The organism is Asticcacaulis benevestitus DSM 16100 = ATCC BAA-896 (assembly GCF_000376105.1).
Lineage (GTDB): Bacteria > Pseudomonadota > Alphaproteobacteria > Caulobacterales > Caulobacteraceae > Asticcacaulis > Asticcacaulis benevestitus.
On the sequence record NZ_AQWM01000006.1, the window covers coordinates 1 to 57330 of the forward strand.

Here is a 57330-nt window from a genome sequence, read left to right on the forward strand (position 1 = left end):
CTATCAAACGCGAACTGAAACGCAGAAGTGCCATCGAGCCTGTCATCGGGCACATGAAAGCCGATGGAAAACTCGAGCGGAACTGGCTTGCCGGAGCACATGGCGATGCGGTCAATGTCCTCCTGGTGGCCGCCGGCCATAACATCCGTCTCCTCTTGAACTGGCTGAAGAGTTTTTGTGCCTTCGTCATGGCCCTGTCCATGGCGGTCACGAAGACAAAAAACTATGCGGACTACAGCCAACTTGCCGCTTGAGTTCAAAAACTGAATTGTTCACGGGCGACTAGCAAGGGCAAGGCCCACCGCGCGCATGCCCTCAAGCAGCGAAGCGATAGGGCTTCGCAGGGGGCGCGAGCCTGTGCGGCGCTTGAGCACACGAAAAGAGCCCTTCGGCCAGGGGAAACCGAAGGGCTCATGAACAAGATCAGCAGCTTAGGGGGGAGCTATTGCTTGATCTTGGATATCTTGGTGCCTTCGATCGAGACACCGGCCATCAGGCCCTTTTGATCGAAGACGAAGGCATAGGCATCGTCTTTCAGGGTCGAGGTCGACAGATTGCGGGCCACGCCCTCATCGACCACAACCACGGTCGGGCCCACGCCGATTTCAAGACCTGAGCTTTCCTTAAGGTATTTCACCGCGTTGTCAGACATCAGGAAAACGGCGTAACCGTAGGACTGCGCGCCGGCCTGAAGCCCCCAAGAACCGGAGAAGGAATTGTAATAGTCGGCCACGCCGCCATCGGCCAGCAGTTCGCCTTCACCATAGGCGCCACCGAAGACCAAACCGGCCTTGACGATGCTGGGGAAGATCAGGATGGCCTTGGCGCGCGAACCAATCAGCTTGGCGGTCGGGTTGCCGGCATAAAGCGAATTGAGCGCGGCTTGTGAGTCAGAATTGATATCGGCCTTGCTGGCGGCTTCCGCGACCTGCGGAGTTAGCGCGGGGACCATGGCGGTCGTGGTCAAGGCCAGGGCGAGCGTAAAGCCGCTTGCGGTCAATTTGGGAAACTTGAACATTATAGCACCTCAGATAACGGAGCGTGATCGCCCAGTGAGGTCTATCTAGCGGCGTCACCCGTTGCGTTGCCATGCGGAGGCAACGGGAAAAACATCAGGATCACATAAGCTCGCTGGCAACCTCGCCTCACGCCAGCAGGTTGCGATCGATTTCCGCGATGGTCTTAACGCCCGTGAGCGCCATGGCCGTGCGCATTTCCTTCTCGATCAGGCTCAGCAGGTTGGTGACCCCCGCCTCGCCACCGGCGGCCAGCGCATAGATATAGGCGCGGCCCAACAGCACACCCTTGGCGCCGAGCGCCAGCATCCGCACCACGTCGAGCCCCGTACGGATACCGGAATCGGCCAGAAGGGTTAAATCATCGCCCACCGCGTCGGCGATCGCCGGCAGGGCCTTGCAGGTCGAGAGCGCGCCATCGAGCTGACGGCCGCCGTGGTTCGACACCACAAGGCCGTCGGCGCCGAATGTCACCGCGTCCTTCGCGTCTTCCGGATCGAGAATGCCCTTGATGATCATCGGGCCTTTCCAGACGTCACGAATCCACTCCAGATCCTTCCACGAAATGCTCGGATCGAAATTGGCGCCCAGCCAGCCGATATAGTCCTCAAGCCCCGTGGCCTTGCCGAGATATGTCGACACATTGCCAAGATCGTGCGGCGTGCCGCGCAGGCCCACATCATAGGCCCATTCCGGCTTGAACATCGCCTGCACCATGCGGCGGATAGGGCCGAAATCACCGCTCATGCCCGAGTGCTTATCGCGGTAGCGCGCGCCCGGCACCGGCATATCGACCGTAAAGACCAGCTTGGTGACGCCCAGGGCCTGCGCGCGTTCAAGCGCGTGTTTCATGAACCCGCGGTCCTTCAGCACATAGAGCTGGAACCAGATATCGCAGCCAGACTTCTCAACGATTTCCTCAAGAGGGCATAGAGAAACCGTTGAAATGATATAGGGAATGTTCGCCTTCTTGGCGGCTTTCGCCACCTGTACTTCACCGCGCCGCGCGTACATGCCGCCCAGTCCCACCGGCGCCAGCGCCACCGGCATCGCCATCTTTTCACCGAACAACTCGGTCTCCAGCGACAGGTCGGCGACATCGCGCAACACGCGCTGACGCAGGGCCAACGACGACAGGTCGCTGACATTGTTGCGCAGGGTCATCTCGGCGTAGGAGCCGCCGTCCAGATAGTCGAACAGAAAGCGCGGCAGTTTGCGCCGGGCGGCTTCACGGTAATCGGTGGCGGCGGAAATGATCATTGAAATCTCGATGCGGACGCAGAAACAGGGGCCGGAACAGGCGTTGTGGCTGACGTCATATGCCGCGCGGCATCAAGTTGCAAGGTCAGGTCGGCATAGGCGGGCATGGTGCGCAGAATATGACAGGTCAGGCGCTCGTAAGACTGGATGAAGCGCCCAACCGCCTCATCACTCATAAGGTGCGTGCCGGTGCGCCCTTCGGCCTGCAACCGGCGGCGCAGGCTGTTTTCCTGTTCGATTCGCCAGTCGCGGACGATTGCGAAACCGGGCGCCGCCAGCAGCACCAGCTTGTCGATATGGCCAAACAGGGTGGCGTAAGCGCCTTTCAGCGCTTCATTGACCACACTGCGCCAGACGCCATTATCGTTGCGCTCCAGATCATTGACCGGCGTCGCCAGATCCTCGTCGGCCTGCGGACGCGCCCCAACGCACCAGCCCTCGAAAATGATGATGTCCGGTGCTGTTATCTCCGGCCATTCTTCTTCCGGCACGGGTGAGTCGGTCGCCTTGTCGAAGCGCGGCAGGCGCGTTGGCTGGCCGGACAGCAAGCCTTTGAAGGTACGCTCGCCTAAGGCGACATCATGCGTACCCGGCACGCCGCGCGTGGCGAACAGCGCAGAGATATCGACCGGACGGGCTTCGCGCGCCAGATAGAGATCGTCGAGCGACAGCAGCGCCACGGTCAGGCCCCTGGCTTTCAGGCGGGCCTCAAGCCCCTCGCTCAATGTTGATTTTCCGGAGCCTTGCGCCCCGCACACGCCGAGCACAAGGGGTTTTCTGGCCGTTTCCAGCCAGTCCACCACCTGCGCGGCAACGAGATCAAGCAACCCGATCACGCACGGGCTGACCGGCAAAGAAAAGATCAACATTGACAGCCGCCCGCATCCCCATGGCCTCGCGCGTCTCGACCGTGGCGCTGCCGAGGTGGGGCAACAGCACCGCGTTTGACAGGTCGAGCAAGGCCGGATGCACCACCGGCTCGGCCTCATAGACATCGAGACCCGCCGCCCAGATCGTGCGGGCTTTCAGCGCTTCGGCCAGATCGGCCTCATGCACCACCGAGCCGCGCGCCGTATTGATCAGGATCGCGGTGGGCTTCATCAGCTTAAGCAGACGCGCGTCGATCATGTGCTTTGTCTCAGCCCCGCCCGGCGTATGCAGCGACAGGACATCGGCCTCGGCCGCCAATTGGTCGAGCGACGGCACATAGCGGGCCTCCAGCGCGGCCTCGATATCGGTGGCGGCCTGACGACGGCTGTAATAGGCGATCTTCATGCCGAGCGCGCGGGCAGCTTTGCGCGCGGTCGCCTGGGCGATGCGGCCAAAGCCGACCAGACCCAGCGTCTTGCCTTCCAGCGACTGCCCCATCAGCGCCGTCGTGCCCCAGCCCTTCCACTCACCGGCGCGCAACTGGCGTTCGCCCTCAGAGGCGCGGCGCGAGGTCATCAGCATCAGCATCAGGGCGATATCGGCCGTGGCCTCGGTCAGGACGTCGGGCGTGTTGGACACTGTGATGCCGGCGGCCTTGGCGGCGGCGACATCGATATTCTCATAACCGGCACCATAGTGGCCGATCATCTTCACGCGCGCCCCCGGCACACCGAAGACGGCCGCATCCATCGGATCCCCCAGCGATGAGCACAGACAGTCATACGCCGTCATCGCCTGCATCAGTTCGGCGTGCGTCAGGGGCTTGCCGGTGTCGTTGACGGTCGCGTCGTAGTGCGCCTGCATATAGGCCTGTGCGCCGGCGGGCCAGGGACGGGTGATCAGGATCTTGGGACGTGTCATAAGCGAATCTTTCGGTTTTTAAGTCTTTTAGCGCCTGTTAAAAACCGGCGCACGCTTTTCCTGATGAAAGCGACTGTCGCGGCACGTTAAGGTTTTAGCGCAAAAACCGTCATTTAACTGCCAAACGGCTGTCATCAAATCCCCCTAAGCGCTGGTTTCATCGGAAACAGCGGGAGCCTTATGGGGATGGTCAGCCGCCGGAAAGTTTTGTTCGCCGTGGGCACGGTCGCCGCCGTGCCTGCCCTTGGCGCCTCCGCCTTGCCGGAAACACCCTCACAGGTCCGGTTCGAGCATGGCGTGGCATCCGGTGATCCCCTCATCGACGGCTTCATTCTGTGGACTCGCATCAGCGGTCTGGAACGCGGCGCCGATATCACCTGGCAGATCACCAAAGACGACAGCTTCAACACCGTAGTGGCCGAGGGCAAGGTCTACACCGACGCCGGCCGCGACTATACGGTTAAGGCCGATGTGCGCGGCCTGACGCCCGACACCGACTATGTCTACCGCTTCCTCGCTGGCCCGATCCCCTCGCCGGTCGGCCGCACCCGCACCCTGCCGCTGGAAACCGACAAGGTGGTGCTGGCCGTGGCCTCCTGCGCCCTGCATCCCAACGGCTATTTCAACGCCTATCGCGCCATCGCCAACCTGCCGCGCGTCGACGCCGTGGTCCATCTTGGCGACTATATCTATGAATATGGCGCCGGCCTGACCGATTACGGCATGGGCAATGGCCGCATGCTGATGCGCATGCCGGAGCCGGCGCACGAGATCGTCACCCTGGCCGACTACCGGATGCGCCACGCCCAGTACAAGCGCGACGAGGATTTGCAGGCCGCCCATGCCCGCGCGCCGTGGATCTGCGTCTTCGACGACCACGAGATCTGCAACAATCCATGGCGCGACGGCGCCGAAAACCACAATGCCGGCGAAGGTGACTGGGGCGTGCGCAAGGCGGCGGCGCTCAAGGCCTATTCGGAATGGATGCCGATCCGCGATCCGGAGCCCGGCCGCCTGCGCGAAGCCATCTATCGCAGCGTCCGCTTCGGCAAGCTGGCCGAACTGGTCATGCTGGAAAGCCGCCTGCTGGCGCGCACCAAGCAGCTCGATTACGCCGAAGACCTGACCTATATCGACGGCAAGCCCGACAAGACCGCTTTCCGCACAAAACTCAACGCGCCCGAGCGCGAACTGCTGGGCGCAGAGCAGCGCGATTGGCTGCAAAACACCCTGACCACCTCGGTGCATGATGGCGTGACCTGGCAGGTGCTGGGCAACCAGATCGTCATGGCCAAGGTCAATGGCCCGGATATCGTCAAACGGCTCGGCCCTGATGCGATAGCCGCCATGCGCAACCTGGCCCCCGAAGGCGCGCGCCAGAAGCTCGACACCTTCGTGGCCCTGTTCGACAGCGCCGATCCCCTGCCGCTCAATCTCGATGGCTGGGACGGCTATCCGGCCGAACGCGAGCGCGTCTACGCCATGATCAAGGCGGCCAAGGCCCGCACCGTGGTCGTCTCCGGCGACAGCCACTGCGCCTGGGCCAACCAGCTTCATGACGTGACCGGCCAGACCATGGCCGTTGAGCTCGGCGTCACGGCGATCAGCAGCCCGACGCGTTGGTTAGATTCGTGGCTGCCAGACCTGCAACTGGCCGAGACGCTGGCCGATCAGAACACCGAGGTCGTGGCCGCCGATGACGCCTATAACGGCTTTGTCCGCCTGACCCTGACGCCCGATGAGATGACGGGCGAATGGATGTCGGTCAGCACGATCACCTCGCGCACCTTTACCTGCTTCCCGCAGCGCCGCTTCTCGGCAAAGGCGAAGGATCTGGTGCTGAAGCCCGGCGCTTAACCGGAGCCAAAGATAATCCAAAAGCCCGGCGAAACCGTAAGAAGGGCATGAATACACCCTTGAACGGCAACGCGGTTATCATTGGCGCCAGTGGCGGTATCGGCAGTGCGCTGCTGGAAGCCCTTCGCGCTCGGGGCCATTATGATCTGTGTCTGGGCCTGTCCCGGCATTCCGGTCCACCGCTCGATCTGACCGACGAAGCGAGCATCGCCAGCGCCGCGCAATGGGCGGCTTCGCAGGGCGATATCCGGCTGGTGATCGACGCCACCGGCTTTTTGCATGACGCACACTTCGAACCGGAAAAAAGCTGGCGGTCGCTCGATCCTGAGCATATGGCCAGATCGTTCGCGCTCAATGCCATCGGCCCCGCCCTGCTGATGAAGCATATCCTGCCCCTCCTGCCGCGTCAGGGGCGCGCCGTCTTCGCCACCCTGTCGGCGAAGGTCGGCAGTATCGGCGATAATGAACTGGGCGGCTGGTACAGCTACCGCGCCTCGAAAGCCGCGCTTAATCAGTTTGTCAAAACCGCCGCGATCGAATTGCGCCGGCGCGCGCCACAAGCCGTCTGCGTGGCGCTTCATCCCGGCACGGTTCAGACCCACCTGTCGGCGCCTTTCCACAAGACCGGCCTGGACGTGCGAGCACCCCTCGATGCCGCCACACACCTGTTAGCGGTCATCGACGGTCTGAGCGCCGAACAGACCGGTGGATTCTATGATTATCGCGGCCAGTCCCTGCCGTGGTGATCAAAAAGGCGCTGCTGCGTGGAATGCGACGCACGCGGCGGTGACGGGGTGCGGCAGGCTCAGGCGTTCGGCGTGGAGCAACAGGCGCGGGCTCAGGGCTTCGATCTCCGGCGGTGCATAGAAATCATCGCCCAGAATCGGGTGACCGATCGCCATCATATGCACCCGCAACTGGTGCGTCCGCCCGGTGACGGGCTCCAGTTCGATCCGCGTTGTGCCCTCCCCGCGGCCGAGGATGCGGTAGCGTGTCAGCGAGGGCTTGCCGGTGGCGTGATCGACCATCTGGCGCGGGCGATTGGGCCAGTCCTTGATCAGCGGCAGGTCGACCTCGCCATCCGCGCTGAGGTCACCCGCCACCACCGCGATGTAACGCTTGTCCACCTGACGGTCAGCGAAGGCCTTTGAAAGCGTGCGGTGGACCTCTGGCCCACGCGCAAACACCATCAGCCCGGACGTCGCCATATCGAGCCGGTGTACGGTCAGGGCATCAGGATAGAGGCTTTGCAGGCGCGTGATCAGGCAGTCCTTATGCTGCGGCAAGCGTCCGGGCACACTTAAAAGGCCCGCCGGCTTTTCCGCCACCAGCATATGATCGTCGGCATAGAGCACGCCATCGCTCACGACAGCGCCTTACCCATGCGGACGATCGGCAGGCTCAGGCCACCGGCCATCTGCGCTTGCGTCGTCTCGATCGGTTCGTAGCCATAGGCCTGATAGAGCGGGATGCCGGTCAGGGTGGCGCCCAGGTCAAAGCGCCGGAAACCTGCCGCTTCCGCGGCGGCTTCGCACGCCGTGAGGATCTGGCTGCCCAGGCCGCGCCGCGTCCAGCCCGGCTTGACGAAAAAAGCCCGGATCCGGGCCGGGTCGACCTTGGGATCTAGCGTATTGTCCTCGCGGCCGGCCAGCGCATCGGCGCCATAGAGCGTCCGGCGATAGCTCCAGCCGCCACAGGCCACGATCTGGCCGTCCCTCTCGATGACAAAATAGGTCTGGTCGAGGATCAGTTGCGTATCGACGCCAAAGACCGTGCCGAGCGCGGCCTGACGCTGCGCTTCGGAATAATCATCGGCCTGCAGCACCATGACCGACTCGTTGATCAAGGCCTTAAGGGCCGGAATGTCCGCCATTTGCGCGGGTCGCAACGACATGACCGAACCTAAAGGCTGAGCCGATAGGCCTTGTCCGCCAGCGTGCTGTCTTCAAGCCGGGCGTCAGCGATGATCTTGAGCGCATCCTTGGCGCGGCCGGATTCGATGATGCGGCGGCCTTCCCTGACGCGGGTGCGCGCGCCGGTCTGTTCGTAGCCCTGATCATCCATCAGGAACTGCATCGCGTCGAGATCGGAAATAGCCGCATCGCTGAACAGTTCGAAATTCTTGACGAAGCAGGACTTGCCGATGGATTGCAGGCTTTTGCTGAGTTGATGATCTTCCATGGTACGCGTCCTTGTTTACGGCAGATGGAGCAGTATCAGAGCCACCAGCGCAGGCAAGGCCTGAATGACGAGGATCGACTTTTTGACGGTAAAGCCGCCATAGAGCCCCGCAACGATCACGCAACTCAGGAAGAAGACCTTGACATAGAAGCTGTCATGGCCAGCCAGCAGTCCCCAGACCAGGCCGGCGGCGAGGAAACCGTTATAAAGCCCCTGATTAGCCGCCAGCTTGGCGGATTCGGCGGCGAACTCCTTCGTCAGCCCGAAGGTCTTGCGACCGAACGGCGTCTGCCACAAAAACATCTCCAGAATCAAAAAGCCCAGATGCAGGACAGCGACGAGGCCGACGATAAGATTAGCGATGGTGTGCAAGTCAGGCTCCCTTGAGTGTTGACAATAGGGTGCCTCCGCCCTTGCAAAAGCGCAAGGAAGAAAGCACTTTAAAGCCTACAGACCCAGGAGCGCCCCATGACCGACATCTACAACATCCCTCTGAAACGCATTGATGGTCAGCCGACCACGCTCGAAGGGTTCAAAGGCAAGGTGCTGCTGGCGGTGAATGTCGCGTCGAAGTGCGGCCTGACCCCGCAATATGAAGCGCTCGAAGCGCTTTATCGTGAAAAATCGGGTGATGGGCTGGAGATTCTGGGCTTCCCGGCCAACAATTTCCTCTCCCAGGAGCCCGGAACTGACGAAGATATCGTCAGTTTCTGCTCGACCACCTATGACGTCACCTTCCCCCTGTTCAGCAAGATCAGCGTCGTCGGCGCCGACAAGCACCCGCTCTATGATGTCTTCACCAAGGCCCAGCCGAACGCCGTCAGCGCCGGTCCGATGCGCGAACGTCTGGAAAAGTTCGGCATCCCGGTCAGTCCGGAAGGCGAAGTGCTGTGGAATTTCGAGAAGTTCCTGATCGGCAAAAACGGCGACGTGGTCGAGCGTTTCGCGCCCGACGTCACCGCCGATGATCCGCGCTTGGTTGCCGCGATCGAGCGCGAACTGGCGAAAACCTAACGCCGGAAATGAGCGCTGAAGGTCGTGCCGTCCGTCTCAGATGAGGTAACGCTAATCGTCCCGCCATGGGCCGTGACGATTTCCTTGGAGATATAGAGCCCCAGGCCGAGATTAACCGACAAGGCGCCATGGCCGCTTTCGTCATCGGCGTGCGGTTCGACGCGCGTCAGCGAGCTGAAGATCGTCACCATGTGCTCCGGCGAAATCGGCACGCCCTCATTATGCACCGACACCACCACTTCGCTTTCCAGCCCCTCGACCTTGATGGTCACTGGCGCGTCGGTGAAACCATACTGCACCGCATTGCCGATCAGGTTCGAGAAGACCTGTCCGATACGCGCCCGATCCCAGATCCCTTCAAGACCGCCCGTAATTTCCAGCGTAAATTCCCGATTGGGATGGATGGCCCGCGCCTCATCGACCAACATCTTGCTGATATAGCCCATATCGACCGGCTCCTTGATCAGCGGCAGGCCTGATCCCAGACGCGCCCGCGTCAGGTCGAGCAGATTGGTGACGATATCCCCTGCGCGCGACGTTGAATCGGCGATTTGCGACAACAGCATGGTCTGACGCTCATTGAGCTGGCCGATCTTCATGGCCAGTTGCGCCGACATTGAGATGGCGCTCAAGGGATTGCGCAGATCGTGGCTGAGTATGCCCAGGAAGAGATTCCGCGACATTTCAAGCTTGACCGAATAGTCGCGGATCGATTCCGTCAGCGCCTGATCGACCGCCTCATTGAAACGGATCATGTCCTTGACATCGACCGCGTTCATATCGCGGTCCATACCCCAAAGTTTGAGCACACTGGCGCGCAGGGCCCGATATTCCGAGACCATCTGGTCCATATTGAACCCGCCGGCGTGGCGCAGTGAGGCGTGCGTTTCGGCGGCACTCGGATAGAAGGTCCGCGGCTTTTCGCCATGCGACTTTCTGATCTGCTCGGAATCCGTCTGGGTGGTTTCGATGTCCTCGACGATAAAGCCGAGAATTTGCCGGATATGATTGCGCAAGGCGAGCGGCGTCATGCTGCCGGCGGCCGGCACGAACGTCTTGGCGAAGTTTTCCCACTCAGCAATGATAGGTGCCGTATTCGCCCTGATAAACTCAGCCAGTCGCATGTGGTTTCCAAAAATTTTGAGAACGTCTTCAGTCATGACAATCCTGAAAGTTTGTGTTCAACCTCAGATATTTTCAATTTTTTACTAAAGATGAGCCACACTTACAGTCGATAAAACTGCACAATCCGCCGATAAAAGGCCCTCAAGGCTCATCATTCGCATCTTATTACTGCGATAGATACCACAATATTTGGTTCTTTATTTTACCGCTCTAATTGCAGGTTGATTGTGCGATCATCCGCCATATATGAGCCTTATGACCCATTCCCTGCCTGTCCACACGCCGCCCTCGCCGAAGCACCTTGTCCTTCTGTTTCACGGCGTTGGTGCCCTGCCGCAAAATATGGTGACGCTGGGCCAGACCATCGCCGAGGCGGATCCGCAGGCCGCTGTGATCAGTGTCGCCTCTCCTGATCCCTCAGAGACGGGCGGAGGCTTCCAATGGTTTCCGGTGCGCGGCGTCACCGAAGACGATCGACCGGCGCGCGTGGCTGCGGCCATGCCGGGCTTTGTCGCCTGCGTGCAGGCGTGGCAGGCGAAAACCGGTGTCGACGCCCACGCCACCACCCTGATCGGCTTTTCGCAAGGCGCCATCATGGCGCTGGAATCTACGCAGCTGCCGGAGACGATCGCCGCTCGCGTCATCTCCCTGTCAGGCCGCTTCGCCGCGCCGCCGCGTGTCGTACCCGCCTGCCCCATCCACCTGATCCATGGTGATGCCGACCCGATCATCGCCGCCGCCCACGCGCAGAGAGCCTATGACGACCTGATGGCGCTCGGCGCACACGTCACACTCGATATCCTGCCAGGGTTAACCCATACCATAGATTCGGCGGCCACCCGCCTCGTCCTTGGCTATCTCAAACGTTCTGCGGCATAAGGTCCACGCAAGGTCATTTTGTGCGAATAATTCGCATTGCTAGTTGACCGCCTCACAGCACCTGCTAAGAAGCGCGAATTGCTAATCATTCGCATTCTTAATTATGCAGGAGTTTTCTGACATGACCGCCCTTCGTTGCAACCGTCTTCGCATCTTGCTGACAGCCACCTCGGTGTTCGCCATGATGGCTATTGGCGCCGCCCACGCCGAAGCGACAGCGGACGCCTCGGCCGACAGCGAAGCCAGGGAAGTCGTCGTCATCGGCAAGCGCGTGATCAAGGGCTCGGCCGGCGCCACGGGTCTCGACCTGTCCTTGCGCGAAACGCCACAATCGGTCACCATCGTCACCGCCGCGCAGATCAGGGACTTTGGCCTGACCGATGCCAACCAGCTTCTGGCCACAATCCCCGGCATCAATGTGGAGGCCGACGAAACCGACCGCACCTATTACAATTCGCGCGGTTTCGACATCATCAACTTCCAGGTCGACGGCGTGGGGCAGCCGCTCGACTGGGGCCTGCAGGTCGGCGCACTGGACACCGCCCTTTATGAGCGTATCGAAGCCATCCGCGGCGCCACCGGCATGCTGACCGGCACCGGCAATCCGTCGGCCACCATCAACTATATCCGCAAGCGCCCCACCAAGGCGTTTCAGGCTTCGGCCTCGGCCAGCTACGGTTCGTGGGACAACAAACGCGTGACCGCCGATGTGTCGGGGCCGCTGAATGAGGGCGGCACGGTCGCCGGACGCTTTGTCTACGCCAAAACCAACACCGATTCCTATCTTGACTATTACGGCGTCGACCGCAGCGTCTATTACGGCGTCCTGTCGTGGGATATCACGCCGAAGCTGAAGGCCACCGCCGGCTATTCGCAGCAGGACAACCTGGCGGACGGCGTCACCTGGGGCGCCCTGCCCCTGACCTATTCCGATGGCACGCCGATCGACTATGATGTGTCGGCCACCTCGTCGGCGCCGTGGACCTATTGGAATACCCACGACCATCAGAGCTTTGGCGAACTGTCCTATGGTTTCGACAATGGCTGGACGATCAAGGGCATCTATACGCGCAAATCCTATGACGAAGACGCCAGGCTGCTGTATCCGTCGGGTACGCCCGATCCCGATACAGGCCTGGGCGTCGTCGCCTACAGCGGCATGTACCCGTCTATCATCAAGCAGGATATGTTTGATGTCGTGGCCAGCGGCCATGTCAGCCTGTTCGGACGCGAGCATCAGGTCGTGCTCGGTGCAAATTCGACCCACGCCGCCAGCTACAAGTGGGAGCGCTCGGCCGACCTGCCCAGCTACGCGCCGATTGTGGACGGTCACATCACGCCACCGGCGCAACCCACCTACCCTGATGCGTACCTGTCGGAGCAGATCAAGACCGACACAACCCGCATCTATGGCGCCATCCATCTGAACCTCAGCGATAAACTGACGGGCATCGTCGGCTTCAATGCGGTCGATCTGAAAGCGGTCGGCGATTCCTACCGTGTTTCGCAGGACCGTTCGGAGAACAAGGTCAGCCCCTATGTGGGTGCAGTCTATGACGTCAGTGAGCACGTCTCGCTCTACGCCAGCTATACGGACATCTTCGATCCGCAATCGCAAAGCGACGTCAATTTTGTCCGCTTCAATGCCGCCACAGGTAAGAGCTACGAAGCTGGCGTCAAATCGGAAGGGTTCGACAATCGTCTTTACGCCACCGCTTCGGTCTTCAAGTCGGAACAATACGATCTGGCTGAGTTTACCGGCTACCTGCAAAATACGGATGCCAGTCTTCCCGGCTACACGACCAAGCCTGAGCTTGTCGGCAAGTCCTATTATACCGGCATCGACACCTTTGTTGAAGGCTATGAACTGGAAGTCGCCGGCAAGGTCACGCCGCAGTGGAGCCTCAATGGCGGCTGGACCAGCCTGTCGATCAAAGACCGTGATGGCAACAATGTCCGCAACTATCTGCCCCGCCAGACGCTCAAACTCTCCACCACCTACAGCCTGCCGCAATACCGCGACATGAAGCTGGGCGCCGCCGTGCGCTGGCAGAGCGATGTGTCGACCACCAGCGCGGGCACGCTCTTCACCCAGGACGCCTATTCCGTGATCGATCTGATGGGCAGCTTCCGTCTGACCGACCATGTGCGCGCTTCGCTCAACCTCAAGAACGCTCTGGATGAAAAATATTTCGGCGGTCTGCAGTGGGATCAGGCCTTTTACGCCGCGCCGCGCAGCGTCATGGTCACGCTCGACTGGACCTACTAGACCTTCAAAATCCGTAAACCACGCCACCGCATGACAACCTCATGCGGTGGCTTTTTCACATTTACCTTATGACTTCATTACAGGTTTCCGACCTCTCCGGCATTTCTAAAAAGCCCGCAGCCACCCTAACCTGACCTCACAAGTCAATTTCAGGAGGTTACAATGGGTAAAGGCATTTTGCTCTGGCTGCTGGGGGTTCCGATCCCCGTCATTATTCTGCTCGCGCTTGTTTTCCGTTGATCGGGGGCTCTCGCATGGCTTTCTCAGATCCCCTCACAACCACGGACGGCCCTAATCTGGAATCGTCCAAATCCGGCATCCACTGGGGTTCAATCCTCGGCGGAGCCTTTGTCGCCGCCGCCATATCGCTGATCCTATTGCCGCTCGGTTCGGCGCTCGGTTTCGCCTCCGTCTCGGTCTTCAACGCCACCGAAGCCAGCCTCGTCACCTTCACGGCTGGCTGGGCAATCTGGCTGGTCATCATGCAGTGGGTATCCTCCGGCATCGGCGGCTATATCGCCGGCCGTTTGCGCGTCAAATGGGCCGATACGCACAGCGATGAAGTCTTCTTCCGTGACACCGCGCACGGCTTTATTGCCTGGTCGGTCGCCACCGTCTTCACCCTGGGTCTGGCCGCCATCGTCGCCGCCGGTGCGCTCACTACCGGCGTTCAGGCCACCGCTACTGTCGCCGCCGGTGCGACCGACGAAGTCGGTTACTACACCGACAGCCTCTATCGCACCACGACCCCTTCGGCGACAGCGCCCGCCGCCGATATCACCGCCGAAACGACGCGCATTCTCGTCAATGGCGCCAGGAACGGCTCCGTGCCTGCGGCTGACAGAGCCTATCTGTCATCTCAGGTCGCCGCCCGCACCGGCTTGTCGCAGGCCGAAGCACAAGGCCGCGTCAACACCACGCTGGCTGAGATCGACGCCGCGAAGCAAAAGGCTGCGCAAACGGCAGAAGCCGCCCGCAAAACCTTGGTCGCCTTCCATATCGGCCTGTTCCTTTCCCTGCTCATTGGCGCCTTTATCGCCATTGTAGCAGCCGCCCTCGGCGGTAAACTTCGTGACAATTATTAGGAGATAGCGATGAGCCTTACGCTCGAAGAGATCAGCAAGACCATGCGCCATATCGATCTGTGCATGCTGACGACCAAGACGGCCGATGGCGCCCTTGAATCCCGCCCGATGAGCAACAACAAACTGGTGGATTACGACGGCGACTCGTACTTCTTCGCCACGGCGGACAGTTCAGCCGCGCAGGAGATCACGGCCGATCCACAGGTCAATATCGCCTTCACGCAACTCCCTTCCCTGATCAGCGGCGGCTTTTTCCTGTCGGTGACGGGCAAGGCCGAACTGATCGATGACAAGGCTTTGTTTGAAAAGCACTGGGTCAAGGATATCGAGGTATGGTTCAAGGACGGTATTGATACGCCGGGCCTGCGCCTGATCAAGGTGAAGGCCAAGGTACTGAAATACTGGCACAATTACGAAGAGGGCGAACTCTATCTCTGATCGCGCGTCGTTACGCCGATGAATCCCCAAGGCCTCCTGACATACGCATCGACTCCCGCTATATTCAGCCCATGCATATTCAGCGCCTGCCTCAAGACACCATCAACCGCATCGCCGCCGGCGAGGTCGTCGAACGCCCCGCCTCCGCCGTCAAGGAACTGGTCGAAAACGCTATCGACGCCGGCGCCCGCCAGATCGACATTCGTGCCGATCTGGGCGGGCTGTCGCGCATCCTGATCGAGGACAATGGCTCCGGCATGGGCGCGGAGGATCTGGAACTGGCGATTGAGCGCCACGCCACCTCCAAGCTCAAGCCGCAGGCCGACGGCACGTGGGATCTGCTCCATATCAAGACGCTCGGTTTCCGCGGCGAAGCCCTGCCCTCCATGGGATCGGTAGCGCGGCTCAACATCACCTCGCGGCCACGCGATGGCGAGGCGCTCAATATCCGCGTCGATGGCGGCGCCATTTCGCCGATCCGTCCGGCAGCTTTCGGCGGCGACCACGGCACGCGTATCGAACTGACCGATCTGTTCTACGCCACGCCGGCGCGTCTGAAGTTCATGAAATCCGAGCGCGCCGAGAACATGGCCATCGCCGAAGAGGTCAAGCGTCAGGCCATGGCGCATGAAAATGTCGGGTTTTCGCTCGAACTCGACGGCAAGAAGCAACTGAAACTCTTTGCCGAACAGGCCGGCTTCGAAGGCCGGCTCAGGCGCCTGTCCGCCCTGCTTGGCGCCGATTTTTCCGATAATGCCCTGCTGATCGATCAGGTCCGCGAAGGCGTGCGGCTGACGGGCTATGCCGGCCTGCCGACCTTTTCACGCGGCAATGCGGCGCATCAGTATCTCTTCGTCAACAATCGCCCGGTGCGCGACAAACTGCTGACCGGCGCCCTGCGTGCGGCCTATGCCGATTTTCTGGCGCGCGACCGCCATCCGCTGGCGGCGCTGTTTGTCGAGATCGATCCCGAAGACCTCGATGTCAACGTCCACCCGGCCAAGACCGAGGTGCGCTTCCGCGATCCCAACCTGGTGCGCGGCCTGATCATCGGGGCCCTGAAGCACGCCCTCGCCTCAGCCGGCCACCGCGCCGCCACCACGGTGGCCCACACCGCGCTCAGCGGTTTCCGCACCGATGTGCAGCCGCTGCTCGGCCTTAACCGCCCCTATAATCCGGTGTCGGCGTCGCAGATCGCTGCCGTGCGCCCGTATATGACGCCCTATATGCCCGATGAGGTGCCGTTTTCGCCGACCGCGCGCGTCGAGACGATGCCCCCATCTTTTGACGCCTATCAGGGCGTGGCCGAATCCTATGCGCCGGTGATGGAAGCCCCACTCGACGCGCCGGCTCCATACGCCCCCACGCAGGCCGAAGCCTTCCCGCTCGGCGCGGCACGGGCGCAGATCCACGAAACCTATGTCATCGCCCAGACGGCCGATGGCCTGGTCATCGTCGATCAACACGCCGCCCACGAACGCTTGGTCTATGAACAGATGAAGGTGGCCATGGCCGCCGGCAACGTGCAGAGCCAGAGCCTGCTCATCCCCGAAATCGTCGACCTGGAGCGCGAAGAGGTCAGCCGCCTGATGGCGCGGCGCGAAGATCTGCTGGTCATGGGGCTGGGTGTCGAGGCCTTTGGGCCGACCAGTGTGCTGGTGCGCGATATCCCGACCCTGTTGGGCGATTGCGATATCGGCGGGCTGGTGCGTGATCTGGTCGATGACCTGACCGAACACGGCGAACTGCTGGCGCTGAAAGAACGGATGGCGGAAATCTGCGGCGATCACGCCTGCCGCCACAGCGTGCGCTCGGGCCGTCGCCTCACCGCCGATGAGATGAACGCCCTGCTGCGCCAGATGGAAGCCACGCCGCATTCCGGCCAGTGCAATCACGGCCGCCCGACCTATGTCGAGTTAAAGCTCAAGGATATCGAGAAACTGTTCGGACGGCGCTAAAGCCGTCATAGATAAAGCGCAACACCTTACGGTCTTGCGCTTATCGTCTGTCAGCGCTTGGCCATTAAAAAAGCCTGCAATCGCCGGATTGCAGACCCCAAAGGTTTAGTGTGTCAGATTAAGGATGATCAGGCCCAGGCCCATCACCACGCCCCAGACCTGAACGCTCAGGCCAGCCACCAGAAGCAGCTTCAAGCCGTCGGGACGACGCTTCGATGCCCGCGACTTCATGGCTTCTACAGTTTGAATTTCCATCACTTGACCCCTAATTTGAGCAATAGTTCTAACTGGCGATGAGCAATTTTTGTGCCTTGTTACCGGCCTTGCCTGTCTTTTACGCCTTGTTAAGGACATATTGTGGATAAGAGTTAAGAACCGTCAATAGAGAATTTTTAACGGTGCGTTAAATTTACCACTTTGGCGCTCTTTATGGGCATTTTATATAATGAATTCCGTAATTTACGGACCATGAATTTTTTTCTTCAGAAATAAAACCTGCGCTGCGCCATAGGTTTTTTCGTTGATTTTTTGCCACACGTCTGTGACAAAAACGTCCTCATCAGAGGCGCGTTCGAACACGATCAGCGCGTCTTCCGTCAACCAGTTACCATCGATCAGAGCAGCCAAAGCCTTCTCCCCCAAGCCTTTGCGATAGGGCGGATCAAGGAAAACAAGATTGAAGGCCTCGGCTTGCGACCCCGGTCGCAGGCCAAGCTGGGTGGCGTCCCGTCTGTGGACGCGGGTTGTGCCAAAAAGACCGAAGGTTTCGACATTGTCCCGGATTGCACCACGAGCCGCATCGTCGGTTTCGACAAACAGGCAGAATCGGCCGCCACGCGACATGGCTTCAAAACCGAGCGCGCCCGAACCGGCGAAGACGTCGAGCACGCGCGCGCCTTCGAGGTTGGGCGCCCAGTCGGCATGGGCCAGGATATTGAAAATGGCCTCGCGCGCACGGTCGGAGGTCGGGCGCGTGTTCTGCCCGTCCGGCGTAACGATCGTACGCCCCTTGAATTGACCACCGACTATGCGCAACGGCTGACCCCTTAGCTATCGCGGCGGGGCTTGAAGGGCGGGCGACCCGCGGAAGGCTTGCCACCGGAAGGACGATCGCCAGACGGACGGCCCTTGAAGCCACCGCTGGACGGACGATCACCCGAAGGCTTGCCCTTGTAACCGCCGCCGGCAGGCCGAGAACCTTCGTTCCGAGGCTTATCGCCGTAAGACTTGCGCTCACCGCCCGCAGCCCCGTCACGCGAAGCGTAAGGCTTTTTGAACGCCGGCTTGTCACCGGCCGGACGGTCACCATAGTCACGCTTGGGGCGATCGCTGTAGGCGCGTTCGCCACCGGCATTGTCACGCGAAGCATAAGGCTTCTTGAACGCAGGCCTGTCGCCGGCCGGACGGTCACCGTAGTCACGCTTGGGGCGGTCGCTGTAGGCGCGTTCACCACCCACAGCACCGTCACGCGAAGCGTAAGGCTTCTTGAACGCAGGCCTGTCACCGGCCGAACGGTCACCTGCCGGGCGGTCGCCATAGTCGCGCTTCGGACGATCATACGACTTGGCACCCTGCGGGCTGCCCTCACGGTTCGGCTTCATATAGGAGCGGCGCTCGCCACCCTCGGCGCCTTCACGAGCGGCGTAGGGCTTCTTGAAGGCCGGCTTGTCACCGTAAGGTTTGGCACCTTGCGTACGATCACCGCGCGGCGCGAAATCACGCTTCGGTCGTTCCTCACGCGCACCGCCGAACTCGCGCTTGGCGCGTTCATAGGCACCCGCCTCACCCGCCGGCACACCGTCATCGCTGCGCGCCGCATAGGGCTTCTTGAAGGCCGGCTTATCGCCATAGGACCTGGATTGCGGCCCATCTTGACGAGAATTGGCACCGTAGTCACGCTTCGGACGATCCTCGCGCGGTGCGCCATAAGTCTTGCGCTCACCACTGCCTTCAGGACGCGGCGTCCAGGCTTTCTTCTCTCCGCCCTCGGCGCGGTCACGGCCTTCCGGACGTGGCTTCCACGTCTTTTCACCACTCCCGGCGCCACCGAATTCGCGGCGCGGACGGAACTCGCGTTCCGCCGCCGGATTGCGGTCACGGGCCTCGCCGTCGCCTTCAAAGCGCGGACGCTGATCGAAATCGCGTTCCTTGAATTCACGCTTTTCGGCCACTTCACGCGGCGTCCAGGGCTTGTTGCCACCTGGTTTATCACCAAACTTTTTGTCGCCGAACTTTTTGTCGCCATAGGCGGGCTTGTCACCAAAGCGCGGCTTCTCGGCGAAGCGATCACCACCGCCACGACGACCGGCAGGCGCGGCGCCACGTTCGGCGCTGCGGCCAGGACGCGCCTGGGTTTGCGAGGCGCCTTCGACCGGCAGATTGCGCAGTTGCACCACATCGGCCAGCATTTCACGGATGACGCGCGGGCCGATTTCCTCGACCTCGCCCGGCTCCAGATTGCCGAGCTGGAACGGACCATAGGCCAGACGGATCAGGCGGTTGACCTTGAGACCGATCGATTCCAGCACGCGGCGGACTTCGCGGTTCTTGCCTTCGGTGATGGCTACCGTGATCCAGCAGTTGGCGCGGCCATCGGCCTTTTCGGCCATCTTGTCCAGCGTGGCCTCGATCGGGCCATAGATGACGCCCTCGACGGTCGTGCCGTCGCGCAAACTATCGAGACGGGCCTGCGTGGTGTGGCCAAGCGCACGGGCGCGATAGCGGCGCACCCAGCCGGCGGAGGGCAGTTCCAGCGCACGGGCCAGTTCGCCGTCATTGGTCAACAGCAGCAGACCTTCGGAGTTGAGATCGAGGCGACCGACTTTCAGCACGCGCGGCAGATCGGCCGGCAGCTTGTCGAAAACGGTCGGGCGGCCTTCGGGGTCGCGTTCCGTGGTGACCAGACCGACGGGCTTGTGATAGCGCCACAGGCGGGTCGGTTCAGCGGCGCCGATCACCTGACCATCAACCGTGATGACATCCGTACCGGAGACCAGCACAGCCGGGGTTTCCAGGATACGGCCATTGACGGCGATCTTGCCGAGGCCGATCAGGCGCTCGATTTCGCGGCGCGACGCCAGACCGGCGCGCGCCAGAACCTTGGCGATACGCTCACCGGAACCGGCGGCATTGTCTTTCAGCGATTTGGCAGGCTTCTTCGGGCGCTCGGGCTTCTTGCCGGCGGCTTCGCGGGCATCGCGCATTTCCTGCGGCATGTAACGGTGACCGTCAGCGATTTCCTGCATTTCCTTCGCGTGCTGCAATTCTTGCGGCGTCAGCTCACGGGGGGCTTCAGGTTCGAAATTGTCAGGCTGAGCTGCGGGTTCGTTACGCTCTCCAGCGTTACTGTCTTGGGTCACGGTCGATCTTTCTAAATTTGCTTGACGCCTGTGCGTTGGGCCGTCTTTAAGTCCGTATGACGCAAGACGATGAATCCTTCATGCAGGAGGCGCTGGAAAAAGCGCGCGAGGCGGCCTTGTCCGGTGAGGTGCCGATTGGCGCTTTAATCTTCGATCCGTCAAGTAAAACTGTGTTAGCGACTGCAAGAAATTCACCGATTGCGCTGAATGATCCGTGCGCCCACGCCGAAATCCTGGCCTTGCGCGAGGCCGGCGCCAAACTTGGCAATTACCGTCTGACCGATCTGTGGCTCTACGTCACGTTAGAGCCCTGCGCCATGTGTGCCGGCGCCATCAGCCACGCCCGCATCGGCCGGCTGATCTATGGCGCGCCCGATGCCAAGGGCGGCGCCATCGAGCACGGGCCGAAATTCTTCGCCCAGCCGACTTGTCACTGGAAGCCCGAGGTCACCAGTGGCGTTCTGGCCGAAGACAGCGCTACCCTGCTCAAATCGTTTTTCAAGGCGCGGCGAAAAACCTAAGCCACCAGCTTCGCAAGACGCACCACATCCCCGGCCAGGGCGCGCACCATCCAGTTCTGTACACCAGTGACTTCCGGCAAGGACTGCCAGACGATGGCTGCCTTGTCTTCATACGGCTCACCGCTGCGAACGGCTGCGATCAGATCCAGAAGGGCGACGCAGAAGACTTCACGTCCTTCCCGCGACTCATGCCGCCATTCGACCCGCAACAGTAAACATACCGCCTGGGCATGTCGCACCAGCCGGACCAGCTGGCCGGACGGATCGTCCTCGGCATGGCCTTTGCCGTTGTCTCGGTGCATCTGGCCGAGGTCCAACAGGGCGCGACGCAGTCTGGTATCGGCCTTCTCAGAGCGGGCATCTGGTATGGCCGCAGCGTTCAGATTTCCAATCATCTGGACCATGATCTGCAAGGCCTTGTCGGCAACGGTGCGTTTGTGCGGTGTCGGCAACACCATCACCGAAACGGCTATACCGATACAAGCGCCGAGGGCCACCACGATCGCGCGACCTATAGCCGCCTGCTCCAGTCCGGTCGCCGGTCCAGACGCGGCCCCCAACATCAGCACAGCGGCGATCAGGGCCGAGCGGAATTCGGAATTATAGGCGGTCAGGATGGCCAGTGGCACCAAACCGATGAGCAGGCGCATATATTCATTCAGGCCAAACGGATGCAGCGCAGCCGCGACAAATGAGAGGGCGATTCCGATAAAGGTCGCCAACAGCCGCATCAGGCCAGCCCGCAAAGCCCCCTGGCTATAGGGCCGCACCACGATCAGGGCGCTGAGCACAGCGCTGAAGGCGTGTCCGCCAGGCAGCAGGTGGCCGGCGAACAGGGCGAGCATAGCGGCCAGTACTAAGCGCGCCGCGAAAGCGCCCTGAGGCCCAAAGAAAGACCCTGATAATTGAGACCATGAAAAGGTTGTCAGTCCGCCCGTCATCCCATACGGATAACCGGTCATACGCCATTTGCCAAGGAGCCTCTTTATGTCCGGCGCGACTCGTTTCAATCTCGGCCCTTTGCAGCCGCTCGCCGATGAGATCACTCGCGAAGCCGGCATTGTGTGGGCAAAGCTCAGCGAACATCCCGACATGATGGCGAATATTGGCTGGGCGGCGCTGATCTTCGCTATTACCCTTGTGCTCTCCGGCATGGCGTCGGATGGGGTCAAGCGCGCCTCGCGCCGGCTCGTGCATAAGGATGGTGACCGCACCCTGCTGGAGTTTTTCTCGCAGGTGGTGCGCTGGCTGATCCTGGCCGTGGGCCTCGTGGCGGTGCTGAACCGGCTGGGCGTCCAGACCGCTTCGCTGCTGACCGTGCTGGGCGCCGCCTCTCTGGCGATCGGTCTGGCCTTGCAGGGCACGCTCGGCAATGTGGCCGCGGGCCTGATGATCCTGCTCAACAAGCCTTACCGCATCGGCGATACCGTCCATGTCGGCGAGATCAAGGGAACGGTGCATCGCCTCGGGCTCTTCGCCACTGAGATCAATACCGGCGATAATGTCCGGGTCTTCGTGCCCAACACCAAGGTGTTTTCAAACGAAATCTACAATATCAGCACCAATGCGGCGATGAAGATCGAGCTGGCGTTTGAAGTCCACCGCGACAGCGATCTTCCGGCGGTGCTTGCCTTGCTGACCGATATCGCCAACCGCCAGCCCAGCCGCCTGAGCCTGCATGAGCCGGTGGTCGGCTTTCAGGACTTCACCAGCAACGGTGTCATCGTCAAGGTGTTCATCTGGGTGTTGCCGGCGCAGGCCTTTAGCGCCCGCACCGCGCTGGTGCTCGATATCAAGAAGCATCTGGATGCGGCGGGTGTCGAAATTCCCTATCCGCACCAGATCGCGCTCAACAAATAATCAGAACTTGTAGCGCAGGCCCAGTTCGACCACGGGATAGGTCTTGAAATCCTTGATATCGTCTTCAAGACTCTTCCGCTCGTTTTCCAGCGCCGCCTGAACTTCCGGCGTGTCGGCATAGATGCTGTTGGAGGTCAGGGTCACGCGCGGGCTGCCCTGAAAATAGGCGCCGGCTTCCAGGTTGATCTCCACCTTACCTATCGGCCAGCGCGCACCCAGGCCAAGATAAGGCACGGTCTTGTCGAAGGTGGCGCGGCCTTGCAGCGTCCCCACCTGGGCTTCGGTCAAGGGCACCCCGCCGACGATCACCGTTCCTTTGGCGCGGCCGGTGGCCACAACCTTGTTGTCGTTCTGATAGACGCCCGCGGTGACATAAAGCGGCCCGGTTTCGCTGAAGCGGTAATCGAGTTGCGCGCCGTAGGAGGCCAGTTTCAGGTCGCCTTCATAACGGATATCGTCGGTGGTGTCGTCGTAACCAAAATTGGCGCCATTGGCGATGGCGCGCGCCGTGAAGTGCGGGCTGAGCTTGACACCAAACTCGACACCGCCGCCGAGTGTACCGGCGCGGACGCCGACAAAATCGGCTTCGACCGCGTGAGCGGCGGCCGGCGCCAGCGCCATGAGAGCTAGGGTGGAAATGAGGAGATGACGCATGATAAGCTTCCCGATTGTGAATTTCGGTCAGCTATAGTGATGTCAGCCGCTACCTCACAAGGCGATTCGGGTGCGAAAAACATCAAGGATGTGTAAGACTTAAATAAGGCCCTTGCGGCCGATATCATAGAAACGCTGGGCGCGCTGCTCGATCAGTTGATCCTCGGTGAGGAAACTCAAGGCCTGCAATTCGCTTTCCAGCACATCGCCCAGTCTCTCGATCATGTTTTCCGGATCGGAATGCGCGCCGCCGGCGGGCTCCTCCACGATGCGGTCAACAATGCCCATCTTGAGCAGGTCGGGCGCGGTGATCTTCATCTGGTCAGCGGCTTCCTTGGCGCGCGAACCATCGTGCCACAGGATCGAGGCCGCGCCTTCCGGCGAAATCACCGAATAGATCGAATGTTCGAGAATCAGCACGCGATTGGCGGCGGCCAGAGCGATGGCGCCACCGGAACCGCCCTCGCCGGTCACCGTAGCGATCATCGGCACCTTGAGGATCAGGCCCTTTTCGGTCGAGCGCGCGATGGCCTCGGCCTGACCGCGTTCTTCGGCGCCAATGCCGGGATAGGCGCCGGCGGTATCAACAAAGGTCAGGACCGGCAGCCCGTATTGCTCGGCCATCTCCATCAGGCGCACCGCCTTGCGGTAACCTTCAGGACGGGCCATGCCGAAATTGTGCTTCAGGCGCGTGGTGGTGTCGTGGCCCTTTTCATGGCCCATAACGACCACCGACTGACCGCGGAAACGACCGAGGCCACCGACGATCGCCTGGTCATCGCCAAATTTGCGATCGCCGCGCAGCTCAACAAAATCCTCGATCAGGCCGCCGATATAATCGACCAGATGCGGGCGCTCGGGGTGGCGCGCCACCATCGTCTTTTGCCACGGATCAAGGCGCGAATAGGTCTCACGGCGTAAAACCTCGGTGCGGTCACGCAGGGCGCGCAGTTCGACATCAAGGTTCGCACCGCCGCTTTGCGACAGTGAGGACAACTCTTCGATCTTGGCTTCCAGGTCCGCAATCGGACGTTCGAATTCGAGATAATGTCGCATCAGGTTGCTCTAGTATGCCCCAAGTGAACGCGCGCAGCGTTAGAAACCAATACCGAATTAAGGGCATCACCCTTAAACGCCATTTCTTTTAGAAGAGTGGCCGTTTAACAGCAAGTCGTGATCCGTCAAAGGAGATTTTTTGCATCCGCTTGTCGGCAAGCCTGAACCAGCCTATAATATTGTCATGAATGCGAGACGTCAGATCAACATAGGGAACTTGAGCGTCGGCGAACGTCTTGACCTCATAGATGCCTTATAGGGCAGCCTCGAAGATAAGGACATTCCGGTCACGGACATGCAAAAGGCCGAGAGCGAGCGTCGCCTGCAGTCTTTCGATGAAGACGTCAAAAATGCCATGCCTCTGGAAGCCTTCAAAGCCGAATTGAACCAACGCGCAGGCTGATGCAAATCTTTATCATGCCGGCCGCGCGACATGAAATTGACAGCGCTTTTGACTGGTATGAACAGCAGCGTACCGGATTGGGTTTGCGGTTCAGTCAAGATATTTATGGACAGTTGAACAAGGTCGCCGCCAACCCGTCGCGTTTTCCATTTGTGACTGGCGATGTAAGACGCGTACGACTTCTTGACTTTCCCTATGGACTATTCTTCCGCGCGCATAACAACGGGCTTTACGTACTGGCTTACCCGCACAGCCACCGCAATCCAATGGTCTGGAAAAACCGTATTTATCCCTTGCCCTTGCCGGCGTATTGGGCCAGCGGATGATGGCTCTCGACCACCTCACGCAGGCGCTCGCCGGCCACATGGGTATAGATCTGTGTCGTTGAGATATCGGCGTGGCCCAGCAGGGTCTGGACCGTGCGCAGATCAGCCCCGCCCTCCAGCAGGTGAGTCGCAAAAGCATGACGCAGAACGTGCGGCGACACGCGGGCGCGATCAATGCCGGCCTGATCGGCCGCCTCATCGAGCAATTGCCCGACCCGCCGGCGCGTCAGATGGCCTTCGGCGCCGCGCGAGGCAAACAGGAACGGATTGGCCTGATCCTTCGATTGCAGGAAGGCACCGCGAATATCGAGATAGGCCTTAATGGCCAGCCGCGCCGAGGGATTGAGCGGCACCAGCCGTTCCACCCCGCCCTTGCCCTTGATGATCAGGAAGGCGGGATCGCGCTGCACCGCATCAAGCCGCAGGCTGACCAGCTCGGAAATGCGCATGCCCGACGCATAGGCCATCTCGATCAGGCATTCGAGGCGCGTCGCCTGATCCGGATTTTTCGCCTCGCAGGCCGTAATCAGGGCCTCCACCTCAACGCGCGACAAGATCTTGGGAAGGCTCAGGCCCTTCCTGGCGGCTGCGATCTTGCGGCTGGGGTCCGCGCTGCTGAGGTTCTCCGCCACGCAAAAACGATAAAACTGCCGCACCGCCGAACGCTTTCGCTGTGTTGTGGCCGGCGACAGGCCGCGTTCGCTCAAAATCGTGAAATAACGCGCCAGATCCGCCTCACCCAAACCGAGCAGGCCGGTTGGTGTCACCTCCAACGTCTCGGCCAAATCACTCAGATCGCGGCCATAGGCTTCCAGCGTTGGCTTCGCCGCATTGCGCTCCACCGCCATCATCTGCAGGAACTGTTTTACCGGATCGAAACGGGCGTTCGTGGTCTTTGGCATAGTGTTGGGGCCAACTCTCATAAGGTTTCACGTAATGACTCTGGCAAAGTCACCCTAATATCGTGTAAAGCAAACCCTATGACCGCCGAGCCTGAGCCTTCCGCGACTGATTCCAGTACGCGCCCCGTCTTTATCCTGCCGAAAACCGTTGCGCTGGTCGGCCTGATGGGCGTGGGCAAGACCACCATCGGCAAGCGCCTGGCCGACCATTTCGGCCTGCCCTTCGTCGATGCCGACGAGGAGATCGAAAAGGCCGCCGGCATGACCGTCGCCGACATCTTCGCCAACTATGGCGAGAAGGGCTTCCGTGACGGCGAGCAGCGCGTCATCGCCCGTCTGCTCGATGGCGAACCGCGCATCCTGGCCACCGGCGGCGGCGCCCTCACCCATCCGCTCACGCGCGAACGCCTGAAAGCCAAGGCGATCACCCTGTGGCTGAAAACCGATCTCAAGGTGCTGGCCCGTCGCGTCGCCAACCGCCCGCACCGCCCCTTGCTCAAAGACCGCAACCCGATGGACGTCCTGAAAGAACACGTGAAAACCCGTTATCCCCTTTATGAAATGGCCGATGTGACGGTCGACACCGGCGATCAAAGCCACGTCAAATCGCTCGATCAGGTTTTGAGCGCCCTTCACGCATACGTCACAGGTGGACAATGAGCGACTATCGCCGCATCCCGGTTTCGGGCGAAGGCTTCAAGCCCTATGACGTCATCGTCGGCGCCGGTCTGCTGGAAGACGCCGAAGCGTGGGTCGGCCCGTTCCTCGTCAACAAGCGCGTGGTCATGGTCACCGATTCGATCGTCGGCCCGCTGCATGCCGACCGCATTCTGGCGCAGTTCGAAGCCGCCGGCCACAAGACGCACAAGATCGTGGTGCCGGCCGGCGAGGAAAGCAAATCCTACGACGGCCTGAAATTCGTCGTCGACGCCATGCTTGACTATGGCCTTGACCGCAAGGATGTGGTGATCGCGCTGGGTGGCGGCGTGATCGGCGACCTGACCGGCTTCGCCTGCGCCATCTATATGCGCGGCATCGACTTTATCCAGATCCCCACCACCGTGCTGGCCCAGGTCGATTCATCGGTCGGCGGCAAGACGGCCATCGACCACGAAAAGGGCAAGAACCTGATCGGCGCCTTCTGGCAGCCTCGTCTGGTGTTGTGCGATCTGGATATCCTCAAAACCCTGCCGGCGCGTGAAATCAAGTGCGGTTACGCCGAGATCATCAAGTACGGCCTGCTCGGCGACAAGGCCTTCTTCGACTGGCTGGAAGCCCATGACAGCGACGTTCTGGCACTGGAACCCGCCGCCATCCTGCACGCCGTGGCGCGATCGGTCGAGATGAAGGCCGAGATTGTCGCCGCTGATGAACGCGAAGGCGGCCAACGCGCCCTGCTCAATCTGGGTCACACCTTCGGCCATGCGCTCGAAGCGGAGGTTGGTTTTGGCGATACCCTGCTGCATGGCGAGGCCGTCGCCATCGGCATGGCGCAGGCCTTCCGTTACAGCGCACTCAATGGCGAATGCACCGAGGAAGAAGAGGCGCGCGCCGTCGCCGCCATCCGCCACGCCGGCTTGCCGACGCGCATGTCCGACATCCGGAATGAACCTTTCGTTGCCGACCGCCTGATCACCCATATGGGCCATGACAAAAAGGCCGAGGGCGGCACCCTGACCTTTGTTCTGGTCAGCGGCATCGGTCACGCCTTCGTCGCCAAGAAGGTCAGCGCCGAACTGATCGCCGAATTCCTCGTCCTCGACGGCGCCGTTTCTGCCGTTTCCGCGCCCGCTTAAAGGCCACATCCCATGCTGATCGCCGCGCTGATAACCCTCATTCCGGTCCTGATCGTTATTCTGGGGGTGTCCGCCCTGTTCAGCGCCGGCGAAACCTCGCTGACCGCCGCGTCGCGCGGCCGGATGCACCAGCTTGAGCGCGACGGCGACAAGGCGGCCAAGCGCGTCAACAAGCTTCTGACCAATCAGGAAAAGATGATCGGCGCCATCCTGCTGCTGCAGAATGTTCTCAATATCGGCGCGGCCGCCATCGCCACCATCTCGATCGACCGCGCTATCCCCGGCCCCTGGGGCGCCGCCATCTCGACCGGAGTCATGACCGTGCTGGTGCTGGTGTTCGCCGAGGTGCTGCCGAAGACCCTGGCCATCATGCGCCCGGAAGACACCGCGCGCTTCATGTCACGGCCGGTTATGTGGATCGTGATTGCCTTTGGGCCGGCGATCAATGCTGTACAATGGTTCGTGCGCGCCGTGCTCGGCCTGTTCGGCGTCAAGCTCTCGATGGAGGTTGACGTTCTGGCGGCACACGAAGAGATCCGTGGCGCGGTCGAATACCATCACGACGAAGGCGCGGTGAAAAGTGACGATCGCAATATGTTCCGCGGCGTGCTCGATCTGGCCGATCTTGATGTCAGCCAGATCATGGTCCACCGCAAACAGATCGACATGATCGACGCCGATTTGACGACGGCCGAGATCATCGAGGCCGCGCTCAGTTTCAGCCATACACGCGTGCCGCTCTACAAGGACAACACAGAAAACATCATCGGCGTGCTGCACGCCCGCGACCTGATGGCGGCGGTGACGCGCTCCAGGGGCGACGTCAACAGCGTCGATGTCATGGCGATTATCCGCGAACCGTGGTTCATCCCCGACACCACCAATCTGAAGGATCAGTTGGCGGCCTTCCTCAAGAAGAAGTCGCACTTCGCCCTGGTGGTCGATGAATACGGCGCCCTGCAGGGTCTGGTGACCCTGGAAGATATTCTGGAAGAGATCGTTGGCGAAATCGACGATGAGCACGATGCCGTGCTGACCTCGCTGCGCAAGCAGGCCGATGGTTCGATCCACGTCGATGGCGATATGCCGATCCGCGATCTCAACCGCGCTATGGACTGGGATCTGCCGGACGACAACGCTGTGAGCGTGGCCGGACTGGTCATCCACGAGGCCCGCACCATTCCCGAACCTGGCCAGACCTTCATCTTCTATGGCCGCAAGTTCCAGATCATGCGCAAGCAACGCAATCAGATCATGGCGATCCGGATTTCGCCGGTCTGAGATCACCGAGGGGGACTATGCGCCAGTTCACAATAAACTGCGTTGTCTTGCTCGCTTTGACGACGCCGGTGATGGCAGCGGCTACCTGCAAGCCATCGCCAAAAGTCTCCGCCTATCTCAATACGCAACCAAGCTGGCATATCAGATCACACCATCAATTAAGCTCTGATGATCGGACCCTATGGCAGCGTTATCGCCCTGATTCCTGCCTGGGTTTGGCGCAGGCAGACTTAAGCGGCAACGGCCATCTCTCCTCTGCACTGGTGCTCGAAAAAGGAGAGCAGACCCGGCTGATCATTCTGCTGGAACGCCAAGGTAAACTGGAAGAAAAGCCAATAAAGGCCCAAGGACGCTATGTCGTCCATACTGCGCAGCCCGGCGTTACCTATGAATTTAAGACCCGCAAACGCTATGACTTGAAACATCAGTCCTTCGTCTTTGAGGTCATGGAAGCCCGCGCAGAGCAATATTACTGGCGCGATGGCAAGCTCAGTTCCATCCTGATCACCGATTAAAACAAAACCCGCCGGATCGCTCCGGCGGGTTTTATCTGTCTTAGAAGTACGTCTCCGACTTGGGCCGACCATCATAATGATCGTCATCATCCGGCGTCGACGGTTCGGGATCGTCTCTCCCCTCAGCCTTGATATTAATGAACCGGCCAAAGAAGTTCGACATCTTGTCGACCAGCTCATAAGCCACCGGCACGAACAGCAACGACAGCAGGGTCGAGGTGATCAGACCGCCGATCACGGCCACGGCCATCGGCTGACGGAAGCTGTCAGACCCCAGAGCCACCGGCAACATGCCGGCACCCATGGCGACCGTGGTCATCACGATCGGACGAGCGCGCTTGTGGGCCGATTCGATCAGGGCCTCAGCGCGCGACATGCCTTCCTTCATCGACATCATGGCGTATTCGACCAGCAGGATCGAGTTCTTCGCCGCAATGCCGGTGAGCATGATCAGGCCGATCAGGGACGGCATGGACATGCTCATGCGGCAGGCGATCAGGGCGATAAACGCGCCCCCGAAGCACAAAGGCAAGGCCAGCAGGATGGTGATCGGGTGGCTGAACGAACCGAACAACAGCACCAGAACGACATACATCAGCAAGATGCCGGTCAGGATGGCGATGATAAAGTTCGGAATCATTTCCGCGAAGTCTTCGTTGTTCGGATTGACGACGATGTGGACGCCCGGAATCTCGCCAGCCTTGATCTTCTTCATGACCGGGGTGGCCAGAACCGCCGCATCCGCGATCCCATTAGGCACGCCGTTCAAGTCAGCATTGACCGTGGCCGAACGGGTCCGGTCGATGCGGTTGATCGCGATAGGACCGGCGCCGAAGGTGATATCCGCCACCGCCGACAGCGGCACCGAGGTGCCATACTTGGTCGGCACCATCAGGGTTTCGAGATTGGTGACGTTCGTGCGGGCGTCTTCCTTGAGCAGGACACGGATCGGAATCTGGCGGTCGCCGTCATTGTACTTGGCCAGGATTTGATCGATATCGCCCATGGTGGCGACGCGCGCAGCGGAAGAAATGGTGTTGGTAGAAACGCCCATCAGCGCCGCCTGGTCAGGCTTGGGCGTGATGATGATTTCCGGACGCACCAGATTATCCGCCGAGTGGACGTTGGTGAGAGAAGGCAGGGCCGACATTTCACGCAGCAATTGCTGGGAGGTGGTGCGCAGCAGTTCTTCATTATCCGAAGCGAGGATATAGGCCACGCCGGTGCCGCCGCCGCCATCCTGACCAAAGCTGGTATGCACGCCAGGATAATTTTTCAGCGTCTCGGAGAACTTCTGCTCGAACTGGGCCTGAGACAGCTTGCGCTTGCTTTTCGGTACCAGGTTGATGGTGATCGTGGCGCTTTCCATGTTTTCCGTCACATAGGTGCTGGAAACTTCCGGGTGCGACTTGAGGTCGCCTAGGATGCGCTTGACCACATTGTCGGTTTCCGCGAGCGTAGCCCCAGGCGTCAGTGACAGGCTCATCACCGAGCGGCTTTCGTCGCTGGCCGGGATGTTGTCGCTCGGAATGGTGATCAGCATACCCGCCGATCCGATGAAGAACAGGATCGAGCAAACAACGACCAGAATTTTGTGACGCAGGCAAAAGCGCAGCATTTTCAGATAAGTCTGCATCCAGAAGGGTTCGTCATCCTTATGCTTGGTATTGGTACGTAGCAGATAGGCGCCCATCAGCGGTGTCAGGGTCCGCGCCACGATCAGCGAGAAGAAGACGCTGACGCAGGAGGCGATGGCGAAGCTCTTGAAGAACTGGCCAACGATGCCCGGCATGAAGCCGGTCGGCGCAAACACGGCGATCAGGGTCGCGGTGGTCGCCACGACGGCCAGGCCGATTTCGTCGGCAGCCTCGATGGCCGCTTGATAGGGCTTCTTGCCGGCGCGGATGTGCCGAACGATATTTTCGATTTCGACGATGGCGTCATCGACCAGGATACCGACCGTCAGCGACAGCGCCAGAAGAGTCACCACGTTGAACGACTGGTTGAAGATGTGCATGACGAAGAAGGTCGGCAGCAGCGACATTGGCATGGCGATGGCGGAGACGAACGTCGCCCGCCAGTCGCGCAGGAACAGCCAGACCACCAGCACGGCCAGGGCCGCACCGATCAGCAGGGCTTCCATCGACGTATCGAAACTGCGCTGCACCTCGTTGACGCTCGATGACACCTCCTCGATCTGCACGTTCGGGTTAGAGGCCTGCAAGGCCTTAATGGCTTCGCGGACGCCTTCGGCAACGTGGACTTCCGATGTGCCGCGGGTGCGCTGGACGCTGAAGCCGACGACCTCATTGCCATTGTGACGCGCCCGGACGCGGGGCTCGGACCAGGTGTCGGAGACCGTGGCGATATCCCCGAGACGGACCGTGCCACCATTGGACAGTGTGATGCGCGTATCCGACAGTTGCTGGATGCTGTCAGCGCCGCCAACGGTACGGATCGTCTGTTCGGCGTTGCCGGAATTGAAGCGGCCGCCCGGCATGTTGACATTGAACGAACGCAGTTGCTGGCTGACATCGCCGGCGGTCACGCCCTGCGCCGCCAGCTTGGACGGATCGAGTTCGATGCGGATTTCACGATTGACGCCGCCATCGCGGGTCAGACCGGACACGCCCTTGACCGCCAGGGCCTTTTTGGCCACGTCGTTATCGACATACCAGCTCAGGTCTTCCGGCGACATATTGGCGGCGCGGATGGTGTAGCTCAGCAGGGGCTGGCCTTGCGCGTTCTCGACACGCGAGACGATGGGGTCCTGCACATCGGACGGCAGGTTGCCGCGCACGCCAGCCACGGCGTTGCGCACGTCGTTGGTCGCTTTTTCAAGATCGACGTCAAGCTGGAAGGTCACCAGGGTCGTGGAAGCGCCTTCATTGACGATGGACTGGATATGGCGCACGCCGCCGAGACCTGACACCGAGTCCTCAACGATGCGCGTGACCTGATTTTGCAGTTCGGTCGGCGCCGCACCCGAACGGATAACGGTGACGACCACGATCGGGAAGTCGATATCCGGCCAGTTGTTGATGCGCAGTTGCTGGAATCCGAGGATGCCGGCGACGGTCATCACAAGGAAAAAAACGAGCGTAGGGATGGGGTTGCGGATCGACCAGGAAGAAATCTGGAAGCCGCCCCCGCCTTGAGGTGAGGCTGCTTGAGATGACATCTTAGTGCTCTCCACCGGTTTGCGCTGCCGTGGCCTTCACGGCATCACCGTCGTTCAGGAAGCCTGCACCCGTCGTAATGACGCGATCACCGACCGAGACCCCATCACGAACGATGATGTCCTTGGTGGGCGTCGTGGGCCCGACGGTGACCTTGCGCAGATGGACCTTGTTGTCCGAACCGAGCAGATAGACCTGCGGCACGTTTTCGTTATAGACAATGGCGCTTTGCGGCACGAGCATGACGTTCTGCGCGCCGGCATTGATGGTGCCGGAGGCGAACATGCCGGGACGCAGGCCCGATGACCATGGCACGCTGATGCGCGCATAGCCCAGACGGGTGGAGGGATCGACCATCGGCGTGACGATACGGACCGTGCCACTGACCGGACCGGTCGACTGGCTGGTCACGGTGGCCGGGAGGCCAGCCGAAATGCCCTTGAGGTCGGTTTCGACGACTTCCATGTTCAGTTCGATGCGGCCATCACGGACAATTTTGAACAGTTCTGCGCCTTGCGAGATGTTCTGGCCGAGCACGGCGGTACGGTGCGTGATGATGCCTGAGACCGGCGCGCGCACGGTCGCCATATTGACCTGGGTCTGGGCCGTCTGCATGGCGGCCTCGGTGGTCAGCTTGGCGGCTTCGGCGTTATCGAGCGCCGCCGCCGACAGATAGCCCTGCTGGAACAGGGTCTGGGCGCGCTGATAGGCCTTGTTGGACTGGTTATAATTGGCCTGCGCCTGCTTGAGCTGGGCTTGCAGCAGCACGTCGTTCATTTTCAGCAGGGGCTGCCCCTGCTTAACGGTCTGGCCTTCATCGGCGAGCAGGGCAACGGCGGTCAGGCCGCCGGTTTCGGCGCCAACAGCCACTTCCTGCCAGGCGCTGACCGTACCGGTACCGCTAACAAGAACCGGCGCGTTATCGTTACGCACCATGGCGAAATTGACCACTGAGGCGTGGCCTGCCGCAGCATGAGCTGCCGGCTTGCCATCCTTGGTCTCGTCCTTCTTCTTGCCGGAACAGGCGCTGACGCCCAAAGCCAGCACCAAAGTCGCCACCCAACCCGCCACCATCAACGGCGACCGGTTTTTTAAACCGCCCGACACCCTGAAATCACCCGTCATGCCCATTGATCCTACTTTTATCGCTTCGCCCTTATGGGTCGAAAGTCGTTGTTTCTTACGCTTTACTCTGATGTGCAGCCCGTTGTGAGTCAACGAAGCGCTACATTACAAATCTTTCATCACGCGCACAGAACAAGACGAATGCACCCCGCACATTCGTGTCACATTTCGCTATAGCACAAATCGACAGAAAACTGTCAGTAGCCAAACAGCATCATCGCTTGAAATGAAGGTTAACAGCGGCGATAAGTTTTTAAACCTGAGTGCAATTTTACAATATTGCCGTCAGGTTGGGACGAAATGCTTAAGGAGAGCGCGATGAGATGGCAGATGGGGCGACGTGGCGGCGTTGAAGACCGTCGCGGTGGCGGGGGCGGCATGGGACCGGTCGCCGGCGGCGGCGGTGTCGTCCTGGTGGTCGTGGCCCTGATCGGTTATTTCGTTTTCGGCATCGATCCGCAGCAGATCATGAGCGCCGGCAGCCAGATCGGCGGCTCGCAACCGGTGGCGGAGAGCCAGGCCAGCACCGGCACGCCCTCCGATGAAGAGGGCCAGTTCGCCGACGTCATCCACACCTCAGCCAACGACACCTGGGCAGAGCTATTCAAGTCGGGTGGCGAGCGTTACCGCCCCTCCACCATCGTGCTCTACAATCAGGGCACCCAAACCGGTTGCGGCTATGGTGAGGCGGCCATGGGCCCCTTCTATTGCCCCGGCGACGAGAAGGTCTATATCGACCTCAATTTCTTCCGTACCCTTGACGGCCAGCTTGGCGCGCCCGGCGATTTCGCCAAGGCCTATGTCATTGCCCACGAAGTGGGGCACCACGTCCAGAAGGTGCTCGGCACCAGCGACAAGGTGGCCCGCGAAGAACAGCGCCTGAGCAAGACCGGCGCCAACGCCCTCTCCGTCAAGCTCGAACTCCAGGCTGATTGTTACGCCGGTGTCTGGGCCAAACAGTCGAACGCCAAAAACAATTGGATCGAGGCCGGTGATATCGACGAAGCGCTCGGCGCCGCCACGGCGGTAGGTGATGACACCTTGCAGGAACGCGCCCAGGGCCGCGTGGTGCCTGACAGCTTCACGCACGGCTCGTCAGCTCAGCGCACGCACTGGTTCAAGGCCGGCTTTGCCAGCGGCGATCCGAACTCATGTGATACTTTTTCTTGAGCTCAAGCGCCGGACTAGGCGTCCCCCATGGCTTACGCGCACCATTTTTTTGAAAAGAGTTGGCGCGGCGGCCAGTCGGCCTTGCCAAAGCGCGTAATTCACGCTTTGGAATTGTAAAAGGTATTCAGTGTCTGCTTCTCCCATGCTTCCTGACCTTCCCATGATCTATGTTGATGCCGACGCCTGTCCGGTCAAGGACGAGGCGATGCGCGTCGCCGCCCGCCACAAGCTCATTCTGACAATGGTCAGCAACGGCGGCATCCGTCCGTCACGCGATCCTTTGGTGCGGGTGTTCACGGTCGCCGAAGGGGCTGACGCCGCCGATGACTGGATCGTCGAACAGGCGCGCCCGAACGACATCGTTCTGACGGTTGACATTCCGCTGGCCGGTCGCGCGCTCGATAAGGGCTGTCATGTGCTGGGTTTTACCGGCAAGCCTTTCACCCAGGAGAGCATCGGGATGGCGCTTGCCATGCGGTCGCTCAATCAGCACCTGCGTGAAACCGGCGAGAGCAAGGGCTATAATGCAGGCTTTAGGCCGGCGGATCGCTCGGCCTTCCTCAATGCGCTGGAAAACCTGATCGTCAAGGCTAAAAAAATCGTCGCCTAACCGTCAGCCACCTGTGACACGGGCGCTTTCGGCGACATCAGGGCGGCTGTCTTCATGCTGGCATGGGTAACGCCGGCCAGACGCGCCACCGCCATCTGGCGGTAATTGTCGAAGCCCTGCACCATGCAGGCCCCTGCGGACAGCTTGGCCGCGGCGGCCAGACTGCTGAGGTAGTCCCGCATGCTGTCTTCGTCACGCTTGCCGCCGTCGTATTCGATACAGACGCCCGACAGACCACATTTGGCCAAGGTGGCGATCATCTTGCGATCGGCACTGACCGAGCCCACCACCGTCATGCAGAAAGGCTTGATCATCGAAACAATTTCAAGCACGCGGTGCGGCGGCACGCCATCGAGCCCACGCACTTCGAACAGGACTTTCAAACCCATTTCAGCGGCGGCCTTCTGAACCTCCAGCGTGATTTTCTGACGCGCCCGCGCCGAGGCGAAGGTCGAGAAAGCGGCAGGCACCACCATCATCATCTTGCGCTGTTCGGGCGTGCGCATCTTCAGCAGCTTCAGGCCCTGGTCAATATTCATGATATCGACCATTTCACGCAGGCCCCAATCGAGATTGGACAGCGCCTTGCGATCCAAAAGCGTGTTGTCGACGGCTTCCATCACCATCGATTCCAGACGATGACCGATCAGGATCATCTTTTTCATCTCGAACAACGGCTCGACCGAGCTGGCAACCTTGAGATTGCGCCCGCCGAAATTGAGGATGCTGGCCACCATCACCGGCCGCTGCCCGTTATTGGCATTACCGTCATCGGACGGCCCGTGGCCGCGCGCTTTCAGCGGTCCATTATCGGCCGATTGCAGATCGAAAAAGGTCTTGAGATCGACTTTCAGCAAGGACAGGCGATCGACATCCTCGACCAGTACAGCGTAAAGCGGTACTTCAATGGCCGACATGTCACCCACGAAGAAATTACACAGTTCGTGCCACACCTCGGTCATGAACTGCGCGCCTTTGCGTGAGCCCACCTCGGGTAAAATCCCCATCCACGAATCCTCATGGATAGGAATGCACCAGTTGGGTTCAGGGTGAACACGCTCAAAAGCGTTTTTCAGGTGGCCGAAGACCAGTTCGGCCTTGCTGTCCCACTTGGCGCCGAGACGGACAATCAAGGTATCGAGTTTGAGCAGAAAGGCGTGACCGGTTGAATCAGCATGGGTTTCACGCAGGCGTTCCACGATCACGACGGCATCATCATGCTCCAGCATGAAGGGTTCGCGGTCGTCACGCAGCGGACCGGCAGACTGGCCCCTTAAGGCTTCCTGATGCAAATCGGACATGGATGCACTTTTAGTTATGGGTACGCACTATTCCATAACCCTAAAGCCGTGCCATTGAGACAAGATTAACAGCCGCGCCTTTCGGGAACAAAAAAGCCTTACACTACCGTTACGTGCGTGCCGGGTATTATTAAGCAAGTGTTCACCCTGTCGGGGCAAAGTCGGCGCAAACCTGTGATTCTGCTGCTTTGCCGGATTCGCCATCTGACTGGAACCTGACACGCCCTTGCCCGCCCTGCCGCTTGCCCAAAAACCAGTTGTCACGACCGATGCGCCAGAGCCTGCGCGTCTGGCGGCGCCGCGCCCCGTGGCCGCCACCGGGCGTGATTTCCATATCACCGGTGACAGCATCGTGGCGCGCAAGCCCTTGTGCGAGACGGCTGAAACCGAGCGCGTTCCGGGTGGCGACCTTATCCGCTCTGATGAGGATCTGGTGGTGCGCCTGTGCCGCATGCCGGTCAATCTCGCCGCGCCGCTGCTGCGCGCCTCCCTGCCAAGCCTGACGCCGCAAGCCCTGCTGGCGCTGATTGTCTCCACCGGCGAGGCGCACCATCTTCTGATCGCCTGCCGGCCCTACCTTGACTGGCGTGTCGTCAAGGCGCTGTTGCGCACCCAGTCCGACAAGGTGCTGATCGCCCTCACGACCAATCCCACGCTCGATTTCGACGATGACGATCAGGCCTTCATAGCCCGTCGCGGGCTTGAAAATCCGGTGGTGCGCGCCGCCGTTTTCGGCCACCAGGGCCTCATCTTCGCTAAGTCGCAACTCCGCCTGCAGCGCGGCGAGGACGTCAGCCACAGCAATCTCAAACTCATCGCCCTGTTGCGTGGTGGCGAAACGGCCGGCTTTGTACGCGAACTGGCGCGGCGCCTGAGCCTCGATACCGCCGCCCTGAGCCAGGCCCTGACCACCGCCTCGCCTGTACCGCTGGCGCTTGTCATGTGCGCCGCCGGCCTCGACCGCGCCCTTTTCCAGCACCTGCTGTCGCTGTGGCAAAAGGCCTATGGCGGCGAACCCTACATGGCGGAAAGTCAGCGCGCCCTGATCCTGTCGGTTTTCAACCTGACGCCGGCCACCGCCCGTCAGAAGTTAGCGGTGCTGATGAATCCGGCGCACTGATTTCCTTAGACTTATCCGCCTAAAACAGCGTAGATAGATGGAAAATCCAACCGAGCATCGGTGAATATGTCCCTACGCCTCGATTTCACCGCCTCCGATCGTCCCGAAGCGCAAGCCGCCTGCGCACGGCTGAAAGCGCTCTATGGCTCGGCCGCCAGTCCTGACGTTGTGGTGGCCCTGGGTGGCGATGGCTTTCTGCTGCAAACCGTCCACCGCTATCTGAAAGACCAGATTCCGATCTTCGGCATGAATCGCGGCAGCGTCGGCTTCCTGCTCAACGATTATGCCGAAGAACGCCTGATGGAGCGCATCCTGAAAAGCGAGAGCACGCTGATCACCCCGCTCAGCATGACGGCGCGCACCAGCGCCGGCACCGAACATACGGCGCTGGCCTTCAACGAAGTGTCGCTGCTGCGCCAGTCGCATCAGGGCGCCAAGCTGCGCATTATGATTGATGGCAAGGTGCGCCTTGATGAGCTGATATGCGATGGCGCCATGGTGGCCACCCCCGCCGGCTCGACCGCCTATAATCTTTCCGCCCACGGCCCGATCATCCCCCTCACCGCCAAGGCCCTGGCCCTGACGCCGATCAGCGCCTTCCGACCCCGGCGCTGGCGTGGCGCCATCCTGCCCCATACGGCCAAGGTCCGCATCGAAGCGCTCGAAGCCGAAAAACGCCCGATCAGCGCGGCGGCCGACACCTTCGATGTGCGCGATGTCATCAGCGTCGATATCGCCGAAGCTGAAGACCTGAAGGCCACCCTCCTGTTCGATGCCGGCAACGGTTACGATGAACGCGTGCTGGCGGAGCAATTCGTCAGCTAAAAAAGCCAGCGCATTAGCTGTTCTTAAATCACCTGCGTGTAGGGTGGGCCTTACTTAATATCCGCGCAGAAGGTCTTTCCCGCATGTCCATGCCTGAAAAAGCTCAAATTATTCAAGTGCCGAACACCCTTCGCGCCAAGGTTGGCGGTCGTCTCGGCGCGCTTGATAATGAAGCCATCGCCAAGGCCGAGGCCGCGCTGGCCGATCTTTCGACCCATTTTGAAACGTGGCTGATGGACGAGATCAAGAAGCTGGAAGACGTCCAGCTTGTGATCAAGGAAGAGGGCCTCAACCCGATAAACGCCGATCAGCTCTTCTATCGTGCCCACGATCTCAAGGGCCTGGGCACGACCTACGGCTTCCCGCTGATCACCCGCATTTCCGGCTCGCTGTGCAAGGTGCTGGATGAAGAAGACAAACGCGCCATTGCGCCGTGGAAACTGGTCGAGGCTCACATGGACGCCATCCGCGCCGTGGTGCGTGGCCAGATCAAGACCGAGGATCATCCGGTTGGCAAGGTCCTGACGGAAACACTGGAGGCCCGCGTCAAGGAACACCTGGAAGCCCACAACCTGATGACGACGTGATCATCGGATAGCAGATACGAAAAAGGCGGCCCTCACCGGCCGCCTTTTTTTCTTGTCTCAATTCCAGATCTTCTCAGATTTGGCAAGGGCGCCTTTCTTTCTGAAGAGGGTGGCCCGCCCGAGCCTTTGCGAGGTCAGCCCGCCGATTTGATCCCTTCATCAGATCGGCAAGACTAGCAAAATACGCGAGTTAGAAAACCCGCGCGGCGCTTGAGCGCATAAGTCAAGCGGCCTTAAGCATATCCGTACCCGACGCTTCGCTCACCCTGGTCCAGCGGCGCCCGCGGGAATCGCGATCAAGACGCTCATACAAATAGATCAGGTCTTCGCGTGGTGCGAAAGGCGCCTGCGTCAGGAAGCGCTCGATCAGGCGCTCCTGCATGCGCAGCGGATCGAGATGACCGGCTTCCGCCTGCAGACTGTGGTAAATTTCGATCGCCATGCGGAAGGTCTGGAACATGCGGGCCGGCAGCCCGGCGCGATCATAGATGGCGCGCAGGCCAAGCGACCCGGCATCGTGCACCATCAGCCATGTGCGTTCATGCGGCACGCCGGACAGCTCGGCCAGGGCATGTTCGAAGAAGCCCATATGGCCGCGCACCAGAGCGCGCAGGATCAGCGATGGCGTCAGGCGTTCCGAGGCCATGAGGTGACGCGCCAGACCTTGCGGATCAAAGCTGGCGCCGGCCTGATCGGCCATATCGACCGTGGCGCGTTCCCGCGTGGCCGTGACGATTTCGATGGCCGTTTCCGGCTTGATGGCGTGATGAGAGATCAGCTGTTCCCGCAAGGCGGCGCTGACGATGGTGACCAGGCGTTCGCTCACCGATACCGGCAGAACCTTGCGATTGATCAGCACGCTGTGCACCACTTCCGACGTGCCGAAGCGGTCCATGACGCGGTTCATGCCGCCATCGGAAAACCGGGCATTGTCATTGGCGCAGGCGATGACCACCGCTTCCTCGACGCCACTATCGGCCAGCGACGCGGTGACGACTTCGGATAGCGTTTCGCGCTTGGCGATAGCGACCTGACGCACCGGACCGCCGGAGCGGATGATATCGGCAAGATCCTCATCGCTGAACAGCGGCGAATACGTCAACACCGGCACGGCGACCGTGACGACATCCTGCGCCAGCTTGAGCGCTACATCGTGGGGTAACAACGCCGACGTCCGCAGGGTGACGGCCAGGGCGCGGCGCACCAGTTCGGCGGCGTCCTGCGCCAGCATACGGATGATTTCCTGCGCGGCCAAACGGTCGCTGTCCGTCAGTGCTCCGCGTTCCATGACGCGGCAGATCTTGTGGGTGGCGACGGCGCGATCATCGGCATTGTCGCTGCGCACCAGGCGCTGGATATCCGCCTCGGAAACGGCGGGGCGCTGAGTAAGGTTATAGCCTGACGTCATGCGGGCGAATCCTTGAAGAAGCTTAGAGAATTCTTGCGAATCCTCAACCTGTGAAGTGTCGCGCGGTAACCCTAACGAAACCTTTACTCCCGGTGTTATCCCTCTGTTTACCAACAAAATTAGCCTGAAAATACGGAATCGGCGTCACGCAGATCTCTTAAAGGTTGTTCTATTGTTCAAAACCGCATCAAAAATTTATATTCAGCTTCTGCAGGTAACCGTGCGGCAAGGTCTCTGTGCCATGGTGGCGGCATGAACAGTCCTCAGCGTACCCCAACCGAACCCGCCTCGCCCTTGCCGCGCCACGTCTCGCGCGACTCCGTAGTGCTCGATTACGGTCTGCTGGCCCAATGGCGGCTGTCGCCCTATGCCCTGGGCTTCTTCGGTATAGGCCTGCCCCTGTTTATCTGGGCGGCGGCGCTCGCCGTTTCCGGCTGGCTTCTTGCCATATATCTGATGGTGTTTCTGATCAACTGGACGGTCTTCATGATCATGAAGAACCAGTCCGCCAAGCGGATGACCGCCACACCGACGCCGGATCCGGCGCTTCGCTATACCCTGATCCGCGAACGTCGCCTGCGTCAAGGCGCGGCCGGCGCACTGTGGACGCTGACACTGCTGATGATTTCCCTAAGCGTCAGCCTTAGCGGCCAGGGCCAGCATAACGAATTCATGCTGATGATCTGTGGCGGCGCGGCTGTCGGCGTCATCTTCTTCTGCGCACCCGTCCTGCTTTTTCTGCTGATCTTGGGGCCCATCGCCGTGGCCGGCCCGATATTTGCCATGTATCACCTTCATCCCGGCGGTGAACTGAGCCAGTTCATGACCGGCGGCATGGCCCTGACCCTCGCTATGGGCTTTGTACTCAACCGCCACATGCAAGAGCATTACCTGCTCCAGCATGGCCAGCTTGAAGCCGCCTCTGAGCGCGAATCCGCCCGCGCCGAAGCTCATGCGCTCAATGACGCCAAGATGGCCCTGATGGAAACCCTGTCACGCGAAGTCCAAACCGGCCTTACAGGCATCGAGCAAAACCTGCTGCAGGGCCTCACGCACCTGTCGCGCGCGCCGGCGCCGCGCCAGTATGTCGATGCCGCTCTGAACGAGGTCGGGCACCTGCAATCGATCCTGGTCACCACACTCGATAACGACACCGCCGCCGCCGGTCAGATAGAGATCGACGTCAGGCCGCTCGATATCGACCTGCTGGCCCAGCGCATGATCGGCCAGTTCGCCCCCCTGGCACACAGCAAGGGCCTGAGCCTCAGCTATAACACATCCAGCCTCCCGGAAGGCACCCTGCCTGGCCTGAAGGGCGCCGCCCTGGGTGACGAACATCGCGTCGAGCAGATCCTGGCCCACCTGCTCAGCAACGCCCTGCTCTACACGCAACAGGGCCGCGTCGAACTCAAGCTCCTGTTGCTGCCGGAAGGTTTCCTGCGCCTCGAAGTGGTCGATTCTGGCCCAGGCCTCAGCCCGGGCGAACTCGAACAGGCCTTTACACCCCATGCCCGCATACTGCGCACCTCGTCCGGCCAGTCAGGCGCCGGCCTGGGCCTTAGCCTGTCGCGTTCCCTGAGCGCCCTTATGGGCGGACGCACCGGCGCGGAAAGCACGCTCGATGTCGGCTCGAAATTCTGGCTCGACCTGCCTTACGATTCCGGAGCCGTGCCACCGCCACGCCCCGTCGACTCGGACGACGCGCCAAGGGCTGCTCACGATCACAGCCTGCGTGTCCTGCTGATTTCCAATGACAGCCTGCGCTCGGCACTACTGCGCGACTCGCTCGAGCATCTCGGCCACAAGTGCCTGACCTCGACCTCTCGCGAGCGCGCGCTTACCCTGGCCAAGAAGGCGCCGATCGACGCCTGCCTGATCTCGACCGGCACCCTTGATGTGCTTGAAGACGCCGATCATCGCGGCACTCTGGAGCGTTTCCTGAACAGCCTGCGCCAAACGCAGGAAGACGCCCGCCTCACTATCGTGGCACTGCTGCCCGATGGCCAACAGGCCGAAGCCCTGCACGATCTGGGGGTGACCTCGCTGCTGATGCCGCTGAACCGTGAGGCCCTGTCACGCGCGCTAGCGCAAGCGCCTAGCCTGGCCTAAACCAACTCAACCCAGAAGGTTTCCGAAGGCCTTGGCGTAGGCGTTATCCGGGCTCTTGCTGTCCGTGCCCTCTTCCTCGCCCGGCCCGAAGGCCGCCATCAGTTGCGTGGCGAAGAGCATGCCCTTCTGGCCGTCGTCGCTGCCGAACATCATGTCCAGTATCGCCTGATCCGAACGCACCTTTTCCATCCGCGACGCGATCATAAGACGCCCGTCATCCGTATCGACAGGCGCTGTCGCCGGCACCGCCATGGTCGCCGAACCGCCGGTTTTGGTCAGGTTAGCGATCACATCGCTGACATTCAGCGCGCGACCGGCTTTATAGAAAATAGTGTGATTGGCGCGCGCCGCGCCGGGAAACAGGTTGGCGGCAATGGCTGTGGGGCGCTGCTGGCTGGCACTGATCAGATTGGCGGCGCCTGCGGGGCCTAAAAAGTGCGCCGCGTACAGCTCGCCCTGCGTCGGGTCACGGCCAATGCGGCCCTTGAGATAGGCGGCGTGGCCGGCGGTCAGTTCCGCCCCCATGACGGCGCTGGCCATCGCGTCATAGCGCAATCCCAGCACCTGTTTGCGCGCAGCCGGATCATTGACATGGTAGCGGCCATCGCGGCCCTTGGTGATCTGGTCGGCAAAGGCGCCATAGCCATGCTTGGCGCCATGCGTCTTGACCGTACTCAGCCAGGTCTGTTCGATGAACTGGAACAGACCCGCCGCCGACGAGGTCGGAGCCTTGGCGCCGGGATTGAGCGAGCTTTCGCGCGTCGCCGTCTTGACCAGATAGTTGAAATCGACCCCCGTGGCGTCAGCGGCGCGTTGCAGCGCCCCCATGACGCCGGTGCCGACACGCTCGGCGCCACGCGTGACCGTATCGGCGACCTGATCCATACGGTTCAGGAAGGTGGGCGACGGGGCATCTGTGGCAATAAACGTACGCATGATACAAACCTCACATAGGCAGATTTTGCCCTACACGTGGTTAATATGCGCTTAACTTTGGTTAAAAGCGGTCCGGACGGTAGATGCCTTCATCGGGCGAGGGCTGGCCTTCGATCAGCGCCAGAATGATTTTGGCCGCGAACGGGGCGAAAATATAGCCGTTGCGCCGCATGCCCGTGGCAACCAGCACGCCCGAAGCCGGGTCACGCCCGATCAGCGGCCAGCCGTCCGGCGTGGCGGCGCGGATGCCGGTACGCGGCATGGCCGTTCCAATGTCAATGTTCATATCGGCAGCACGACCAATCAGAGTTTCGACCACATCAGGCTCGACGCGCAGGTCCGCCTGCCCCATCTGCATGGTCGCGCCAAACTTTGCGATTCGTCCGTAATCGGCAAGATAGCCCGTCGCCGACCGCAAAACGCCAAACCCGCCCCGCCCTTCGATATCGAGCAGATGGCCCTTGATGGGCCTAAGTGCCGAAAGCCCGGGGATGCTGTCAGCCAATACCTTGCTGTCATAGCCAGCCGCCACAACAACCGCGTCGGCCGTCAGGACCTCGCCGCTATCAAGCCTTACCTGAACGGCCGAAACCTCTTTGACGCTCGCTCTCAGGCTTACACCGCCGAGCGCATCCAGATGAGCAGCTAAGGCTTCAAGCATTGGCCCGGCTTCCACCAGCCATTCATCATGGATCCTGGTAGCGCTGGAAGCCTCCGGAATTGACTTCGCAAGGACTGAGGCATGGTTCGCGCCCATTGCGGCGAGTGTATCCGCCGATGCGGCAGGCGTATCGCTGATATAGATTGCGTCGCCCGTCTGGGCCTTCACCAGAGCCTGTTGCAGCGCTTCCGGCCATAGCGCGTTAAGATCTAGCCAGGCGCCTTGTGCGTCCTTGAAACGTCGATAACTGAAAGCCGGATCGGGATCGTTCATCGCCTCCATGGCGGGCGCGATCATGCCGGCCGCGACCCCCGAAGCGGTCGCCTCGATATCATCGCGCGTGATCAGCGTGACCTTGTGACCGGAGGCCTGCGCCGCCACGGCGATCGTCAGGCCGACAATGCCGCCACCGACGACGATCAGGGAATGAGAAGGGCTTTGGACCATGACTTCGACCTACGCGATTCCACTCTGTGGCGCCATGCGACACGACAGCTTTTTACGCGCTAAATTGTCCGGGAAAGGATCTTGTGATGGTACCGCCTCTCAGGCTTGAACTGAGGACCTCCGGTTCCACAAACCGGCGCTCTAACCAACTGAGCTAAGGCGGCAAACCATCACGAGGGGCATCCTCTAATATGGCCGTAGCCATGGATCAAGCCTAAAAGTATGAAATGGCGCAATTCTTGTGGATTTGCGCCACGCCAGCTACTTGTAGCCCTTGGCGGCGATATAGTCCTGCAGGTCCTTGATCCGAGTCTTATCGGACGGGTGTGTCGACAACAGCTCCGGCGGCGCGCCTGAATTGAGCGCCATCATGTTCTGCCACACCTCGATGGCGGCACTCGGACGATAACCGGCCTTGGCCACCAGATCGACACCGATACGGTCGGCTTCAGATTCATGCTTGCGCGAATAGGGCAGCAAAAGACCAAGCTGCGCGCCAAGGCCGCCATAGCTGGAAATCGCCTTTTGTGTATTGCCCGAGGTCGCGCCAACCGCCGCACCGAGCACGCCCTGCGCCGCCATCTGTTGCGACGCGCGCTCAGCGGCGTGCTTGCCCAGAACGTGCGCCGTTTCATGGCCGATCACAGCGGCGAGCTGATCGTCATTCTTCACCACCTTGAACAGGCCGGTATTGATGCCGACCTTCTTTCCGGGAATGACGAAGGCATTGGGCTGATCATCCTGGAACAGCACATATTCCCAGCCGCTGGCGCCAAGTCCTGACGCTGCGGCGATTCGCGCCCCTACAGTCTGGATACGTTTGTTAAGTACCGGGTCCTTCGAGATTTTCGCCGTCTTGAGCTGTTCCTGCCAGGCGGCCGCGGCGCTTTGCTCCAGAGCGGCGTCATCGACCAGCAAAAATTGCGAGCGGCCAAGTGTCTGGTTGGTTTCACAGCCACTAAGGCTCAATCCGGCCACCATTACGATTAATCCTGCAGCCGACAGTTTTCCCAAGCGTCCCATACTATTCCCTTAGCCTTTGACAATGCAGAGCAACCATAGCCCGCGTTTTGTAAAAAGCATATCCTGAAAATAGGACACATTTCGCGCAGGGAAAAGCCCTCCGGATAGGGTCCGAAGGGCTTCTGCACCTCTTAAGGGGCCGCTTAGTTCAGCGACCATTTCACCGTCTGACGCAGCACGGAGCCGATTTTGATATCGCCCTTGCTGGTATCAACGCGCCCCTTATCCTGAACCATGTTGACGGTGGCCTTGCCGAACCCGTAATTGCCGGGGATTTCCGACAGGGCCGAGCAACGCACGCGGCCGGCGGCATCAAGCACGGTACATTCAACCGTGGCCGAGCCTTCGATCTCGTCATTGAGCGCACGAGGCGGATAATAGGCACCCAGGGCATCGGCATCGGGGAAGCGCGACCAACGTGCCGCCACATAGACAGGCTCATTCGAGACCACAGGGCCTGGCAGGGTCGGCTCGGCGGGCAAGGTCACCGGCCCGGGGGCTGTGGGCGTCTTGTTGACCACCGGATCGACCGGCAGGGTTTGAATATCGTCCGGCGCCGCGGTGACCGGTGTATGCGGCGTGACCGGGTTGTTATGGGCTGTGGTCGGGGTTGGCTTCGGCGGCTCGGGCCTGATCCGCTCCATGGTCATGTCGATAGGCTTGTCGATCTTTGGCGTTTCAAGGATCGGCGGCATACCGAAGGTTTGATTGAAGATACAGTACAGCAGCACCAGATGCAGCAGCACAGCAAACAACACACCCCAGTAGAAAGATGGCGGCAGCTTTTTAAGTTTCGGATTGTCAAATATAGGCGAGTGAAAGCCGTGGACAGCATCTGTCATAATAAATCTCCTCCATGATTATAGTATCACGCAGAAGGTTTTACAGCTTTCGCATCGGCACCAGCCGCCAACAATGCAAAGCTGTACACACCTGCATCAATGAGTAGCGCTTGATTACTTTTCTTGTCTTGAAGGGAGCATACTACCATCTCTGCCTTCACGCAATTGACAAAATTGCGCCCTCCCCGCCCCCTCTCAAGCACAAAAAAAACGCTCCGGACCTGAGCCCGGAGCGTTTCTTTGTAAGTCATAACAGATGGTTTAGCCCAACTGCCACTTGTAGGTAAACTTCTTACGATCGCCTTCTCTAAGTTCACCACCGACCGAGCTAGGCTTGACCTTGGCGTACTTGACGAAAAGCTTAACCGTAGCAGCACCGAAGCCATAGCCCTTGGGGCTTTCGCTGATGATGTTACAGCCCGTAACCCGACCGGCGGCGCTAACGGTGCAATCGATCGTGACCGTACCTTCAACTTCGTCACTCGCGGCGCGATCCGGATAGGAATCGGCCATTTGATCGGTGCCGGGATAGCTCCAGTCACCCGCCACGTAGCGAGGACCAGCAGCGACCACCGGAGGCGGCGTACCTGTGTTCATCGCCGCAGGAGGTGCCGTATATTCCTGGCGCTTTTCCTGCGGAACAGGAGGCACCGGAATGGGCGGCGGCGGTGTTACGCTTGGAATAGGCGGCGTCTCGCGGGGCTGAACCACGGGAGGCGGCGGCATCTTCGTCGGCGGAGGCGGAGGTGGCGGCGGGGGGGGAGGCGGAGGCGGTGCGACCAGGTCGACATTCACCTTCTCATCCGTAAACTTCTCCATCTTCAGCTCAAACTTGGTCTGAAGAAGATAGTAACCCACGCCTATGTGGATAGCAGCGGCGACACCAACACCGACCCAGAGAGAGGCAGAGCCTTTTTTCTCGGGCGGATCAAGAATAGGGTCCCGTTTCCTATGGGGAGTTTCTTCCATAAATAGACCCTCTTACTTTGCGTCGTCTTCGCCCTGAAGAGCGACACTGTAGAAACCATTGTCCTGCAGCTTATTCATCACCTTCATAAACTCGGCGTAACGCGTTTGTTTATCAGCGCGGATGAAAATACGTTCTTCTTCGGGGTTACGTGCACCGACTGCCTTCTTGAGGTCATCCCCAAGGGCGTCGAGCGACGTAGGATCGTTAGCGATATACACGCTGCCATCTTTTTGCAGCGAGATGTATACCGGCTTCGGCGGGTTTTCGATTGGCTTGGCGACGGCTTTTGGTAGCGTCACTTCTACCGACACAGTGGCGAGCGGTGCCGCCACCATGAAGATAATAAGCAAGACAAGCATAACGTCGACGAACGGGGTAACGTTGATTTCCGCGTTGGCTTCGACGTGAAACTTCGAGCCGCCACCACCTGATAGCTTGGCTCCCATATCGCTTACGCCCCTTTGTCGAGTTGACGCGACAGAGAGTTCATCAGTTCGGAGACGAATTGCTCTGAACGGGTGCCGTAGTTCGTGATGCTGGTGTTGAAGATGTTGTACATGACAACAGCCGGAATAGCGGCGATCAGACCCAGGCCGGTAGCCATGAGGGCTTCAGCGATACCAGGCGCCACAACGGCCAGGTTGGTCGTGTGCGACTGGGCGATACCGATGAAGGAGTTCATGATGCCGTAAACCGTACCGAACAGACCGATGAAGGGCGAGGTCGAACCGGTCGAAGCCAGGAAGGACAGACCACCCGAGAGGCGCTTGGCCAAGCCGGTTTGAACAGCGGCAACCGAAGCTTCGGCGCGGTGCAGAACGGCGTCGCGGTGTTCGCCCGAGATCGACAGGCCGGCTTGCTTAGACAGTTGAATTTCTTCGGTGGCGACAGCGGCCATATCGGCCAGCGGGTTGCCGGCGAATTCGTCGGAGACAGCAATGCGATTGATGTCAGCGATCGAACGGGCGCCACGGTAGGCTTCCAGGAAGTTCGTGGTGACGCGGTTAAGGCTGGAGAAGTCCATCAGCTTCATGATGAGCAAAATCCACGAAATCAGCGACAGAACCATCAGCAGGCCCATGACGAGCTTAACGACAACCGTCGCGCCCATGAACATGCTGACGAAGTCAACGTTGGCGGCTGGCATGTGCGGCGTCGAGGCGGAGCTTTCTTCCGTCGCAGCGTCAGCAGCGGCGGGCGCTTCCGGGGCGGCAGCCGAGGCGGCAACCGAGGTGGGTGCCGTAGCCGCAACGGCCATGGCGGGAGCGCTCATGAGAAGCGCGGCAGCGCCGAGCAGAGCAATGAGCGGATTAGATTTCTTATGTTCGAGCATTTTTCGCCAATTCCTGAATATGGACTTCACCCACCAAAGGGTTGACCAAGGACTAAAGGGGAAGCGTTTACCCCATGTTAAAAACAACGAGACCCAACTGAAAGTTTTGGCCGGAGCCTTCAACTTTCAACAGGCCTCTCATGCCTGAGCGCTGCGCGCACAGAATCTAACGTCTGCATCACACGTGCTTCAGCACAAACTCAGCCAATATGAACCAAAATGGTCCTAAAGGCGACCGCTTTGTTACAGGCTGTTACACCCGTGACGTGGCGGTTTGGGCCTAAATGATCCGGCTAATCCTAAAACGTCAAGGTGTCAGTTACAGACTTTTCACGACGATGTGACTTATAAGGCGCATCGCTTAACAAAAGCGCCTCTAAAAGTTCAAACATGTCCGATAGTTAATCTTGCAAAGACAGCCCAAAAAAAAATACCTGAAGGGCAAAAAAAAATTAGCCATAGCGCTGAAATGACACGGCAAAACGCCTGACAAGAGAATCTAAAACCCGTTTCGTTTGTTAAGATCCCCGCATTCTCGTGTTAGCGCTCCCAGATATGACGCCAAAAGGCAAAACGCACACCGGACAAGGCCCAGGACAGGCGTGATAGCCAAACCTGCGTCAAATAACGCAGTTCGCGAAGTTTTCAGGGCTTTAGCCGGTAACCTATGCCTGGTTCCGTGACGATAAAGCGCGGATTGAGAGCGTCGTCCTTCAGTTTTTCGCGCAGGTGCTGGGTGTGGATTCGCAGATAGGTCTGGCTGTCCTGGGAATGCTTGCCCCAGACTTCATTAAGAAGGGCGCCGTGGGTCAGCACCTTGCCGGAATTGCGCGCCAGAACCGCCAACAGCTTGTATTCGATCGGTGTCAGGTGGACATCCTCGCCATCCAGCCGCACCCGGCGCGCCGCCGCATCAATCGAAAGACCATCATAATCATAGGTGAAGGGCGCGTCGCCCTGAGGACGGTTGGCGTGACGCAGCGCCACCTTGATGCGCGCGATCAGTTCGCCGGCAGAGAAGGGCTTGGTCAGATAATCATCAGCGCCTAGTTCGAGCGCCTCGATCTTGTCACTCTCCTGCCCGCGCGCCGACAGCACGATGATCGGGATACGGCCCCATTCGCGCAGTTGACGGATGATGTCCATCCCATCCATGTCGGGCAAGCCGAGATCGAGCAGAATCACATCCGGGGACTGCGAACTGGCCTTTTGCAGGCCCGCCTTGCCGGTTTCGGCTTCGATGACGGTCATGTCGTTGGCGCCCAGCGTCGTGCGCAGGAAACGGCGGATATCATGCTCGTCTTCGATGGTCAGGATACGGGTCATAGGGCGCTTTCAGGCAGGTTGCCCTCAGGCAAGGCCGGGGCGATCGGAAGGGTAAAGATAAAGCTGGCGCCATGGCTGCCGGCGTTTTGACCAAGCGTACGGTTGTTTTTGGCATAGATCATACCGCCATGCGCCTGCACAATACCCCGGCAGATGGCGAGGCCCAGGCCCGTGCCGCCGGAGCGGTCCGAACGCAGCGTCTGCCCCTTCTGGAACTGCTCGAAGATGCGCGCTTCGTCGCCGTCCTTCAGGCCGTCGCCATCGTCGGAAATGCGCACGCGCAGGCGATCGGCGTCTTTTTCAACGTAAATATCGAGCCGGCCATTCGTCCGTGTATGCTGAAAGGCGTTTTCGAGCAGGTTGATAAAGACCTGCTCGATCAGGCCGCCATCGATCATCACCATCGGCAGGTTGCCCGATATGTTCGTGCCGATCGTCCGATCCTCCTTGGTGGCCTGCACCTGACCGAGCGCGGCGCCGATGATTTCCTGGATCATATAGGGCTGGAAATTGAGCTTCATATGGCCGGAGGTGATCGCCGCCATATCGAGCAGGTTGCCAACGAACTTTTGCAGCCGCGTCAACTGGCTCCAAAGCCCGGTCAGTTCATCCATCGCCTTGCGCGGCAGTTCCTTGCGCATCCGCAACAGCGTACTGACCGAATTGTTCATCACCGTCAGCGGCGTGCGCAGATCGTGCGACAGCGACGACAGCAGCACATTGCGCAGTTTTTCGTTCTCGGACTCGACCTTCGATTCCGCCGCCTCGTCCGAACGGCGCGTGCGCTGCAAAGCGCCGGCGATCAGGCTGGCAAAGGCCTCGAATTGCAGAATCTCCGCGCCGTTGAAAGGATGGCCGGCATCGCGCGCCGTCAGACCCAGCACGCCGAAGGTTTCCTTTTCTGCCAGCAGCGGCAGGTAAAGTCCGTTGGCCGACGGCATGGTGTCGGTATCACGCCCCGCCATCAGGCCATTGGCCGACACCCAGTTGACCGCCCCCATCTCGCGCATATCGGTGGTGATGATACCTTGAGGATAGGGTTGCAGGCCAGAGGGCGTGCGGACAAACACCGTCACGTCGAGGCTGAAAGGACCGCTGAGATGACGAATCGCCACCTCGCAGATGGCATCAATACCGCGCACAGCCGACAGGCCGCGTGTCAGACCATAGAGAATCTGGGTTTCGCGTTCACGGTTGCTGACAAGCCGGGCATGGCGCGACAGCCGCGCCGTCAGCGAGCCCACCACGAGTGAGGTCACCAGCATGAAGGCGAAGGTGACGTAATAATAACTGTCGTAGAAATTGAAGGTGTAATAAGGGTCGGTAAAGAAGAAATTGAACGCCGGAACGCTCAGCATCGACGCCAGTATCGATGGCCCCAATCCTAACCGCGCCGCCACAATGACCACCACGGTCAGGTAGATCATGGCCAGATTGTTCGAGGGCGTCACCTCACGGAACGGGAAAGCGATGGCGGTGCCGAGCGCCACCCCGGCCGTCGCCAAACCATAATCGAGCGGACGCGCCAAGAAGGGTCGGATGATCGCCCCCGCCGTCACAGGTTCGCGCGCCGTCCCCGTCGCACCGTGCACCACGGTGATCTCGATGCCGTCGCTGGCCTCGATCAGGTGTTGGGCAAAGGTGCCGCGGAAGGGCCGCAGCCACCATTTGGGCCGGCGATAACCGACCACGATGCGCGTAAAGCCGTTCTGCTGCGCATAGGCGAGGATATCCTGCGCCGGCCGCATGCCGGACAGGCGCACGATCTGGGCGCCCAGGCTTTCCGCCAGCCGCAGATATTGCTCGATGCGGGTCCGGCCCTTTTCATCGAGCCGTTCGTGGCGCTCGCTTTGCAGATAGACAGCGTACCACGGTGCCCTGCCCCGCGTCGCCATCCGCTTGGCATGACGAATCAGGCGGGTGGAGAGCGGGTCCGGTCCGATCAAAAGCATGATCTTCTGGCCGACCTGCGCTTCGTTTTGCCCCATGGCGGCATTCAGTTCGTCGCTCTGGGCGTCGACGCGCTCGGCGGTGCGGCGCAGCGCTATTTCACGCAGGGCCAGCAGGTTGCTCTTCTTGAAGAAATTTTCGGCGGCGCGTTTGTTGGCGCCTTCGGCGACATAGACCTTACCCTCGGCCAGACGCTTCAGGAGTTCATCGGACGGGGTATCGATCAAAGCGATCTCGTCGGCCGAATCGAAAATGGTGTCCGGCACCGTCTCCTTGACCCAGATTCCGGTCAGGCGCGCCACCTGGTCGTTGATGCTGTCAAGGTGCTGCACATTCAGCGTGGTGTAGACATCAATGCCGTTATCGAGCAGTTCCTCGACATCCTGCCAACGCTTGGGGTGGCGGGAGTTTGGCGCATTCGTGTGCGCGAACTCGTCCATCAGGATCAGCGATGGTTTGCGCACCAGGGCGGCATCGAGATCAAACTCATGCACGGTAACGCCGCGATGGTCGATGGCCTGCAGCGGCAAAACCGGCAGGCCTTCGACCAGCGCTCTGGTTTCGGCGCGGCCATGGTGCTCGACGACGCCGATCATCACGTCACGCCCTTCCGCCTGACGCCGGCGCGCCTCGGTCAGCATGGCGAAGGTCTTGCCAACGCCTGCCGACGATCCAAAGAAGATCTTCAGATGGCCGCGCGCACGCTCGCCCTCATCGTTGCCGATAAGGGCGAGCAGTTTGTCAGGGTCGGGTCTTATGTCGGGACTCACTTAAGCTTTCCATCAAGCCTCAGATTGAGCTCTAACACATTGACGCGCGGTTCGCCCAGAATGTTGAAGGTGCGATTATAGGACGACTTGCGGATCAGAGCTTTCACCTGATCGTCGGTCATGCCGCGCGCCTTCGCCACGCGGTGCGCCTGATAGAGCGCCGCCGCCGGTGTGATGTCCGGATCGAGGCCGGAGCCGGACGCGGTGACCAGATCGACCGGGACCGGCGCGATATTATCCGGATCGGCGGCCTTCAGCACGGCGATGCGCGCCTTGACCGCGTCCATCAGCGCCGGATTGTTGACGCCGAAGTTGGAGCCCGAAGACGCGCCGGCATTATAAGGCGCCGGGCCGGTGGCCGACAGGCGGCCCCAGACATATCGCGGCTGGTCGAAGTTTTGCCCGATCAGGCGCGAACCGATGACGCGGCCGCTTTCGTCGCGGATCAGGCTGCCTTCGGCCTGGCTGGGAAAGCCGAAGTGCAGGATGCCGGTGGTCAAGAGCGGATAGCCGACACCCAGCAGGAGGGTGAGCAGGACCGTCAGGGTCAGGGCCGGCCGCAGGTTTGAAACGAGGGTTTTCATTAGACTGTTCCTTTTAAGTAAGAAGCCCCACCACCACATCTCACCGCTGCGCGGTTCGTGCGGTCCCCCTCCCCGGCAAAGCCAGGGAGGTATAAGGTTTTCGCCTTCTTGTACCTCCCCGACTTGTCGGGGAGGGGGACCATGAGCAAAGCGAAATGGTGGTGGGGGATCTTTCTTCCTTTCTAAATTATGCCAGATCTAAATTATGCCTGGCCGCCGCGCTCAAGCAGCGCAGCGGTAGCGCAACTAAAATCTGTTGGATTGGCTAAGCCAAGCCAACAGCCGCGAGCGCCATATCGATCAGCTTGATGCCGATAAAGGGCGCGATGATGCCGCCGAGGCCATAGACGAACATATTGCGCGAGAGCATTTTGGCGGCCGGTTCGGCACGGTATTTGACGCCTTTCAGGGCCAGAGGCACGAGCGCGATAATGATCAGGGCGTTGAAGATGACCGCTGCCAGGATGGCGCTTTGCGGCGAGGCCAGGTGCATCACATTGAGCGCGCCAAGCACCGGATAGGTGGTGGCAAACGCCGCCGGAATGATGGCGAAATACTTGGCCAGATCGTTGGCGATTGAGAAGGTCGTCAGCGAACCGCGCGTCATCAGGAGTTGCTTGCCGATCTCGACGATCTCGATCAGCTTGGTCGGATCTGAGTCAAGATCGACCATATTGCCGGCTTCCTTCGCGGCTTGAGTGCCGGAATTCATCGCCACCGCCACGTCGGACTGGGCCAGCGCCGGGGCATCGTTGGTGCCATCCCCCACCATGGCGACCAGTTCGCCGCCCTCCTGCATCTGCCGGATATACTTAAGCTTAGTCTCCGGCGTCGCCTGGGCGAGAAAGTCATCGACACCCGCTTCGGAGGCGATGGCGGCGGCGGTCAGGGGATTGTCGCCGGTGATCATCACCGACTTGATGCCCATCTTGCGCAGGTCGGCCAGTCGCGCCTTGATACCCGGCTTGACGATGTCCTTGAGGTAGACCACACCCAGCACCTGATTGCCCTCGGCGACAGTCAGCGGGGTGCCACCCTGGCGGGCGATATCCTCGATCATAACCGTCACTTCATGCGGCACAGAACCGCCTTTCAGGGCCACCAGCTTGGCAATGGCGTCGCCGGCGCCCTTCAGGATATGACGTTCATTGATGACGATTCCCGACACGCGCTGTTCGGCACTGAACGGAATGAACTCGGCCTTGAGCGACTGGATATCCTTGTCGGGCAGGCCAAACAACTTGCGCGCCAACACCACGATGGAGCGGCCTTCCGGCGTTTCGTCGGCCAGCGATGACAGCTCGGCGGCTTCGGCCAGTTGTTGCTGGGTGACGCCCGGGCCTGCGAAGAACTCGACCGCCTGACGGTTGCCGAAGGTGATGGTGCCGGTCTTGTCAAGCAGCAGGACATTGACGTCGCCGGCGGCTTCGACGGCGCGGCCGGAGGTGGCGATGACATTGGCCTTGATCAGGCGCTGCATCCCCGAAATACCAATGGCTGACAGAAGTCCGCCGATGGTGGTCGGGATCAGGCAAACCAGCAGTGCGATCAGGACGGTAATCGTGATGACCGTACCGGAACCAGCGCGCTCGACGCCGAACAGCGAGAACGGCAGAAGTGTGGCGCAGACCAATAGGAAGATGATGGTGAGCGCTGCCAGCAGGATCGACAAGGCGATCTCGTTCGGCGTCTTCTGGCGCTTGGCCGATTCGACCAGGCTGATCATGCGATCGAGGAAGCTTTCACCCGGATCGGAGGTGACGCGCACCACGATCCAGTCAGACAGCACGCGCGTGCCGCCGGTGACGGCATCGCGGTCGCCGCCCGATTCGCGGATGACAGGCGCCGACTCACCCGTCACGGCGCTTTCATCGACCGAGGCGATACCTTCAATGACCTGACCGTCGGACGGCACGAAGTCACCTGCCTCGACAACGATGATGTCGCCTTTGCGCAGGGTATTGGCGGCGATCGACTGGAACTTGCTGCGATCCGTGCCCTTGACCAGCTTCTTGGCCGGCACATCACGGCGCGATTTCTTGAGCGAGTCGGCCTGCGCCTTGCCCTTGCCTTCGGCGATGGCCTCGGCAAAGTTGGCGAACAGGAGCGTGAACCACAGCCAGAAGGTGATCAGACCGACGAACCACAGGGGCTGGCCGCCACCGATCACGCTGTCGGGCTTGACGAGCATGACGGCGAAGATGCCGGTCGTGATGATCGAGCCCACGAACACCAGGAACATGACCGGGTTACGGGCCTGATAGATAGGATTGAGACGGAGGATTGAGTTCTTGAAGACGGAGCCGAGGTCGGCTCCCTCAAATAATCCAGTCTTTTTGGTTGATGTAGCGGACATGGGATTAGCCCTTGATCATATTGAAGTGTTCGACGACCGGGCCAAGCGCGAGCGTGGGCGCATAGGTCAGGACACCGACAATAAGGATGACGCCCACCAGGACCGCGATGAACAGCGGGGTATGGGTCGGCAGCGTGCCGGCAGACACAGGCACGGTCTTCTTCGCCGCCAGCGAACCGGCGATGGCCAGAACGGGGATGATGATGAAGAAACGGCCGAACAACATGCAGAGACCGAGCGCCGTATTATAGAAGGGCGTGTTGGCACTGAGGCCGGCAAAGGCCGAACCATTGTTGTTGGTGGCCGAAGTGAAGGCGTAAAGCACTTCGGAGAAGCCTTGCGCGCCGGGATTATAGATGCCCGCCTGCCCGTCCTTGCACATGACCGCGACGGCGGTGCCGATGAGGACGAAAACGCACGGGGCCAGCATGGCGACCGACGCCATCTTGATCTCGAACGCCTGGATCTTCTTGCCGAGATATTCCGGTGTGCGCCCCACCATCAGGCCGGCAATGAACACCGACAGGATGACAAAGATCAGCATGCCGTAGAGGCCTGAACCCACGCCACCGTAGATGACTTCGCCGAACTTCATCAGCAGCAGCGGCACAAAACCGCCCATGGGGGTAAAGCTGTCGTGCATGGCATTGACCGAGCCATTCGAGGCCGCCGTGGTGGCGGAGGCCCAAAGCGCCGAATTGGCGATGCCAAAGCGCGTTTCCTTGCCTTCCATATTACCGCCAGCCTGAAGCTGGCTGGCGACCTGATCGACATGCAGGGCATTGAAGTGCGGATTGCCCGATTGTTCGGCCGAGACGCACAGCAGCACCAGAGGCACGAAGATGACCGTCATGGCGGCCAGAACGGCGAAGCCCTGACGCTTGTCCTTCACCATCACCCCGAAGGTATGGCAGGTGGCAGCCGGAATCAGCAGGATGGCCAGCATTTCGAGGAAGTTGGTGAGAGGGGTCGGGTTCTCGAACGGATGGGCGGAGTTGGTGTTAAAGAAACCACCGCCATTGGTGCCGAGCATCTTGATGGCTTCTTGGCTGGCCACCGGCCCCATGGCGAGGGTTTGATCAGCGCCTTGCAGGCCGTGCGCGGTGACATAGGTGCCGAAATTCTGGATGACGCCCTGCGAGCCCAGAATGA

General features: G+C 60.5%; 54 protein-coding genes and 1 tRNA gene (1 of these 55 only partly in view). 22 read left to right on the plus strand and 33 right to left on the minus strand.

All coding sequences use genetic code 11. The features are described 5' to 3' along the window. On the plus strand, nt 1–254 hold a 254-nt coding region (locus tag B060_RS24170), incomplete at its 5' end, for a transposase (RefSeq protein WP_018081519.1). 188 nt (nt 255–442) lie between these two features. Here the strand turns inward: B060_RS24170 and B060_RS0109365 are convergent. The 4 genes from B060_RS0109365 to B060_RS0109380 form a co-directional block, all read right to left on the minus strand. Further along, a complete protein-coding gene (locus B060_RS0109365) occupies nt 443–1018 on the minus strand; it encodes a lipid-binding SYLF domain-containing protein (protein ID WP_018081520.1) in 576 nt (191 codons plus the stop codon). Between the two features lie 127 nt (nt 1019–1145). After that, nucleotides 1146–2276: an FMN-dependent L-lactate dehydrogenase LldD gene (gene lldD, locus B060_RS0109370; RefSeq protein WP_018081521.1), complete on the minus strand. Its 1131-nt coding sequence runs from the start codon at nt 2274–2276 to the stop codon at nt 1146–1148. Beyond that, nucleotides 2273–3145 carry a kinase gene (locus B060_RS0109375; protein WP_051081042.1) on the minus strand — a complete coding sequence of 291 codons (873 nt, stop codon included), beginning with the start codon at nt 3143–3145 and terminating at the stop codon, nt 2273–2275. Before B060_RS0109375 ends, lldD begins: the two co-directional genes overlap by 4 nt. After that, nucleotides 3096–4067, minus strand: coding sequence for a 2-hydroxyacid dehydrogenase (locus B060_RS0109380; RefSeq protein WP_018081523.1), 972 nt, complete (start codon nt 4065–4067; stop codon nt 3096–3098). The genes B060_RS0109375 and B060_RS0109380 overlap by 50 nt, the downstream gene beginning before the upstream one ends. Nucleotides 4068–4247: 180 nt before the next feature. On the opposite strand from B060_RS0109380, the gene B060_RS0109385 reads away from it, so the two are divergent. Further along, nucleotides 4248–5924: an alkaline phosphatase D family protein gene (locus B060_RS0109385; RefSeq protein WP_018081524.1), complete on the plus strand. Its 1677-nt coding sequence runs from the start codon at nt 4248–4250 to the stop codon at nt 5922–5924. A 47-nt stretch (nt 5925–5971) separates the two neighbouring features. Next, nucleotides 5972–6670, plus strand: coding sequence for an SDR family NAD(P)-dependent oxidoreductase (locus tag B060_RS0109390; protein ID WP_018081525.1), 699 nt, complete (start codon nt 5972–5974; stop codon nt 6668–6670). On the opposite strand, the gene B060_RS0109395 is transcribed toward B060_RS0109390, so the two are convergent. The 4 genes from B060_RS0109395 to B060_RS0109410 are packed head-to-tail and all read right to left on the minus strand — an operon-like array spanning nt 6671 to nt 8477. After that, complete coding sequence (locus B060_RS0109395) at nt 6671–7291, minus strand: pseudouridine synthase (RefSeq protein WP_018081526.1); 621 nt, start codon at nt 7289–7291, stop codon at nt 6671–6673. After that, complete coding sequence (locus B060_RS0109400; RefSeq protein ID WP_031220943.1) at nt 7288–7818, minus strand: GNAT family N-acetyltransferase; 531 nt, start codon at nt 7816–7818, stop codon at nt 7288–7290. Before B060_RS0109400 ends, B060_RS0109395 begins: the two co-directional genes overlap by 4 nt. 8 nt (nt 7819–7826) lie before the next feature. Next, nucleotides 7827–8105, minus strand: coding sequence for a hypothetical protein (locus B060_RS0109405; protein WP_018081528.1), 279 nt, complete (start codon nt 8103–8105; stop codon nt 7827–7829). A gap of 15 nt (nt 8106–8120) precedes the next feature. Then, complete coding sequence (locus tag B060_RS0109410; RefSeq protein ID WP_018081529.1) at nt 8121–8477, minus strand: DUF1304 domain-containing protein; 357 nt, start codon at nt 8475–8477, stop codon at nt 8121–8123. Between the two features lie 96 nt (nt 8478–8573). Here B060_RS0109410 and B060_RS0109415 point away from each other — a divergent pair, with 96 nt between their 5' ends. Further along, nucleotides 8574–9119, plus strand: a complete 546-nt coding sequence (locus tag B060_RS0109415; RefSeq protein ID WP_018081530.1) for a glutathione peroxidase — start codon at nt 8574–8576, stop codon at nt 9117–9119. On the opposite strand, the gene B060_RS0109420 is transcribed toward B060_RS0109415, so the two are convergent. After that, on the minus strand, nt 9116–10279 hold the full coding sequence (locus B060_RS0109420; protein ID WP_018081531.1) for a sensor histidine kinase: 1164 nt from the start codon (nt 10277–10279) through the stop codon (nt 9116–9118). The genes B060_RS0109415 and B060_RS0109420 overlap by 4 nt on opposite strands. Nucleotides 10280–10499: 220 nt before the next feature. Here B060_RS0109420 and ypfH point away from each other — a divergent pair, with 220 nt between their 5' ends. From ypfH to mutL, 5 genes are all read left to right on the plus strand, one after another. Beyond that, nucleotides 10500–11123 carry an esterase gene (ypfH, locus tag B060_RS0109425; RefSeq protein ID WP_026172720.1) on the plus strand — a complete coding sequence of 208 codons (624 nt, stop codon included), beginning with the start codon at nt 10500–10502 and terminating at the stop codon, nt 11121–11123. 121 nt (nt 11124–11244) lie between these two features. Continuing rightward, nucleotides 11245–13392: a TonB-dependent siderophore receptor gene (locus B060_RS0109430; protein ID WP_035423480.1), complete on the plus strand. Its 2148-nt coding sequence runs from the start codon at nt 11245–11247 to the stop codon at nt 13390–13392. A 254-nt stretch (nt 13393–13646) separates the two neighbouring features. Then, nucleotides 13647–14477 (plus strand): hypothetical protein, encoded by an 831-nt coding sequence (locus B060_RS0109435; protein ID WP_018081534.1) that lies wholly within the window; start codon nt 13647–13649, stop codon nt 14475–14477. 9 nt (nt 14478–14486) lie between these two features. After that, nucleotides 14487–14915, plus strand: a complete 429-nt coding sequence (locus B060_RS0109440; RefSeq protein WP_018081535.1) for a pyridoxamine 5'-phosphate oxidase family protein — start codon at nt 14487–14489, stop codon at nt 14913–14915. A 71-nt stretch (nt 14916–14986) separates the two neighbouring features. Then, nucleotides 14987–16873 (plus strand): DNA mismatch repair endonuclease MutL, encoded by a 1887-nt coding sequence (mutL, locus tag B060_RS0109445; protein ID WP_018081536.1) that lies wholly within the window; start codon nt 14987–14989, stop codon nt 16871–16873. A gap of 105 nt (nt 16874–16978) precedes the next feature. Here mutL and B060_RS27575 read toward each other — a convergent pair whose 3' ends face one another. From B060_RS27575 to B060_RS0109460, 3 genes are all read right to left on the minus strand, one after another. Continuing rightward, nucleotides 16979–17128 carry a hypothetical protein gene (locus tag B060_RS27575; RefSeq protein ID WP_164468325.1) on the minus strand — a complete coding sequence of 50 codons (150 nt, stop codon included), beginning with the start codon at nt 17126–17128 and terminating at the stop codon, nt 16979–16981. Between the two features lie 204 nt (nt 17129–17332). Next, entirely contained in the window at nt 17333–17908 is a 576-nt protein-coding gene (gene rsmD, locus B060_RS0109455; RefSeq protein WP_018081538.1) for a 16S rRNA (guanine(966)-N(2))-methyltransferase RsmD, read from the minus strand. An 11-nt stretch (nt 17909–17919) separates the two neighbouring features. Next, on the minus strand, nt 17920–20232 hold the full coding sequence (locus B060_RS0109460) for a pseudouridine synthase (protein WP_236621646.1): 2313 nt from the start codon (nt 20230–20232) through the stop codon (nt 17920–17922). A gap of 56 nt (nt 20233–20288) precedes the next feature. On the opposite strand from B060_RS0109460, the gene tadA reads away from it, so the two are divergent. Then, a complete protein-coding gene (gene tadA, locus B060_RS0109465) occupies nt 20289–20753 on the plus strand; it encodes a tRNA adenosine(34) deaminase TadA (RefSeq protein WP_018081540.1) in 465 nt (154 codons plus the stop codon). Here the strand turns inward: tadA and B060_RS0109470 are convergent. Further along, complete coding sequence (locus tag B060_RS0109470) at nt 20750–21598, minus strand: FUSC family protein (protein ID WP_018081541.1); 849 nt, start codon at nt 21596–21598, stop codon at nt 20750–20752. The genes tadA and B060_RS0109470 overlap by 4 nt on opposite strands. Nucleotides 21599–21740: 142 nt before the next feature. Between B060_RS0109470 and B060_RS24175 the strand changes: the two genes are divergently transcribed. Next, nucleotides 21741–22613 carry a mechanosensitive ion channel family protein gene (locus B060_RS24175; protein WP_018081542.1) on the plus strand — a complete coding sequence of 291 codons (873 nt, stop codon included), beginning with the start codon at nt 21741–21743 and terminating at the stop codon, nt 22611–22613. On the opposite strand, the gene B060_RS0109480 is transcribed toward B060_RS24175, so the two are convergent. Both B060_RS0109480 and B060_RS0109485 read right to left on the minus strand, forming a co-directional pair. After that, entirely contained in the window at nt 22614–23267 is a 654-nt protein-coding gene (locus B060_RS0109480; RefSeq protein WP_026172722.1) for a hypothetical protein, read from the minus strand. A gap of 99 nt (nt 23268–23366) precedes the next feature. Continuing rightward, nucleotides 23367–24323, minus strand: a complete 957-nt coding sequence (locus tag B060_RS0109485) for an acetyl-CoA carboxylase carboxyltransferase subunit alpha (protein WP_018081544.1) — start codon at nt 24321–24323, stop codon at nt 23367–23369. Nucleotides 24324–24725: 402 nt separating this feature from the next. On the opposite strand from B060_RS0109485, the gene B060_RS26490 reads away from it, so the two are divergent. Continuing rightward, nucleotides 24726–25052, plus strand: a complete 327-nt coding sequence (locus tag B060_RS26490) for a type II toxin-antitoxin system RelE/ParE family toxin (RefSeq protein WP_081606823.1) — start codon at nt 24726–24728, stop codon at nt 25050–25052. Here the strand turns inward: B060_RS26490 and B060_RS0109495 are convergent. After that, entirely contained in the window at nt 25013–25954 is a 942-nt protein-coding gene (locus B060_RS0109495) for a site-specific tyrosine recombinase XerD (protein WP_018081546.1), read from the minus strand. The genes B060_RS26490 and B060_RS0109495 overlap by 40 nt on opposite strands. Before the next feature lie 78 nt (nt 25955–26032). On the opposite strand from B060_RS0109495, the gene B060_RS0109500 reads away from it, so the two are divergent. The 4 genes from B060_RS0109500 to B060_RS0109515 are packed head-to-tail and all read left to right on the plus strand — an operon-like array spanning nt 26033 to nt 29546. After that, on the plus strand, nt 26033–26614 hold the full coding sequence (locus tag B060_RS0109500) for a shikimate kinase (protein WP_018081547.1): 582 nt from the start codon (nt 26033–26035) through the stop codon (nt 26612–26614). Then, nucleotides 26611–27750 carry a 3-dehydroquinate synthase gene (gene aroB, locus B060_RS0109505; RefSeq protein ID WP_018081548.1) on the plus strand — a complete coding sequence of 380 codons (1140 nt, stop codon included), beginning with the start codon at nt 26611–26613 and terminating at the stop codon, nt 27748–27750. Before B060_RS0109500 ends, aroB begins: the two co-directional genes overlap by 4 nt. Nucleotides 27751–27762: 12 nt before the next feature. Next, entirely contained in the window at nt 27763–29031 is a 1269-nt protein-coding gene (locus B060_RS0109510; RefSeq protein WP_018081549.1) for an HlyC/CorC family transporter, read from the plus strand. Between the two features lie 17 nt (nt 29032–29048). Then, the gene (locus B060_RS0109515) at nt 29049–29546 is read left to right on the plus strand and encodes a hypothetical protein (protein WP_018081550.1); all 498 of its coding nucleotides are present in this window, start codon (nt 29049–29051) and stop codon (nt 29544–29546) included. Between the two features lie 40 nt (nt 29547–29586). Here the strand turns inward: B060_RS0109515 and B060_RS0109520 are convergent, their stop codons facing one another. Both B060_RS0109520 and B060_RS0109525 read right to left on the minus strand, forming a co-directional pair. Beyond that, nucleotides 29587–32727: an efflux RND transporter permease subunit gene (locus tag B060_RS0109520; RefSeq protein WP_018081551.1), complete on the minus strand. Its 3141-nt coding sequence runs from the start codon at nt 32725–32727 to the stop codon at nt 29587–29589. 1 nt (nt 32728) lies between these two features. Beyond that, nucleotides 32729–33850: an efflux RND transporter periplasmic adaptor subunit gene (locus tag B060_RS0109525; protein WP_164468324.1), complete on the minus strand. Its 1122-nt coding sequence runs from the start codon at nt 33848–33850 to the stop codon at nt 32729–32731. A gap of 318 nt (nt 33851–34168) precedes the next feature. Between B060_RS0109525 and ypfJ the strand changes: the two genes are divergently transcribed. Together ypfJ and B060_RS0109535 are read left to right on the plus strand one after the other, a co-directional pair. Then, on the plus strand, nt 34169–35020 hold the full coding sequence (gene ypfJ, locus B060_RS0109530; protein WP_026172723.1) for a KPN_02809 family neutral zinc metallopeptidase: 852 nt from the start codon (nt 34169–34171) through the stop codon (nt 35018–35020). Nucleotides 35021–35162: 142 nt separating this feature from the next. Continuing rightward, nucleotides 35163–35630, plus strand: a complete 468-nt coding sequence (locus tag B060_RS0109535; RefSeq protein ID WP_018081554.1) for a YaiI/YqxD family protein — start codon at nt 35163–35165, stop codon at nt 35628–35630. Here the strand turns inward: B060_RS0109535 and B060_RS0109540 are convergent. Then, on the minus strand, nt 35627–36931 hold the full coding sequence (locus B060_RS0109540; RefSeq protein ID WP_018081555.1) for a hypothetical protein: 1305 nt from the start codon (nt 36929–36931) through the stop codon (nt 35627–35629). The genes B060_RS0109535 and B060_RS0109540 overlap by 4 nt on opposite strands. Before the next feature lie 226 nt (nt 36932–37157). Between B060_RS0109540 and B060_RS0109545 the strand changes: the two genes are divergently transcribed. The 3 genes from B060_RS0109545 to B060_RS24180 all read left to right on the plus strand — a co-directional run bounded on the left by B060_RS0109545 (nt 37158) and on the right by B060_RS24180 (nt 39463). After that, nucleotides 37158–38051, plus strand: coding sequence for a DUF2336 domain-containing protein (locus B060_RS0109545; RefSeq protein ID WP_018081556.1), 894 nt, complete (start codon nt 37158–37160; stop codon nt 38049–38051). A gap of 66 nt (nt 38052–38117) precedes the next feature. Continuing rightward, the gene (locus B060_RS0109550) at nt 38118–38876 is read left to right on the plus strand and encodes an NAD kinase (RefSeq protein WP_018081557.1); all 759 of its coding nucleotides are present in this window, start codon (nt 38118–38120) and stop codon (nt 38874–38876) included. Between the two features lie 89 nt (nt 38877–38965). Beyond that, the gene (locus tag B060_RS24180) at nt 38966–39463 is read left to right on the plus strand and encodes a hypothetical protein (RefSeq protein ID WP_035423475.1); all 498 of its coding nucleotides are present in this window, start codon (nt 38966–38968) and stop codon (nt 39461–39463) included. A 223-nt stretch (nt 39464–39686) separates the two neighbouring features. On the opposite strand, the gene spbR is transcribed toward B060_RS24180, so the two are convergent. Further along, the gene (spbR, locus tag B060_RS0109560; RefSeq protein ID WP_018081559.1) at nt 39687–40871 is read right to left on the minus strand and encodes a SpbR family protein; all 1185 of its coding nucleotides are present in this window, start codon (nt 40869–40871) and stop codon (nt 39687–39689) included. Nucleotides 40872–41123: 252 nt separating this feature from the next. Between spbR and B060_RS0109565 the strand changes: the two genes are divergently transcribed. Further along, nucleotides 41124–42980: an ATP-binding response regulator gene (locus B060_RS0109565; RefSeq protein ID WP_018081560.1), complete on the plus strand. Its 1857-nt coding sequence runs from the start codon at nt 41124–41126 to the stop codon at nt 42978–42980. A 6-nt stretch (nt 42981–42986) separates the two neighbouring features. Here B060_RS0109565 and B060_RS0109570 read toward each other — a convergent pair whose 3' ends face one another. The 13 genes from B060_RS0109570 to kdpA form a co-directional block, all read right to left on the minus strand. Beyond that, entirely contained in the window at nt 42987–43916 is a 930-nt protein-coding gene (locus B060_RS0109570; protein WP_018081561.1) for a transglycosylase SLT domain-containing protein, read from the minus strand. A 61-nt stretch (nt 43917–43977) separates the two neighbouring features. Beyond that, the gene (locus B060_RS0109575) at nt 43978–45024 is read right to left on the minus strand and encodes an NAD(P)/FAD-dependent oxidoreductase (protein ID WP_018081562.1); all 1047 of its coding nucleotides are present in this window, start codon (nt 45022–45024) and stop codon (nt 43978–43980) included. Between the two features lie 87 nt (nt 45025–45111). Beyond that, a tRNA-His gene (locus tag B060_RS0109580) sits at nt 45112–45188 on the minus strand. A gap of 97 nt (nt 45189–45285) precedes the next feature. After that, nucleotides 45286–46047, minus strand: coding sequence for a M48 family metallopeptidase (locus B060_RS0109585; protein ID WP_031220935.1), 762 nt, complete (start codon nt 46045–46047; stop codon nt 45286–45288). 143 nt (nt 46048–46190) lie between these two features. Beyond that, on the minus strand, nt 46191–46889 hold the full coding sequence (locus B060_RS0109590; protein ID WP_018081564.1) for an energy transducer TonB: 699 nt from the start codon (nt 46887–46889) through the stop codon (nt 46191–46193). A 261-nt stretch (nt 46890–47150) separates the two neighbouring features. Then, the gene (locus B060_RS0109600; RefSeq protein ID WP_236621644.1) at nt 47151–47615 is read right to left on the minus strand and encodes a TonB family protein; all 465 of its coding nucleotides are present in this window, start codon (nt 47613–47615) and stop codon (nt 47151–47153) included. A 255-nt stretch (nt 47616–47870) separates the two neighbouring features. Continuing rightward, nucleotides 47871–48305, minus strand: a complete 435-nt coding sequence (locus B060_RS0109605) for a biopolymer transporter ExbD (protein WP_018081567.1) — start codon at nt 48303–48305, stop codon at nt 47871–47873. 5 nt (nt 48306–48310) lie between these two features. After that, nucleotides 48311–49192 carry a MotA/TolQ/ExbB proton channel family protein gene (locus B060_RS0109610; protein ID WP_018081568.1) on the minus strand — a complete coding sequence of 294 codons (882 nt, stop codon included), beginning with the start codon at nt 49190–49192 and terminating at the stop codon, nt 48311–48313. 645 nt (nt 49193–49837) lie between these two features. Next, complete coding sequence (locus B060_RS0109615) at nt 49838–50518, minus strand: response regulator (protein WP_018081569.1); 681 nt, start codon at nt 50516–50518, stop codon at nt 49838–49840. Beyond that, nucleotides 50515–53238 (minus strand): sensor histidine kinase, encoded by a 2724-nt coding sequence (locus tag B060_RS0109620; RefSeq protein ID WP_018081570.1) that lies wholly within the window; start codon nt 53236–53238, stop codon nt 50515–50517. Before B060_RS0109620 ends, B060_RS0109615 begins: the two co-directional genes overlap by 4 nt. Continuing rightward, entirely contained in the window at nt 53235–53822 is a 588-nt protein-coding gene (kdpC, locus tag B060_RS0109625; protein WP_018081571.1) for a potassium-transporting ATPase subunit KdpC, read from the minus strand. The genes B060_RS0109620 and kdpC overlap by 4 nt, the downstream gene beginning before the upstream one ends. A 265-nt stretch (nt 53823–54087) precedes the next feature. Continuing rightward, nucleotides 54088–56178, minus strand: coding sequence for a potassium-transporting ATPase subunit KdpB (gene kdpB / locus B060_RS0109630; protein WP_018081572.1), 2091 nt, complete (start codon nt 56176–56178; stop codon nt 54088–54090). Nucleotides 56179–56182: 4 nt separating this feature from the next. Further along, a protein-coding gene (kdpA, locus tag B060_RS0109635; protein ID WP_018081573.1) for a potassium-transporting ATPase subunit KdpA crosses the window boundary here: on the minus strand, nt 56183–57330 show its 3' portion. Its footprint extends 583 nt past the window's final position; the window shows 1148 of its 1731 coding nt (coding positions 584–1731); the start codon falls outside the window, past its right edge — the gene reads right to left on this strand; its stop codon occupies nt 56183–56185.

Excerpts from the sequence above, each read along its gene's own strand:
- B060_RS0109365 (WP_018081520.1), bottom strand. The coding sequence starts at position 1,018 with ATGTTCAAGTTTCCCAAATTGACCGCAAGCGGCTTTACGCTCGCCCTG.
- lldD (WP_018081521.1), bottom strand. The coding sequence starts at position 2,276 with ATGATCATTTCCGCCGCCACCGATTACCGTGAAGCCGCCCGGCGCAAA.
- B060_RS0109375 (WP_051081042.1), bottom strand. The coding sequence starts at position 3,145 with ATGTTGATCTTTTCTTTGCCGGTCAGCCCGTGCGTGATCGGGTTGCTT.
- B060_RS0109380 (WP_018081523.1), bottom strand. The coding sequence starts at position 4,067 with ATGACACGTCCCAAGATCCTGATCACCCGTCCCTGGCCCGCCGGCGCA.
- B060_RS0109385 (WP_018081524.1), top strand. The coding sequence starts at position 4,248 with ATGGGGATGGTCAGCCGCCGGAAAGTTTTGTTCGCCGTGGGCACGGTC.
- B060_RS0109390 (WP_018081525.1), top strand. The coding sequence starts at position 5,972 with ATGAATACACCCTTGAACGGCAACGCGGTTATCATTGGCGCCAGTGGC.
- B060_RS0109400 (WP_031220943.1), bottom strand. The coding sequence starts at position 7,818 with ATGTCGTTGCGACCCGCGCAAATGGCGGACATTCCGGCCCTTAAGGCC.
- B060_RS0109405 (WP_018081528.1), bottom strand. The coding sequence starts at position 8,105 with ATGGAAGATCATCAACTCAGCAAAAGCCTGCAATCCATCGGCAAGTCC.
- B060_RS0109415 (WP_018081530.1), top strand. The coding sequence starts at position 8,574 with ATGACCGACATCTACAACATCCCTCTGAAACGCATTGATGGTCAGCCG.
- B060_RS0109420 (WP_018081531.1), bottom strand. The coding sequence starts at position 10,279 with ATGACTGAAGACGTTCTCAAAATTTTTGGAAACCACATGCGACTGGCT.
- ypfH (WP_026172720.1), top strand. The coding sequence starts at position 10,500 with ATGACCCATTCCCTGCCTGTCCACACGCCGCCCTCGCCGAAGCACCTT.
- B060_RS0109430 (WP_035423480.1), top strand. The coding sequence starts at position 11,245 with ATGACCGCCCTTCGTTGCAACCGTCTTCGCATCTTGCTGACAGCCACC.
- B060_RS0109435 (WP_018081534.1), top strand. The coding sequence starts at position 13,647 with ATGGCTTTCTCAGATCCCCTCACAACCACGGACGGCCCTAATCTGGAA.
- B060_RS0109440 (WP_018081535.1), top strand. The coding sequence starts at position 14,487 with ATGAGCCTTACGCTCGAAGAGATCAGCAAGACCATGCGCCATATCGAT.
- mutL (WP_018081536.1), top strand. The coding sequence starts at position 14,987 with ATGCATATTCAGCGCCTGCCTCAAGACACCATCAACCGCATCGCCGCC.
- B060_RS27575 (WP_164468325.1), bottom strand. The coding sequence starts at position 17,128 with ATGGAAATTCAAACTGTAGAAGCCATGAAGTCGCGGGCATCGAAGCGT.
- tadA (WP_018081540.1), top strand. The coding sequence starts at position 20,289 with ATGACGCAAGACGATGAATCCTTCATGCAGGAGGCGCTGGAAAAAGCG.
- B060_RS0109470 (WP_018081541.1), bottom strand. The coding sequence starts at position 21,598 with ATGCTCGCCCTGTTCGCCGGCCACCTGCTGCCTGGCGGACACGCCTTC.
- B060_RS24175 (WP_018081542.1), top strand. The coding sequence starts at position 21,741 with ATGTCCGGCGCGACTCGTTTCAATCTCGGCCCTTTGCAGCCGCTCGCC.
- B060_RS0109480 (WP_026172722.1), bottom strand. The coding sequence starts at position 23,267 with ATGCGTCATCTCCTCATTTCCACCCTAGCTCTCATGGCGCTGGCGCCG.
- B060_RS0109485 (WP_018081544.1), bottom strand. The coding sequence starts at position 24,323 with ATGCGACATTATCTCGAATTCGAACGTCCGATTGCGGACCTGGAAGCC.
- B060_RS26490 (WP_081606823.1), top strand. The coding sequence starts at position 24,726 with ATGCAAATCTTTATCATGCCGGCCGCGCGACATGAAATTGACAGCGCT.
- B060_RS0109495 (WP_018081546.1), bottom strand. The coding sequence starts at position 25,954 with ATGCCAAAGACCACGAACGCCCGTTTCGATCCGGTAAAACAGTTCCTG.
- B060_RS0109500 (WP_018081547.1), top strand. The coding sequence starts at position 26,033 with ATGACCGCCGAGCCTGAGCCTTCCGCGACTGATTCCAGTACGCGCCCC.
- aroB (WP_018081548.1), top strand. The coding sequence starts at position 26,611 with ATGAGCGACTATCGCCGCATCCCGGTTTCGGGCGAAGGCTTCAAGCCC.
- B060_RS0109510 (WP_018081549.1), top strand. The coding sequence starts at position 27,763 with ATGCTGATCGCCGCGCTGATAACCCTCATTCCGGTCCTGATCGTTATT.
- B060_RS0109515 (WP_018081550.1), top strand. The coding sequence starts at position 29,049 with ATGCGCCAGTTCACAATAAACTGCGTTGTCTTGCTCGCTTTGACGACG.
- B060_RS0109520 (WP_018081551.1), bottom strand. The coding sequence starts at position 32,727 with ATGTCATCTCAAGCAGCCTCACCTCAAGGCGGGGGCGGCTTCCAGATT.
- B060_RS0109525 (WP_164468324.1), bottom strand. The coding sequence starts at position 33,850 with ATGACGGGTGATTTCAGGGTGTCGGGCGGTTTAAAAAACCGGTCGCCG.
- ypfJ (WP_026172723.1), top strand. The coding sequence starts at position 34,169 with ATGAGATGGCAGATGGGGCGACGTGGCGGCGTTGAAGACCGTCGCGGT.
- B060_RS0109535 (WP_018081554.1), top strand. The coding sequence starts at position 35,163 with ATGCTTCCTGACCTTCCCATGATCTATGTTGATGCCGACGCCTGTCCG.
- B060_RS0109540 (WP_018081555.1), bottom strand. The coding sequence starts at position 36,931 with ATGTCCGATTTGCATCAGGAAGCCTTAAGGGGCCAGTCTGCCGGTCCG.
- B060_RS0109550 (WP_018081557.1), top strand. The coding sequence starts at position 38,118 with ATGTCCCTACGCCTCGATTTCACCGCCTCCGATCGTCCCGAAGCGCAA.
- B060_RS24180 (WP_035423475.1), top strand. The coding sequence starts at position 38,966 with ATGCCTGAAAAAGCTCAAATTATTCAAGTGCCGAACACCCTTCGCGCC.
- spbR (WP_018081559.1), bottom strand. The coding sequence starts at position 40,871 with ATGACGTCAGGCTATAACCTTACTCAGCGCCCCGCCGTTTCCGAGGCG.
- B060_RS0109565 (WP_018081560.1), top strand. The coding sequence starts at position 41,124 with ATGAACAGTCCTCAGCGTACCCCAACCGAACCCGCCTCGCCCTTGCCG.
- B060_RS0109570 (WP_018081561.1), bottom strand. The coding sequence starts at position 43,916 with ATGCGTACGTTTATTGCCACAGATGCCCCGTCGCCCACCTTCCTGAAC.
- B060_RS0109575 (WP_018081562.1), bottom strand. The coding sequence starts at position 45,024 with ATGGTCCAAAGCCCTTCTCATTCCCTGATCGTCGTCGGTGGCGGCATT.
- B060_RS0109585 (WP_031220935.1), bottom strand. The coding sequence starts at position 46,047 with ATGGGACGCTTGGGAAAACTGTCGGCTGCAGGATTAATCGTAATGGTG.
- B060_RS0109590 (WP_018081564.1), bottom strand. The coding sequence starts at position 46,889 with ATGACAGATGCTGTCCACGGCTTTCACTCGCCTATATTTGACAATCCG.
- B060_RS0109600 (WP_236621644.1), bottom strand. The coding sequence starts at position 47,615 with ATGCCGCCGCCTCCCGTGGTTCAGCCCCGCGAGACGCCGCCTATTCCA.
- B060_RS0109605 (WP_018081567.1), bottom strand. The coding sequence starts at position 48,305 with ATGGGAGCCAAGCTATCAGGTGGTGGCGGCTCGAAGTTTCACGTCGAA.
- B060_RS0109610 (WP_018081568.1), bottom strand. The coding sequence starts at position 49,192 with ATGCTCGAACATAAGAAATCTAATCCGCTCATTGCTCTGCTCGGCGCT.
- B060_RS0109615 (WP_018081569.1), bottom strand. The coding sequence starts at position 50,518 with ATGACCCGTATCCTGACCATCGAAGACGAGCATGATATCCGCCGTTTC.
- kdpC (WP_018081571.1), bottom strand. The coding sequence starts at position 53,822 with ATGAAAACCCTCGTTTCAAACCTGCGGCCGGCCCTGACCCTGACGGTC.
- kdpB (WP_018081572.1), bottom strand. The coding sequence starts at position 56,178 with ATGTCCGCTACATCAACCAAAAAGACTGGATTATTTGAGGGAGCCGAC.